66 protein-coding genes (1 of these 66 cut by a window edge) are annotated in these 52,554 nt (G+C 62.1%); 27 read left to right on the top strand and 39 right to left on the bottom strand.

The window, feature by feature from the left end; all coding sequences use genetic code 11:
• The 3 genes in view from G3W89_RS31895 to G3W89_RS31885 are tightly spaced (at most 32 nt apart) and all read right to left on the bottom strand, a layout consistent with a single transcriptional unit that may run on beyond the window.
• Positions 1–779 carry the 5' portion of a hypothetical protein gene (locus G3W89_RS31895; RefSeq protein ID WP_162570741.1) on the bottom strand. The gene continues 292 nt to the left of window position 1, outside the view, so only the first 779 of its 1,071 coding nucleotides appear in the window; the start codon lies at positions 777–779; its stop codon lies off the left edge, out of view.
• Positions 780–811: 32 nt separating this feature from the next.
• Positions 812–1,087, bottom strand: coding sequence for a DUF4031 domain-containing protein (locus G3W89_RS31890; protein WP_162570742.1), 276 nt, complete (start codon positions 1,085–1,087; stop codon positions 812–814).
• Entirely contained in the window at positions 1,084–1,377 is a 294-nt protein-coding gene (locus G3W89_RS31885) for a hypothetical protein (protein ID WP_162570743.1), read from the bottom strand. Before G3W89_RS31885 ends, G3W89_RS31890 begins: the two co-directional genes overlap by 4 nt.
• Positions 1,378–1,584: 207 nt before the next feature.
• Here G3W89_RS31885 and G3W89_RS31880 point away from each other — a divergent pair, with 207 nt between their 5' ends.
• Both G3W89_RS31880 and G3W89_RS31875 read left to right on the top strand, forming a co-directional pair.
• Positions 1,585–2,115: a hypothetical protein gene (locus tag G3W89_RS31880; protein WP_162570744.1), complete on the top strand. Its 531-nt coding sequence runs from the start codon at positions 1,585–1,587 to the stop codon at positions 2,113–2,115.
• 132 nt (positions 2,116–2,247) lie between these two features.
• Positions 2,248–3,114 carry a hypothetical protein gene (locus G3W89_RS31875; RefSeq protein WP_162570745.1) on the top strand — a complete coding sequence of 289 codons (867 nt, stop codon included), beginning with the start codon at positions 2,248–2,250 and terminating at the stop codon, positions 3,112–3,114.
• Here G3W89_RS31875 and G3W89_RS31870 read toward each other — a convergent pair.
• Entirely contained in the window at positions 3,111–3,398 is a 288-nt protein-coding gene (locus G3W89_RS31870) for a helix-turn-helix domain-containing protein (protein ID WP_162570746.1), read from the bottom strand. The two genes, G3W89_RS31875 and G3W89_RS31870, sit on opposite strands and share 4 nt — an antisense overlap.
• 119 nt (positions 3,399–3,517) lie before the next feature.
• On the opposite strand from G3W89_RS31870, the gene G3W89_RS31865 reads away from it, so the two are divergent.
• The 7 genes from G3W89_RS31865 to G3W89_RS31835 all read left to right on the top strand — a co-directional run bounded on the left by G3W89_RS31865 (position 3,518) and on the right by G3W89_RS31835 (position 8,701).
• On the top strand, positions 3,518–4,183 hold the full coding sequence (locus G3W89_RS31865; protein ID WP_162570747.1) for an ERCC4 domain-containing protein: 666 nt from the start codon (positions 3,518–3,520) through the stop codon (positions 4,181–4,183).
• A 98-nt stretch (positions 4,184–4,281) separates the two neighbouring features.
• Entirely contained in the window at positions 4,282–4,959 is a 678-nt protein-coding gene (locus tag G3W89_RS31860) for a hypothetical protein (RefSeq protein ID WP_162570748.1), read from the top strand.
• Between the two features lie 179 nt (positions 4,960–5,138).
• Positions 5,139–5,492: a hypothetical protein gene (locus G3W89_RS31855; protein WP_068677205.1), complete on the top strand. Its 354-nt coding sequence runs from the start codon at positions 5,139–5,141 to the stop codon at positions 5,490–5,492.
• A gap of 157 nt (positions 5,493–5,649) precedes the next feature.
• Positions 5,650–6,693, top strand: coding sequence for a DUF262 domain-containing protein (locus G3W89_RS31850; RefSeq protein ID WP_068677207.1), 1,044 nt, complete (start codon positions 5,650–5,652; stop codon positions 6,691–6,693).
• Between the two features lie 117 nt (positions 6,694–6,810).
• Positions 6,811–7,902 carry a hypothetical protein gene (locus tag G3W89_RS31845; RefSeq protein ID WP_068677209.1) on the top strand — a complete coding sequence of 364 codons (1,092 nt, stop codon included), beginning with the start codon at positions 6,811–6,813 and terminating at the stop codon, positions 7,900–7,902.
• A gap of 122 nt (positions 7,903–8,024) precedes the next feature.
• Positions 8,025–8,339 (top strand): hypothetical protein, encoded by a 315-nt coding sequence (locus G3W89_RS31840; RefSeq protein WP_068677211.1) that lies wholly within the window; start codon positions 8,025–8,027, stop codon positions 8,337–8,339.
• Positions 8,333–8,701: a hypothetical protein gene (locus G3W89_RS31835; RefSeq protein ID WP_068677213.1), complete on the top strand. Its 369-nt coding sequence runs from the start codon at positions 8,333–8,335 to the stop codon at positions 8,699–8,701. Before G3W89_RS31840 ends, G3W89_RS31835 begins: the two co-directional genes overlap by 7 nt.
• A 10-nt stretch (positions 8,702–8,711) precedes the next feature.
• Here G3W89_RS31835 and G3W89_RS31830 read toward each other — a convergent pair whose 3' ends face one another.
• The 6 genes from G3W89_RS31830 to G3W89_RS31805 all read right to left on the bottom strand — a co-directional run bounded on the left by G3W89_RS31830 (position 8,712) and on the right by G3W89_RS31805 (position 13,617).
• Positions 8,712–9,032: a hypothetical protein gene (locus G3W89_RS31830; RefSeq protein ID WP_146039492.1), complete on the bottom strand. Its 321-nt coding sequence runs from the start codon at positions 9,030–9,032 to the stop codon at positions 8,712–8,714.
• A 330-nt stretch (positions 9,033–9,362) separates the two neighbouring features.
• Positions 9,363–9,800 carry a hypothetical protein gene (locus G3W89_RS31825; RefSeq protein ID WP_102905917.1) on the bottom strand — a complete coding sequence of 146 codons (438 nt, stop codon included), beginning with the start codon at positions 9,798–9,800 and terminating at the stop codon, positions 9,363–9,365.
• 64 nt (positions 9,801–9,864) lie between these two features.
• Complete coding sequence (locus G3W89_RS31820; RefSeq protein ID WP_068677220.1) at positions 9,865–10,695, bottom strand: EAL domain-containing protein; 831 nt, start codon at positions 10,693–10,695, stop codon at positions 9,865–9,867.
• 183 nt (positions 10,696–10,878) lie between these two features.
• Positions 10,879–11,049 (bottom strand): hypothetical protein, encoded by a 171-nt coding sequence (locus tag G3W89_RS31815; RefSeq protein ID WP_157103402.1) that lies wholly within the window; start codon positions 11,047–11,049, stop codon positions 10,879–10,881.
• Positions 11,050–11,151: 102 nt separating this feature from the next.
• A complete protein-coding gene (locus tag G3W89_RS31810; RefSeq protein ID WP_068677222.1) occupies positions 11,152–12,834 on the bottom strand; it encodes an ATP-binding protein in 1,683 nt (560 codons plus the stop codon).
• Between the two features lie 273 nt (positions 12,835–13,107).
• Complete coding sequence (locus tag G3W89_RS31805) at positions 13,108–13,617, bottom strand: hypothetical protein (protein ID WP_068677224.1); 510 nt, start codon at positions 13,615–13,617, stop codon at positions 13,108–13,110.
• 147 nt (positions 13,618–13,764) lie between these two features.
• On the opposite strand from G3W89_RS31805, the gene G3W89_RS31800 reads away from it, so the two are divergent.
• The gene (locus G3W89_RS31800) at positions 13,765–14,577 is read left to right on the top strand and encodes a 5'-3' exonuclease (RefSeq protein ID WP_162570750.1); all 813 of its coding nucleotides are present in this window, start codon (positions 13,765–13,767) and stop codon (positions 14,575–14,577) included.
• 714 nt (positions 14,578–15,291) lie between these two features.
• Here G3W89_RS31800 and G3W89_RS31795 read toward each other — a convergent pair.
• From G3W89_RS31795 to G3W89_RS31785, 3 genes are all read right to left on the bottom strand, one after another.
• On the bottom strand, positions 15,292–15,882 hold the full coding sequence (locus G3W89_RS31795) for a hypothetical protein (protein WP_162570751.1): 591 nt from the start codon (positions 15,880–15,882) through the stop codon (positions 15,292–15,294).
• A 736-nt stretch (positions 15,883–16,618) separates the two neighbouring features.
• The gene (locus G3W89_RS31790) at positions 16,619–17,176 is read right to left on the bottom strand and encodes a hypothetical protein (RefSeq protein ID WP_162570752.1); all 558 of its coding nucleotides are present in this window, start codon (positions 17,174–17,176) and stop codon (positions 16,619–16,621) included.
• A gap of 141 nt (positions 17,177–17,317) precedes the next feature.
• A complete protein-coding gene (locus G3W89_RS31785) occupies positions 17,318–17,995 on the bottom strand; it encodes a hypothetical protein (protein ID WP_162570753.1) in 678 nt (225 codons plus the stop codon).
• A gap of 210 nt (positions 17,996–18,205) precedes the next feature.
• Here G3W89_RS31785 and G3W89_RS31780 point away from each other — a divergent pair, with 210 nt between their 5' ends.
• Positions 18,206–18,673 (top strand): hypothetical protein, encoded by a 468-nt coding sequence (locus tag G3W89_RS31780; RefSeq protein WP_162570754.1) that lies wholly within the window; start codon positions 18,206–18,208, stop codon positions 18,671–18,673.
• 29 nt (positions 18,674–18,702) lie between these two features.
• Here G3W89_RS31780 and G3W89_RS31775 read toward each other — a convergent pair whose 3' ends face one another.
• On the bottom strand, positions 18,703–19,371 hold the full coding sequence (locus G3W89_RS31775) for a hypothetical protein (protein WP_162570755.1): 669 nt from the start codon (positions 19,369–19,371) through the stop codon (positions 18,703–18,705).
• 135 nt (positions 19,372–19,506) lie between these two features.
• Between G3W89_RS31775 and G3W89_RS31770 the strand changes: the two genes are divergently transcribed.
• Entirely contained in the window at positions 19,507–20,268 is a 762-nt protein-coding gene (locus G3W89_RS31770) for a hypothetical protein (RefSeq protein ID WP_162570756.1), read from the top strand.
• 45 nt (positions 20,269–20,313) lie between these two features.
• Here the strand turns inward: G3W89_RS31770 and G3W89_RS31765 are convergent, their stop codons facing one another.
• Complete coding sequence (locus G3W89_RS31765; RefSeq protein ID WP_162570757.1) at positions 20,314–20,826, bottom strand: hypothetical protein; 513 nt, start codon at positions 20,824–20,826, stop codon at positions 20,314–20,316.
• A 258-nt stretch (positions 20,827–21,084) separates the two neighbouring features.
• Between G3W89_RS31765 and G3W89_RS31760 the strand changes: the two genes are divergently transcribed.
• On the top strand, positions 21,085–21,462 hold the full coding sequence (locus G3W89_RS31760; protein WP_162570758.1) for an HU family DNA-binding protein: 378 nt from the start codon (positions 21,085–21,087) through the stop codon (positions 21,460–21,462).
• 128 nt (positions 21,463–21,590) lie between these two features.
• Here G3W89_RS31760 and G3W89_RS31755 read toward each other — a convergent pair whose 3' ends face one another.
• On the bottom strand, positions 21,591–21,938 hold the full coding sequence (locus G3W89_RS31755) for a hypothetical protein (RefSeq protein ID WP_162570759.1): 348 nt from the start codon (positions 21,936–21,938) through the stop codon (positions 21,591–21,593).
• Positions 21,939–22,042: 104 nt separating this feature from the next.
• On the opposite strand from G3W89_RS31755, the gene G3W89_RS31750 reads away from it, so the two are divergent.
• Entirely contained in the window at positions 22,043–22,507 is a 465-nt protein-coding gene (locus G3W89_RS31750) for an FKBP-type peptidyl-prolyl cis-trans isomerase (RefSeq protein WP_162570760.1), read from the top strand.
• Between the two features lie 92 nt (positions 22,508–22,599).
• Here the strand turns inward: G3W89_RS31750 and G3W89_RS31745 are convergent, their stop codons facing one another.
• Entirely contained in the window at positions 22,600–23,196 is a 597-nt protein-coding gene (locus G3W89_RS31745) for an NUDIX hydrolase (RefSeq protein ID WP_068677247.1), read from the bottom strand.
• 155 nt (positions 23,197–23,351) lie between these two features.
• On the opposite strand from G3W89_RS31745, the gene G3W89_RS31740 reads away from it, so the two are divergent.
• The 5 genes from G3W89_RS31740 (at position 23,352) to G3W89_RS31720 (ending at position 25,934) form a co-directional block, all read left to right on the top strand.
• A complete protein-coding gene (locus G3W89_RS31740; RefSeq protein ID WP_068677249.1) occupies positions 23,352–23,813 on the top strand; it encodes a CYTH domain-containing protein in 462 nt (153 codons plus the stop codon).
• A 43-nt stretch (positions 23,814–23,856) separates the two neighbouring features.
• Positions 23,857–24,336, top strand: a complete 480-nt coding sequence (locus tag G3W89_RS31735; protein ID WP_162570761.1) for a hypothetical protein — start codon at positions 23,857–23,859, stop codon at positions 24,334–24,336.
• 41 nt (positions 24,337–24,377) lie between these two features.
• Positions 24,378–24,638 carry a hypothetical protein gene (locus G3W89_RS31730; protein ID WP_162570762.1) on the top strand — a complete coding sequence of 87 codons (261 nt, stop codon included), beginning with the start codon at positions 24,378–24,380 and terminating at the stop codon, positions 24,636–24,638.
• Between the two features lie 104 nt (positions 24,639–24,742).
• Positions 24,743–25,258: a hypothetical protein gene (locus G3W89_RS31725; RefSeq protein WP_068677256.1), complete on the top strand. Its 516-nt coding sequence runs from the start codon at positions 24,743–24,745 to the stop codon at positions 25,256–25,258.
• Positions 25,259–25,598: 340 nt separating this feature from the next.
• Positions 25,599–25,934, top strand: a complete 336-nt coding sequence (locus tag G3W89_RS31720; RefSeq protein ID WP_068677259.1) for a hypothetical protein — start codon at positions 25,599–25,601, stop codon at positions 25,932–25,934.
• Between the two features lie 430 nt (positions 25,935–26,364).
• On the opposite strand, the gene G3W89_RS31715 is transcribed toward G3W89_RS31720, so the two are convergent.
• The 9 genes from G3W89_RS31715 to G3W89_RS31675 form a co-directional block, all read right to left on the bottom strand.
• Positions 26,365–27,075 carry a hypothetical protein gene (locus G3W89_RS31715; protein WP_162570763.1) on the bottom strand — a complete coding sequence of 237 codons (711 nt, stop codon included), beginning with the start codon at positions 27,073–27,075 and terminating at the stop codon, positions 26,365–26,367.
• Positions 27,076–27,196: 121 nt separating this feature from the next.
• Positions 27,197–27,766, bottom strand: coding sequence for a hypothetical protein (locus tag G3W89_RS31710; RefSeq protein ID WP_162577749.1), 570 nt, complete (start codon positions 27,764–27,766; stop codon positions 27,197–27,199).
• Between the two features lie 193 nt (positions 27,767–27,959).
• Positions 27,960–28,391, bottom strand: coding sequence for a hypothetical protein (locus G3W89_RS31705; protein WP_162570765.1), 432 nt, complete (start codon positions 28,389–28,391; stop codon positions 27,960–27,962).
• Between the two features lie 902 nt (positions 28,392–29,293).
• Complete coding sequence (locus tag G3W89_RS31700) at positions 29,294–29,833, bottom strand: hypothetical protein (RefSeq protein ID WP_162570766.1); 540 nt, start codon at positions 29,831–29,833, stop codon at positions 29,294–29,296.
• Positions 29,834–29,945: 112 nt separating this feature from the next.
• Complete coding sequence (locus tag G3W89_RS31695; protein ID WP_162570767.1) at positions 29,946–30,332, bottom strand: hypothetical protein; 387 nt, start codon at positions 30,330–30,332, stop codon at positions 29,946–29,948.
• Between the two features lie 76 nt (positions 30,333–30,408).
• The gene (locus G3W89_RS31690; RefSeq protein WP_162570768.1) at positions 30,409–31,044 is read right to left on the bottom strand and encodes a hypothetical protein; all 636 of its coding nucleotides are present in this window, start codon (positions 31,042–31,044) and stop codon (positions 30,409–30,411) included.
• Positions 31,045–31,095: 51 nt separating this feature from the next.
• Positions 31,096–31,656 carry a hypothetical protein gene (locus tag G3W89_RS31685; protein ID WP_068677276.1) on the bottom strand — a complete coding sequence of 187 codons (561 nt, stop codon included), beginning with the start codon at positions 31,654–31,656 and terminating at the stop codon, positions 31,096–31,098.
• A 118-nt stretch (positions 31,657–31,774) separates the two neighbouring features.
• Positions 31,775–31,981: a hypothetical protein gene (locus G3W89_RS31680; RefSeq protein ID WP_068677278.1), complete on the bottom strand. Its 207-nt coding sequence runs from the start codon at positions 31,979–31,981 to the stop codon at positions 31,775–31,777.
• Positions 31,982–32,040: 59 nt separating this feature from the next.
• Complete coding sequence (locus G3W89_RS31675) at positions 32,041–33,294, bottom strand: MSS51 C-terminal domain-containing protein (protein WP_068677280.1); 1,254 nt, start codon at positions 33,292–33,294, stop codon at positions 32,041–32,043.
• A gap of 167 nt (positions 33,295–33,461) precedes the next feature.
• Here G3W89_RS31675 and G3W89_RS31670 point away from each other — a divergent pair, with 167 nt between their 5' ends.
• The gene (locus G3W89_RS31670; protein ID WP_068677282.1) at positions 33,462–33,821 is read left to right on the top strand and encodes a hypothetical protein; all 360 of its coding nucleotides are present in this window, start codon (positions 33,462–33,464) and stop codon (positions 33,819–33,821) included.
• A gap of 519 nt (positions 33,822–34,340) precedes the next feature.
• On the opposite strand, the gene G3W89_RS31665 is transcribed toward G3W89_RS31670, so the two are convergent.
• The gene (locus G3W89_RS31665) at positions 34,341–35,111 is read right to left on the bottom strand and encodes a metallophosphoesterase (protein ID WP_162570769.1); all 771 of its coding nucleotides are present in this window, start codon (positions 35,109–35,111) and stop codon (positions 34,341–34,343) included.
• Between the two features lie 222 nt (positions 35,112–35,333).
• A complete protein-coding gene (locus G3W89_RS31660; RefSeq protein ID WP_102906933.1) occupies positions 35,334–35,630 on the bottom strand; it encodes a hypothetical protein in 297 nt (98 codons plus the stop codon).
• Positions 35,631–35,851: 221 nt separating this feature from the next.
• On the opposite strand from G3W89_RS31660, the gene G3W89_RS31655 reads away from it, so the two are divergent.
• The 3 genes from G3W89_RS31655 (at position 35,852) to G3W89_RS31645 (ending at position 39,896) form a co-directional block, all read left to right on the top strand.
• Complete coding sequence (locus tag G3W89_RS31655; RefSeq protein WP_068677290.1) at positions 35,852–37,597, top strand: cache domain-containing protein; 1,746 nt, start codon at positions 35,852–35,854, stop codon at positions 37,595–37,597.
• Between the two features lie 159 nt (positions 37,598–37,756).
• On the top strand, positions 37,757–39,499 hold the full coding sequence (locus G3W89_RS31650; protein WP_232076909.1) for a M30 family zinc metallopeptidase: 1,743 nt from the start codon (positions 37,757–37,759) through the stop codon (positions 39,497–39,499).
• 76 nt (positions 39,500–39,575) lie between these two features.
• Positions 39,576–39,896, top strand: coding sequence for a hypothetical protein (locus G3W89_RS31645; protein WP_068677293.1), 321 nt, complete (start codon positions 39,576–39,578; stop codon positions 39,894–39,896).
• A 57-nt stretch (positions 39,897–39,953) separates the two neighbouring features.
• Here the strand turns inward: G3W89_RS31645 and G3W89_RS31640 are convergent, their stop codons facing one another.
• The 8 genes from G3W89_RS31640 to G3W89_RS31605 all read right to left on the bottom strand — a co-directional run bounded on the left by G3W89_RS31640 (position 39,954) and on the right by G3W89_RS31605 (position 46,924).
• Positions 39,954–40,172, bottom strand: coding sequence for a hypothetical protein (locus G3W89_RS31640; RefSeq protein WP_068677295.1), 219 nt, complete (start codon positions 40,170–40,172; stop codon positions 39,954–39,956).
• Between the two features lie 54 nt (positions 40,173–40,226).
• A complete protein-coding gene (locus tag G3W89_RS31635) occupies positions 40,227–40,577 on the bottom strand; it encodes a hypothetical protein (RefSeq protein ID WP_068677297.1) in 351 nt (116 codons plus the stop codon).
• 139 nt (positions 40,578–40,716) lie between these two features.
• Positions 40,717–41,643 carry an N-acetyl-gamma-glutamyl-phosphate reductase gene (argC, locus tag G3W89_RS31630; RefSeq protein WP_068677299.1) on the bottom strand — a complete coding sequence of 309 codons (927 nt, stop codon included), beginning with the start codon at positions 41,641–41,643 and terminating at the stop codon, positions 40,717–40,719.
• A complete protein-coding gene (locus G3W89_RS31625) occupies positions 41,636–42,289 on the bottom strand; it encodes a phosphopantothenoylcysteine decarboxylase (protein WP_068677301.1) in 654 nt (217 codons plus the stop codon). The genes argC and G3W89_RS31625 overlap by 8 nt, the downstream gene beginning before the upstream one ends.
• Before the next feature lie 164 nt (positions 42,290–42,453).
• The gene (locus G3W89_RS31620) at positions 42,454–43,701 is read right to left on the bottom strand and encodes a cation:proton antiporter (protein ID WP_068677303.1); all 1,248 of its coding nucleotides are present in this window, start codon (positions 43,699–43,701) and stop codon (positions 42,454–42,456) included.
• Between the two features lie 133 nt (positions 43,702–43,834).
• Complete coding sequence (locus G3W89_RS31615; protein WP_068677305.1) at positions 43,835–44,326, bottom strand: hypothetical protein; 492 nt, start codon at positions 44,324–44,326, stop codon at positions 43,835–43,837.
• A gap of 199 nt (positions 44,327–44,525) precedes the next feature.
• Positions 44,526–45,134 carry a hypothetical protein gene (locus G3W89_RS31610; RefSeq protein WP_146039499.1) on the bottom strand — a complete coding sequence of 203 codons (609 nt, stop codon included), beginning with the start codon at positions 45,132–45,134 and terminating at the stop codon, positions 44,526–44,528.
• Positions 45,135–45,184: 50 nt separating this feature from the next.
• Positions 45,185–46,924, bottom strand: a complete 1,740-nt coding sequence (locus G3W89_RS31605) for a phosphoadenosine phosphosulfate reductase domain-containing protein (protein WP_162570770.1) — start codon at positions 46,922–46,924, stop codon at positions 45,185–45,187.
• 271 nt (positions 46,925–47,195) lie between these two features.
• Here G3W89_RS31605 and G3W89_RS31600 point away from each other — a divergent pair, with 271 nt between their 5' ends.
• A complete protein-coding gene (locus G3W89_RS31600) occupies positions 47,196–47,855 on the top strand; it encodes an HD domain-containing protein (protein WP_162570771.1) in 660 nt (219 codons plus the stop codon).
• 119 nt (positions 47,856–47,974) lie between these two features.
• Here the strand turns inward: G3W89_RS31600 and G3W89_RS31595 are convergent, their stop codons facing one another.
• The gene (locus G3W89_RS31595; protein ID WP_162577748.1) at positions 47,975–48,520 is read right to left on the bottom strand and encodes a hypothetical protein; all 546 of its coding nucleotides are present in this window, start codon (positions 48,518–48,520) and stop codon (positions 47,975–47,977) included.
• Positions 48,521–48,658: 138 nt separating this feature from the next.
• Between G3W89_RS31595 and G3W89_RS31590 the strand changes: the two genes are divergently transcribed.
• The gene (locus G3W89_RS31590) at positions 48,659–49,405 is read left to right on the top strand and encodes a hypothetical protein (protein WP_162570773.1); all 747 of its coding nucleotides are present in this window, start codon (positions 48,659–48,661) and stop codon (positions 49,403–49,405) included.
• A 45-nt stretch (positions 49,406–49,450) separates the two neighbouring features.
• Here the strand turns inward: G3W89_RS31590 and G3W89_RS31585 are convergent, their stop codons facing one another.
• Entirely contained in the window at positions 49,451–49,783 is a 333-nt protein-coding gene (locus G3W89_RS31585; protein ID WP_068677317.1) for a hypothetical protein, read from the bottom strand.
• 11 nt (positions 49,784–49,794) lie between these two features.
• Positions 49,795–50,310: a hypothetical protein gene (locus G3W89_RS31580; protein WP_162570774.1), complete on the bottom strand. Its 516-nt coding sequence runs from the start codon at positions 50,308–50,310 to the stop codon at positions 49,795–49,797.
• 228 nt (positions 50,311–50,538) lie between these two features.
• Here G3W89_RS31580 and G3W89_RS31575 point away from each other — a divergent pair, with 228 nt between their 5' ends.
• Positions 50,539–50,970 carry a hypothetical protein gene (locus G3W89_RS31575; RefSeq protein WP_162570775.1) on the top strand — a complete coding sequence of 144 codons (432 nt, stop codon included), beginning with the start codon at positions 50,539–50,541 and terminating at the stop codon, positions 50,968–50,970.
• 692 nt (positions 50,971–51,662) lie between these two features.
• Entirely contained in the window at positions 51,663–52,487 is an 825-nt protein-coding gene (locus G3W89_RS31570; RefSeq protein WP_162570776.1) for an AAA family ATPase, read from the top strand.
• The last annotated feature ends 67 nt before the right edge of the window (positions 52,488–52,554 follow it).

Genomic DNA, 52,554 nt, shown 5'->3' with positions numbered 1-52,554 from the left:
CCGGCAAGTAGCTCAAACGCCGCGCAAACGACCTCCGGCCGCTCGTAGCGCGACTTCTTTACACCGTTAAGCGCACGCGGCAGGACCACGATGCGTTCGCGGTTCTCCGCTGCCCAGGCTGGCAGTGACTCCAAGTCGGGCAGCCTTCCGTCGATGTCCACGACCACCTCGTCGGCTTGCGCATCTGCGTTGCCTGTGGCGGCTTCGAGGCTCCGGAGGCGAGCCCTGTATTGCTTGAGCTGCCGCTTCTGCTCGTCCAGCAGCGTCAGCAAGTAGTTCGCCTCATCCTCTTGGGCGTTAAGACGCGCAAGCAACTCCGGGTTGGTGGATTTGACGCGACCCTCGCCACAAAGCGTCGCCAGAAGTTCAACGAATGTCGGCAGGGTCCCCGTTTCAATAGGCGCTCCCGTCGCAGTTGCTGCCGACCACCAGGCTGGAGCTTCCAGGCGGGTTCCGCCACCATCTGGGGCGTGGAACGGACTTAGCGGACCCGCGTAGCGCCTTATTCGATACCCCGTTCGGGCGGCTATTCCCTTGGGCTGTACGAAGAACGTTTCGTGCTGTGCGAGGCCGTTTTCGTCAACACAGGCCCATCGAGCAGCAACAAAACGCTGGGAGCGTTGCACGGCCAATGAAACCGGCACACCGCCGCTATCCACGTCGCCCACGCCATCCGGCAGGGATTCGCCGGACTCGAGCTGCAAATGCCCCGCGAGCGCCTCGAGAAAGCTCTCGAACACCGCGGCGCTGATACTTTTGTGTAAGGTCTGGGACTGCATAGTGTTAATCCTACGCCTCCCAAGCCCACCTTTCAGGGCAGCGCAGGAAGGCGCGGCTGGCTAGCTAGGAGTTTTGCGCGCTTGAGCAGCTCCCTACTGGTGACAGCGAGGGCTCCCCGAGATGTCGCGACCTGGCGCTGCTCTGCCGTGATGTCGTAGTGAGGATGGCGCGTACCTCGGTGGTACCAGCAGCGGTTTATGCCGCACTCGGCCGCGAAACTGTGCAGCTGCTCGAGCGAATCCGCGGTCAGGTGAAAGCGCGGCTTACCCTTGAAGGGAATCGCAGCGTCGTCGACATAGGTCGTCACGGCTTTCGCTGCTTCAGGTGGTCGATGGCCAGAATGCAACCCGCGATGTGGCACAGGCCGATGTACAGCGACGCGAACTCCATGCCTACGTCGACAAGGCCCCAGTCAAGCTCGCCCATGAACAGGGCGTAAGCGATTGAAAGCAGATGAAGGGCCATTAGGCCGCCAAATACTGCCACAGTCGCCTGCAACTGCCGGACCGGAACGCCGGACTTCGGGTGCCGATTCAGCGAGAACACGTACAGGTACGTCCATGCGACCAGGGCGACAGGGTAGGTGAGGATGAGCACAGGAGGTTCCAGGGTTGGAGGGGCAGCGTTCTGTAGCCACCTGCTTTAGCCTTGGCTAAAACCGTCTTCCCTATACTGACGGCAAAGGGACCGCATCTCGCAAGGGCGCCCGTCTCCGCTAACGAACTACCAAATCGCCGAATGTCATTTGACCGAATCAAAGGAGTGCTGGACGGCCATTAGTTTCACAACTAATGGAGCCTTCCAATGCACACTATTCCGCCCTATCAACCGGGCGTGACCCTGCGCCATCGCAGCGGCGCAAGCTACGACTATCCCTCGCTCGAGGCGGCGTTCCGCGCCCTCGGTTACTGGTGGCTGAGCCAAAACCTCGGACTCGACTTCACGTCGCCCTTCTACTGCTCCCGTCTGCTGTCTTGGGTGACCGCAGACTGGATGATGGTGACGGACTTTGGCGCGCCTGTCGTGGTCTCTGATTTCGAACGTTTCCGTGGGCCGCCCCGCCGTCCCTTCTGGGCCTCGAAGCACGACTACTGCGGCTACGGCCCCGTACCAGGGACGGGTCGTCATCACGGCGGTCACCACTTCCGTCGCGTCCATCACATCAACGAACGACGCAATGCAGTGCTCGTCGTGCACGAGGATGGCGAGGTCGCGCCTCGAGGTAAGCGCGCTGCTGCCAACCTTCCGACCCCGTGGGACGACTACGCGATTGCGGCGCGCGACGACCGCTGCTGGAAGCGCAGTCGCAAGACCCAGTGGAAAGCCCGGGTCTGAGCGGCGTACCGCAGGAACGGCGGCTCGTACGCCCACTGGGCGGCCAGGCTCTAACCGGTCTTCAAGGGCCGGCTATAGGCGTCGAGAGCAGGGTCGGTAGCTATGCGTAAGACACAACATCTCGCTTAACTCATGCGTAATCGCTCTTCCAAGCTCAGTTTCCCTCACGTCATCGTGGGGGCCGCTACTTCCGCGACCCAGGAGGCGCTCGCTCTGCATCGCCAGGTCGAGGAGGTACTGCCGTGCAATGTCGTGAACTCCTCGGCTTCGACGCGCCCTTTGCCCGGGACACATGATGGCGAAACAGTCGGATACTTTCACATCCGCAGCCCTGGTCAGCTGGGGCGGCCCGCAGACGCAATCGCGCGCGCCTTTTCCATGGATGGAGCGCCGGGCGAGACGTTCTGGCACCGCACGTTCTCATTCGACGAAACCGGCGCACTTGAGGAATCGCTCCCGCTCTTCACAACGCTGGACGAGCCCGCTTTGCGCAGGCTGGCCACTGAGGCGCCGTTGGGGGTCGTCAGCAGCCTGGCAGGCAGTCGGCACATCGCGTTCGCGCAAAGCACGCAATCTCCGGAGGTGGCCGCCTTTGTTGACTTTTCCCTCGTCATCCGCCCGGAGGTGGATGCGGAAGAGGTTCTTGCCGCCCCCTGTAGAGCCGGGGGTGTCCGGTTTGAGGTCAGCCTCAATCAGCTCGTGACCCGCGCCAGCATGCGGGGTGCCGGCGCCGCGGCAGCCCTGGTGGAGTTCGTGGTCGATGTCGTTCAGGCAGAACTGGAGGCGGCCCTTGCCCGCCTGAAGCCCGTGGCCGATGCAGCAGGCCTGACTCTCGTCGGGAACGTGTGTGTGAGTACGCGTCGCGATAGCCAGGCAACGCTGATGGTTCAATCCTTGCTGGAGGCGGCGTTGACCCACGCCATGCTCGCGCTTGCCCATTCCGCGGAGATGCCTTCCTTCGCTGTCGGCATCGAGTTCGACGGCAATACCGTCAACTAGGCTACCCCGCCGCGGGGTGCCGCTTCGCAAGCCGTGCCGACTGAGTCAGGTCCGGTTGTGCCGTCCAGAAGGCGTGCGAGCGGCAAGCCCAGCGCATCCGAGAGCTTCGACACGGACGCCAGCGTTGGGTTGACCACCTGGCGCTCAACCTGGCTCACGTAGGTGCGATGAACTCCGGCCCGGTCTGCCAGCTCCTCTTGCGAGAGGCCGGCTCGTAAGCGGAAGGTACGCAAGTTGGCCGCGAGCGTGAGGGAGGCAGACGTCGGATGTCTCGGGGCGGGCATGTCGGCGCAGCTTGCCGTCCTGCGATGAAAAAATCTACAGCCAATCCATCTACCGCCTATACGTCTCGCTCCGTGGCCGGGACTCGACGCCGCTTAGACTACCAGCCGGAGGTGCAGGCATGGCTCGGTTGATTGTTGATTCGCGCGAGTCCCGCAGTGGGCTGGCGCAGCTGCTCGCGCAGCGGGGTGCTGACGTCGTCGTTGAAGAGCTCGACGTGGGCGACTATGTGCTGGCGGACGGCTTGGCCGTCGAGCGTAAGGCAGCAAGCGATTTCATCCTGTCGATTGAGAATCGACGCGTATTCGCCCAACTGGCGACTTTGAAGGCCACCTACGCTCGGGCCTTCATCGTTGTGGAGGGAAACCTCTTTGCCACCAGGTCCTCGATGGCCGAGGACGCTCTTCTTGGAGCCATGTCCTACATCACGGTGCTCGAAGGCGTTCCTATCCTCACAACTGGCACCACCGCCCAGACGGCAACGCTGCTGCTGACAATGCAGAGGCATGCCCTGGAGGGGCTCGGGTACGAGATTGCATTGTGTGCCGGGAAGCCGCGTGACCGCCTTGCCCAAAGCCAGTACCTTGTGGAAGGACTGCCCGGCGTCGGGCCGACCGCCGCGCGCAACCTTCTGAGTCATTTTGGTAGTGCGCATTCCGTTTTTACGGCGCAAGCCGAGGAACTACGCCAGGTGGCCGGCGTCGGTCCGAAGACAGTAACGACGGTGCGGGAAGTACTTGAGTTCGATACGCGAGGCGTTTCGATTCCTAAGCCACCGGCCACTTGAGGGGCTCGGCCCCACGGGCGCGACGTGGCTTTATGGAGCCGGGCGTTCGACAGGTCCTCGCTACACGGGAGCAGGACCACTCGAACGGAAAAGACACCATGGAATCTCTCGAACTGAAGTATCGCCGCCTTCCCGCGGACGCCAGCGATAGCTGGGAGCCATTGCCCGGCACCTTCAGAAGCGCCGCAAACAACTGGCTGGTCGTGCACGACCTGTTCCACCACCTTCCCCATGACCGCGGTTCGCTCGCGGAGGAACTCGCGACCCTAGGGGCGGAGTACTACGTCAACTACGAAGGCTCGGGCCTGCTGGGCGCCTACGATACGGCAGCCGCCGGCTTGCCCACGCCGGGCCTCAACGCCCTGACCCGCTCAGCGGCTGGCGTCGTAGGCATGGCCTATGAAGCGGGCGAAGGGCCGGAGGTGTTCGACCTCCGTCCGACGACCGCGCCCGTGGCGTGCGAACTGGCCGAATCGGTGTTCGTCGCAACGGAACGCTCAGCGGTCGCCGAGCTCGAGCATCTCCTCTGGGGAATGGGCAACGAGCCGGAATGGCAAGCCGCCAAGAAAGCGTTTTGCACACCCGGCCTGGTCGCCAGCTGGGTTCGACAGGGCTATCAAGGCGCGAAAGCGCGCTATCCGGACCAGGCGCGCGCTCGCGCAGGCTGGAACGAGGCAGTTGAGTTGCTGTTCACCGTAGGCTCCAAGGCCCAACCTGACGCCGTGCTTGTTGCAAGTCGACGCGGCTACTCGGCCTCCTTCGAGGTCGTTGCCTGACCCACCTTCGCGCCCCGAACTTTCGGGGCGCTTTCTTCTGTCTTCGGCCCTCCACGGCAAATTAGGAGACACCTTCCCTTCGGGAACGCGCCGGTGGCCTCCAAGAGCACGCCTTGCAGTTCCGGGTGGCGTACGGGCGCTCGCTATACGTGTGCAGGACATTATTTCAAAGGACACCCATGTTCGGAATGAAGCGAGCACTTGCCGCTGTCGTGCTTTCCCTTGCTGCAGGTGCTGCAGCCTGCGCGGTAGACAGCGCGCTCAGACCTAGTCCCGACGAGTGGGCACTGGACTCCACCGTGAGGGGCTGTACGCTGGCCGATATTAGCCATGAAAACGAAGACGTGGTCATGGTGTTTGCATGTGCGGACAAGGCCACTGTGCTGCATCTCTCTGCGAACCTCGGTGGGACGATTCGTCGGACCGCCGAGCACTTCGAGCACCCGTGGATTCGCCAAAGAGAAGTTGCGACCAAGGAGTTGACCGAGCGCCTGGAGGAGCACCTGAGAAGTGTGCGAAATCCCGCCCTTTGACGTCGTGCTCGAGCTTCCTGCCACCAAGTACGTTTTTTCCCTTCTTCAATCGGCCCGCCATCTGGTGGGCCGATTTTCTTCTTGAGGGTCCACCCGAGGATGTCGTCGTGCGCCATCCCTATAGGCCTTACAGGCAACTGCAAGTTCTAGGAGAACCATGAGGAATAGAGACGATTTTCAAGATGGCGCGCCGTCGCGCCAGGGCTTCTACGAGGTATTGCTGCAGGACGAGACGACCACCATCGCAGAGTGGCGCCAGCGCGACAAGCGTATCGGCAAGACCTGGTGGGAGCACCGTAGCGAGCATCCCTCGATTGCGAAAACTCCGCAACCGCTAACCCGGGTGAAGGGCTACCGGAAGGCATCCGCCCAGGCCATCGAGCAGGCTTTGCATAGGGAGCTTACCGAAGCCGAGCAAGTCGAGGTTGCTTACAGGAAGCTCCGTGGAAGCAATTTGGACCGGCTGGCCGTGCGCATGCCGGTTGTAGAGCGCCGCCGTCTGCGACTTGGCATGGCCGTTACATTCGGCGCCTTGCCAGAATGTGTTGTGGTCGGGCTGCATGAGGACGACGAGTACGTGACGATTCGCTACCGCAACCTCAAGCGTGAAAGCGGGCAAATGGTGGGCGCCGGCTTTGAATACCTGACGTCGCACTGGCTGGAGGTCTTTGAGACGGCCGCCGAAAAGGGTACGTCCGTCTGCCGCCCGTCGCTCCTGGAGCGGACGGTCTTTAGCAATGGCGACCTTCTGGGGTTGGTAAGCCGCGTGGGGCATTTCGGCGTCGATGATTCGCCCGACTACCAACGCGGCTACGCTTGGACCGCTGACGACAAGGACAGGTATCTCGATTCCCTGTTCTGCGGTCGTGACCTTGGCCGATTCATCTTCGTGAACTACGGATACACCAGGCCGGCGGAGGTCTTTGACGGCAAGCAGCGCTTGAGCACGCTCATGGAGCTTGTGCAAAGTCGCAGGGCATACAAGGGCATCTACTGGCACGAAATGCTGAAGCGTGAGCGCAGGCATGTCGAGTCCCGCGTCGTCCAGGTCGCGGAGGTTCCTGCCTCGAAGGCATCGCGCGCGGAGCTACTCCAGATGTTCTTGGACGTGAATGCCGCCGGCGTTCCGCAGACCGAGGAGCATCTGAACCATGTTCGGCGCCTGCTTGAGGCTGAACAGAGGAACGCGTCAGCCAACTGATTGAGCATCGGCCACCGGAGGAAATCTCCGGTGGCCGTTCCTTTGGGTCATCTCGCTAGACAGGAGATGGTCAACGGGCTCGGCTGAAGGCTCGGCCAAAAACAAAGGAACTGAACAATGGGAAGCTTTTACGTAGCTGATATCACCTCTGGGCGCGTACTGACGGGCGACGAGCCTGTCGTGGGATTTCTGGTCGCCTCACGGGGCCACCGGTACCCTCTCGACAAGAATCCGAACGATTCAATCATCTACCCGGCTGCTCGCTTCGAACTTGCATCACTGCCGGTATTCGGCACCTATTACGACTATGGCCGAATGGCTGTCGAAGACGAGGCCCAAGTCGGCGTTCGGCTCGCCCTGGCGATGACCGGAACCACGAAATGGGACGACCTGCTGAAGCGCGGGTTGGACTCTGACGAAGGGGTCCAGGTTGGCGGGGCTAAGCGGGCCTATGGGCTTGCGCTCATGCACCGAGACAGCTACGAGCACTTGGTGGCGAGCGGCGCCGGGCGGGTTGGCAGCAAGGTAGAGCTCGCCGCTCAGAAGGCGGGGGATGTCGAGCGCATGGTCGCTCTAGCCAACCTCTACTTCGGGAAGTTGGCTGAAATGAGGGCCATGGACCCGGCGGCCCGGGGAACCAAAGAGTTCTACGGCTCATTTGATGCCGTGAATGAGTTGGCGGGAATTGCGGGCCTGCACGGCGACTGGGCTGTGGAAGACGTACCTGACATGGCGAACGGGAAAAGCATCCCTGTGCCACCGGTGGCGTCGTACCTCACCAGTGGGCAAGGCGAAGGCCGGGCCGCGGATGAGCTGAAGACAGTCTTGCGTGCCGTGGGGCTGTGGAACCTCGGACAGGCGCAGGAAAAGGAACGCTCAACCCTGGGGGAGGTTCCACGCTATCGCGACTATGTGGCTGCGATGTGGGAGATGCAGCGGTTGATGTCTGCCATGGAAGTCAACGAGCTCTCCTTCGCGCCCAGCATGCTGGCTGGGCAGCAATCGAACCACGACGCGGTTTGTGCACGTGAGCTCGCGAGCGTTCGCAGTCAATCGAAGGCTCAGATTGCGTACTTGCGCGACTACGGAGGTCCGCGGGACGTGGCTGCCGTCTTGTCGCGAATTCGGGCACTCAAGGAGTTGGCGGCTGAGCTGGAGGCGCTGCTCTCTGACGTCTCGGCTGCCGCGGACGTGGACACGGGCGCGTAGCACCCTGCCAACTGATTGAAGGCCCGCGCACTCTGCTGCGCGGGCCTTTTTCTCGCCTGTTCCCTTGGCCGGCTGCAGGAATAAGTCCGTTCGCTAAAGGTGGTTGACTCTGGAGCTGCCCAATGCAAAAACTCTTTCTTACCCTGGCCATCGTGCTTTCCGCGACGGCCGCCCACGCTGACACCCTCGAAGTGAAGGTTGATGGGCTGAACTGCGCGCTTTGCTCGGACCAGATGCGGGCGTCCCTGCTAAAGGCAGCGGACGCGACTGCAATCGAGCCTAAACTGGAGTGCGGCGTCATCTTCCTGGAGACCGAGAAGTCGCCAGTGGCCACGGAAGCGGCGCTTGGCTGGACGCTGACAAGCCACGGGTTCAACTTGAAGAGCGTCGAGCGTTCGCGCAAGACGCTTGAAGAGGTCCGGAACCTAAAATGCTGAACCGTGAAGGCGCTACGGTCGCCTGGCTAACGCTTCTTACCAGCAGCTCGACCCTGGTCTGCTGCGCTCTGCCGGCAGTCCTTGTGAGCCTCGGCGCGGGCGCCAGCCTGGCGTCGCTTTTAACGGTCTTCCCTCAGCTCATCTGGATTTCCAAGCACAAGGCGCTCGTATTTGGCCTTTCGGCTGCGATGCTGCTCGTCGCGGGCTACTTCCAGGCCAAGCCGGCCTCATGCCCGGCTGACAGACGGCTGGCGGCAGCTTGCGTTCGCCAAAAGCTGATTTCGAGGGTGGTGTACGGCCTTGCGGTGGCCGCCTACGCGACCGGCGTGTTCTTCGCTTTCGTCCTGCCGCACCTGTTGTAGTCGACTTCGCCTAGCGGAGCACCGAGTGGTCCGCCTCAGCGGTGGCCATCTCCTGGTCGAACGCGGCATCGAACGTAGGATACAGGCGGTCTCCGACCCGAAAGCCTGCGTGCTCGGTAGACGTGGCTTCGGCCAGCGCCCTCAGCCTGTCATAGCGTGCAGCTTTCGCCAGCAACTCCATCAGCGATGCGTCGGCGAGCAAGCCACCAGCTCCGGTTGCCTCGACTTTCCCGATGAAGGATTCGGCCCTGCTCTGCAGCTCTCGCAGCTCAGGTGTCCAGCGCGGGGCGTGGATGGTTAGCTGGAAAGTCAGCTGTTTGAGCAGGGCCACGGGTGTGTCCGGGCCAGTGCCGGCGGGGAACGAAGCAAGATGGGTCATGCCCCGTGTAGCGCCCGGCCAGGTGCTGTCGCGCGAAGATTCGTGAGCGCAAGGGCAGCCGAGCAAACGGCGAAACGGGCCGCGGGCGGTCCTCCGGCGGGGTCGGCCTTACCCGCCCGGCCTAGGAGAGGGCGCTCCAAACATCAGCGGCCATGGCGCGGCCAAACCCCAAAAAGGCGACCAGAGTAAGTAAACACTTCAATGCAAAGTAAACGGGCCACCAGGACGCGCGCCAAATGATGCCCGGCACGCGGCGCCAAGTTATTCGCAGGCCGTTGACGGTCACGGCTTCGCGGCGGCCTTCCTGGCCCAGAGGGAAACGGCTGCACGACGCTCAGGCGTGTTCGCAATGCGAGCCGCGAGCGTGGTGCTCGATGCCGCGTCCAGCGCGCTTGCCGCGCCCGCAAGGTCCGATGCCTGGGAAGGGGTGGGCCCTTGGCCGCGGGAGCCCGCAATCATGCCTTGGGTGTATTTGGCTGCGTAGGCTGCCGCTTGCGGCCGCGCACCGTCGAAGTTAATAGCGATGAGGCGGTCGATTTCGTCCCGAATGCCATTGGCATTTGCATCCGGTCCCAGAAGCGCACGCTCTGCGGACGTCATCGAACCCAGGGCGGGGTGGTTCGACATTTCCGGCACTACGCCTTTTACGTAGTCGTCGCCGGTGGCGGCACATGCGCTCAGAATGATGGCGGCGCCAAGCGCAAGGAGGATGGTCTTCATTTTCATGCTTCCTAAATTGATTTGCCTAAATAGCATTTTAGCACAAACGCGGCAGTGCCGCACTCTAAAACGGTTTGCCAGTCCGCTCTATAGCAAATCGCTCGCTTCGCTCAAGCATTTGTCGGGTCGGAGAATTGGCCACGAGGCGGCCGCTTTCAAAGGCGGTGAGCAAGGCATCGGGGGCCAGTGCCTTGGAGACAAGCCACCCCTGCCCGTAGTCCCCGCCTAAGCCCGTGAGCACATCGAGCTGCTCTTGGGTTTCGATGCCCTCGGCGACAGTGGCCAAGCCGTTCGCTTTCGCTAGGCCTGTGACGAACTGAACGATAGAGCGGTCCCTAGCGCTTTCCATGATGTGATTGACGAAACTGCGGTCAATTTTGAGCACGGCGAGCGGCAAGCGCTGGAAACTGGCCAGGTTGGATGACCCAGTCCCAAAATCGTCGAGCGCAACCCGGGCTCCGACTCTGGCCAGCCAATTCAGTGCCGCTGCCGCTCGCTCAGCGTCGGCGATGGAAACGCTTTCTGTAATCTCGAGCAGTACACGACCGGGCTCAATTCCGGTATCCGTGATGGCCGCCAGGACGCTGTCCGCGTACGCGTCATCCTGCAGCTGCACCGGGGAGACGTTGACGGAGACGTAGTTGAGGCGCAAGCCTCCCTCATCCCACAGCAGGAGCTGCCTCGCGGCCTCCCGAAGCGCCCAGTCCCCGAGGGTTGTGATGAAGCCTGTGGCTTCCGCGACCGGCAGAAAATCATCAGGCGGGACTAGCCTCTCCGGCTGCTGCCACCTTACCAGCGCCTCCACACCGATGACCCTCCGGGTCGAGAGAACGAAGATGGGCTGGTAGTGGAGAACGAACTGGCCGTTAGCCAAGGCCGCTTCGAGGGCGGCCATATCGGGAGAGGCGGCGCCGGGTGCGGAGGATGCTGTCATTCCCAGTGAAGCGACCGCGTTGGTGTGCGCTCAGTGCGCGAGCGGCAGATAGGGTCCCGGCTCAAGCCGCCTGGGGGAGAGCGGAAAAAAAAGTCCACCGAACGGTGGACTGATGAATCATCTGCAATGGAGGCCGGGAAGCCCTCAATGCAGTATCTGTTGGCGGGCCCACTCCTTGACGACAAAATGGAAGGGCATTTCTTGCCACCCACGCTCGTAGGCGAAGGCCACCATACGGTCGAAGTCGACGCTCGTGAAAGAGGCGGATTCGCGCGGCTGGGCGACCGGACGCGCTTGAACTGCTTGCTGGGTCATGAGGATTCCTATCGGGGAGAGTTGATTGCCTTTCCCGTGTAGGAACAACCGCCCGCCAGGCCAGAAAAAAGCGTCCACTCAATAGAGCGGACGCTTAGCGAATCAGAATGCGAGGCTGAGCTGTGCCTTCGCCGCAGGATGGTCTTCAGTTGCCTTCTTCCGGCCGACGCTTGTGGGCTTTGCCGGCCGGGCGGGCAGCGAAATGCCACCGCGCTTCGCCAACCGCAAGTAGAGGGAGTTGACCTCTTCTGCGAGCTTCAACAACTTCCCGCCCTGGTACTGGACAATGTCGTGATGCTTTGAAAGGAACACCAAGTCATGTTCATGACTTTCCAAGTCGGCACTGTCGTGGCAGTACTCGTGGGTCAGCGTTAGAAGAAGCTCAAAGCAACCCGCGACGCCCCTGGCCATCGCCTTCTGAAGTTCCTTGCGGCCCATCACGATATAGCTGGCGCCGTCGGTCCACGCAAGCGCCACATCCGACTCACCCGACTGAAGCTCGCGCATGCCGGAGCTGCGCTCACCCGTCAGAAACCATTGGTGGAACTTCTCATGCTTCTGGCGCAACGCCGTGAGCATGCAAAGCTCCTCCACCGGCAATTCCTCGTCAGCCGTGACCAGGTACGTTTCGGTGCACCCTAGTGCAAGCGACTCAAGGCTTGCCGTCAGGTGACGGAGGTCCATCTTGGTCCTGTCCTCGATGATGCCAAGCAGGTCGTCCAGCGAATGGACCCTGAAACGCGAGAGCGTCTCTTCCGCCAGCACAAAGGCCTTCCCTTCCCGGTGCAGCTTGTTTCCGATGCGACCGTGGCTGCCGCGGGCGACCGCCAGCCGCGAGGCATTAGAGAGGTCGGTCAACGAGCAGTGGCGGCCAGTCGCATCAGTGAAGAGCTTCACGTCGCGCAGCTCGAGTTCCTTGTCGGGGGGCAGGGTGCCATAGCTCCACTCTCGTGCCAGGAAGTCTCGCTCTTCCTTCGTCAGCGACACCTTGGACGCAACCTTGTTGAGGCCGTACGTCTTCATGTGTTTTGCAATGCGGCGCCAGACTTCGCACTTGTGGCGAAGAATGTCGTTGCGCGCGAAGTTGACTTCAAGGGCCTGCTTCGAAACCACTAGGCCCCCAGTCCCGAACTCGTAGTTCGGAAACTTGCAAACCAGAACGCCCATGTTGTAGACCAGCAGGTCACCGGTCCGGACGATTTTGATGTACGCGTCGTCCGTTTCGGTGTCCCACTTCTGGTCTTTCACGTTGCGGCTGATTTCGCGGCCGTTCAACGTCACGGGAATCTCTGCAAAGCGCACGAGCTCAGAGAACTCGCGCACAACCTCGTCGAGAGCCGCTGCGCTCAGTGCCTCGTAGAGCTTCGCGTCGATGCGGCAGCCCTTCGATGTCGGAAGATTCTCGGTCAATTTGTAGCCGAGGTTCGGCTGCCCGATGATGTCGACCTCCATCTTGAAGGTGCCCGTGCGCCAGGTGTTGACCCCGAATGAATAGAGTTGTCCTCTGCCCATGCGGAAACGGCCGAACCGGGCGTCGCCGTCCTTGTGGGGCGTGCCGAAGGTTTCGAACCACTTGATGATTTCGTCCTTGGACTGAAAGCCGCGGCCGTTGTCCCGAAGCGTGAAGCTTGCTTCGCCGAGCTTGATGCTCACGCGGGTTGCGCCGGCGTCGACAGAGTTCATGACGCCTTCGAGAAGCGCCTTGCCCAGTGTTCCTGCCTGGGATTGGATGACCGATACGAGGATGTTGCGGTCCACCGCGAAGTCACGATTTTCGGAAGTCATGTGTCTTGAGGCCCCGAAGGGCTGTAGTTTGTCCTGGTGCGTGTAGCGAAAAGGACAAGGGCGCCTCAGTAAAAGCGCGTCCCCCGGAGCGGGGTCGGTGAATGCCGCCTGCGCGGCGAGGCCTGCCTTGTTACCGCGACGAGGCGCGGGTACAGCGGGGGGGGAAATATTCGACCGGCCACACAGTTCTTGTGGGGCCGCTTTTCTTATCGAAAGGGCACGCGTGTCCAAAGAAAAAGGGCCCGCGACGGTGTGCGGGCCCTGAAGGAGTGGTTAGCGAATTAGGCCTAGGGCGGACTTTTCGGCATCGGTGAGCTTTTCCAGGCCCCTTTTTCGATGCTCCTGGCGTTCGAGCTCGGCTTGGCGCAGGCGCTCCTGCTCGGCGAGGTATTCGTCGAACCAGGTGATGGCGCGGTCCAGGGCCGCGTCAATCTGCTCGAACTCGCAGGCCGCGGTGCCCGATTCGGCGTGCACGTTCGCGCGGCCGCCGGTCGACTCCAGGTGGAAGGACTGTGCCACGGCATCCACGCGGAAGTCGTCAAACCACCAGCTATACGCGTCGCGAAAGCCGGTGTGGTCGCGTGCCAGGAGGGAAAGCCGCAGGGCCTTCGCCCAGATTCGCAGCCACCAGACTGGGCGCTCGGTCTCGAAGCGCCCGATTCGTTCGGCTTCAGCCGCGGCTTCGGCGGCCTTGCGCTGGACCAGCGCGGCACTCCGTTCTGCAGCCGTGGGCTTGGGCTTTAGGGGCGCCTTGGCCTCGAGGAGAGTCTTGGAGGATGTCATTTGGTCGTTCTTTCGTTGGGTTGTCCTGATGCCCCCTGTAGCTATCGCATGGTCAATGGTGGAGCCGAGATGCACCACGCCTATATCCGCGCCTCCCGTGGCTGACTCGCTACACGCTCCAGGACCTGTTATCAGAAAGAGGCATCAATGGAAGACTACGAACAACCCCCTGAGGAAAAGCTCCTCCTCATCGACGGACTGAACATCGTACGGCGCGTCTACGAAGCCATTCCGGCCGACGATTCGCCTGAGAAGGCCCAAGGCGCACTGCGCTCGTCGCTGGCTTCCTTCAGGCGCGCACTGAGCGAGCACCGGCCAAGCCACGTACTTGCCCCGTTCGATTTCGGCGGTCGCACCTGGCGGCACGACCTGTACCCAGCCTATCGGCAGAAGCGAAAGCCGATGCCCCAGGACCTCCGAGCGGCGCTGCCTGAGTTCCGCGAGCGCATCAAGGACATCGGCATCCATTCAATCTCGGTCGAAGGTGTCGAGGCGGATGACGTCATCGGCACAGTCGGCGGCCTTTGGGCCAAGAGAAAGCCCGGTGCTGAACTCGTGGTGGTGTCCAACGACAAGGACATGACCATCATGCTCGCACAGGGCGCCCGAATCCGGGACCACTTCAAGCCGGAGTGGCGTGACGCCGCCTGGGTCAAGGCCAAGTTCTTCGTGCCGCCCGAGTTGGTTCATGACGTGCTGGCGTTGACGGGCGACGATTCGGACGATGTGCCAGGCGTCCCCGACGTTGGGGCGACGACGGCGGGCCAATGGATTGCCAAGTACGGTGGCCTGGAGAACCTACTGGCTGCGGCAGGCGAACTGAAAGGCAAGCGCGCCGAGAACCTTCGCGCGCACGTCGACCAGGTTCGCCTGTCCCGGAAGCTCGTTGCGTTCAAGACAGACATCTCGCTCGGCCTGACCTGGAACCAGCTGCGCTACCAAGTTCCGGTAGCGGCCTGAACTTTCCATCATTCCTGCTGCCCCGCTGAAAGTCGGGGCAGCCATTTTTTTTGGCTAAAACGCTTCGCTATTTTTGGAACTACATCTCGCGGAGGAGACAGTGTCGAATCGTCATGCCCAGAGCCGGCGTGCGTTCGTGGAGTTGGCCCGGAATCGCGGCTACGACCTTGAGCGCAACGGGCACAACTACGCTAACAAACTGACGAACGATGCCTTCGGGATGTACGAAGCGGGCTGCCGACAGCAGTCCCCGGTATAAGAAGCCGGCCCCTGGACCGCTGCGCAAGCAAACGACGGCCCGGTATTCATCCAGAGCGACGACTTCACCCATGACGCCCGACTGAGCATCTCTGGAGACTTTGGGCATGACCGGGTTCGATTTGCGTATGCGGAGGAGCTGGCTCGCCGGCTCAATCGCGCCAGCGGCCAAACTGTTCAGCTGGACGGTGAAGTACCGTACGAAAGGCTTCGAGCCTATTTCCTCGCGCTCGCACGCGTGCTCGACGCCCTTGGCTTAGACGAGAGCCAAACCCTCCGCTACGCGCCGGAGTGCATAGCAGCCTCGGTTTCCGCCGCGCTGGAAGCCCGAGGCATCGCGCCAAATCAACGACTTTCCTAGCGGCCCGTCGGACGCTCGGCCTCCTGGAGCTTCGTAGCCTACGGCAAAGTGCCCCCTGCACGTGAGCGAGGGGGCACGGTTCGCAGAGATGTCTGTCAGAGTTGCTCGATACCGGCAAGCTTCCAGGTTCCCCCGCCCGAGGGTTTCAGGAAGTGCCAGACCTCTTCGATGACTTCAGAGGGGTCATCCCCCTCGGCGATTTCCGCCTTGAAGTGGATGCTGCCAGTGAAGGACGCCGCCGAGCTTACGAAGTCGAGCACACGATTGCCCCGGACGCTCACGGCGAGAACTTTGGTACGCGGCGCTTCGTTCCGTTCATTGATGCTCGAGACAAAGTACTGCAGTAAGTCACCATCGTCGCTCAACGCTGCCAGTTCTTCCAGGTCACCTCGGTTGTTGGCGTCCTGCACGCGTCGAAACAGCTCCGGGGCTTCCCGCAGCAGTTCGGACTGTGCGTCGGCCGACGGCGCAGCAGTCGCGCGGGGGCTAGGCGTCGTCGCCAGCGCTGGGTCGCTGCCGGCCTTGTTCGTCCCGGCTTGACCCGCCGGCTGGTTGCCGCGGTCTCGCTTCACCAGACTGCGCAGGAGGAAGAAAGCGCCAACCACGACCAGCAAGGCCAGGAGCAGGCCACCGAGCATGCTCGCGGGCGCAGGCTTTTCTGTTTGTGACGTGGGTGGGTTGTTCACGGCGGCCGATGTAGCCCGAGGCGCCCGTTCGGAATAGCCCCCCGCCTCGGGGGCCTCGTGCTTCCGATTCGAGCTTCGTGCACCTGGGGTGTCTGGGTGGGTGTCGACGTGGGAGCGGGGTCTCGGTTGTCCGCCATCGCGTAGCCCGCGACACCGGCAAGGGCGGCGGCGCCCGCAATCTGGGCCCCGCTCCAACCGCGGCGTGGCGCTTCCTGGGTGGCCGGCCGAGCGTAGTTTCCGGCGGAGCCTCCGCCCGCCGAACCGCCACCCGCCGTGAGGGGCGTGCCCTCGCGCCGCGGCACATTGCTTCCGATGATGCTATTCCCGTTGCCCGTCGGCTGTGTAGCAGGCACCTCAGTGGCTCGCGAGTATGAGCGGGCAGGCTCAGCGGGCCGCGAGCGCGCCTCGCGCATGGCTTCGGAGCGCCGCAACCCTACCGACGCTCCGCCACCCGCGCGGACCGGCGCCCTCGCGGGAGTTGCGGTGACACTGCGGGAGGACGTAAATGATGACTTCGAACCGGACGGGCTGCCGGCGCGGGCATCTGCGGGCAGCGAAACTGCCAGCATGGCGAGGGTGGCCAACACGGCGGCGAGAGTTTTCAGCTTCAGCATTTGGAGGCTCCTCGGAATCGAAGCGGGTACGCGTTGTGACTGGAATAGAGACGGCGCTGTAGCCGCATCAGCCCGGAAGAAAACGCCTTCCCGGGCGAGAAGGCACGGGAAGGCGATAGGAATCAGCGGCCTGCCGGTTGGGCTGCCGCGCGCTCTACGAAGCGGTACGACTCGGTCAAAAACTCGAGGGCCGTTCTGCCACCGCCAAGACCGCCCAATTGGCTGCAAAGGTGATGGTCATAGACGATGCCCGCAGCGCAGGCCGATGCCGCTTGCTTGAAATCGCGCGCGAGCCACCCGTCCAGAACCCAGCGGATGAAGTGCGGAGCGAGGACCCGGTCCAAGGCCTTTGGGTCGATTTCCGGGCTGAGCGAGCTCAACTCGTCGTAGAACCGTATCGGCGCGCCATGGTCTTGGCCAGAACGGGGTACGGCCAAGATTGCCGGCTCAAGTGGCGGCGGAGGCTCCCCTGAAAAATCCGGAGAACCTTCCAGCAGGAAGGAAGCGAAGGCAACGTCTGCGGTGTGTTCGACTGCGCAGACGAAGTCGCGAGGGTGCCAGTTGCGCGCAATCCAGTGCGTGTACGTCGCGTGAAGCTGAATTCTCAGCTCTCGCAGTTCCGCTGCCGGGTTGGCCAGGTTGTCGTCGCCGTAAAAGCGCTTTGGGGCTTGGGTGGGCATGGGTTGTCTTGTATGAGTGGTCCTGGTTCGTCTAGCAAGCAGGCTCAGGCCATTCCTTGCGCCCGCCCCTAAGGCCGTGCGGAGCTTGCTGGTAAAAAAAAAGGGGGCCGCGAAGGCCCCTCTTGAGTGAACCGGGAGGGCTCAACGCTGGGTCAGCTGGTCGACCTTTGGCACGGCCCCGATTTCCGGCTGGCCTTCCACGTATTCGACTTTGGCACCCGTTGCCGATTCCACGCTGCGCGCCATGTCGAGGATGGTCTTGTTGGTCCACTCCTCTGGAGTACCAATTGCGCTTGCCACGGCGTCCCGCGCCAGGCCGCTCAGCCCGCCGCTCGCCTTCTGGAACACGGCATACATGTTCAGCTCGTAGCCATCCTTGTATCGATAGATGCAGGTGTACAGGGTCAGGTTGTCGGACCCCGAGACGCTGCGATTGGCACGCGACGTCCAGACGGCGCCGTCGCACTTGGCAACGCGTGGAATGGAGGCGCCGGCGCCCCCCTGCATGGCCATGATTGCGCCCAGCGAGGTCCCGCCCAGTGCCGCGGCAGGGTCGACGAGCTGGAAGCGACCGGCCGTCTCGGGGACCTTGGCGCCCATCTGCAAGGGACGGTTTTGCACCACCGAGTTCGTGTTGCGGGCCAAGCCGTCGGCGGTAGCCTTGATGACGGCGTCCGGGGTTGCGCGGGTCTTCACTTGGAACACGTGGTAGTGCTCCACGGTTTCGTGGCGCTTCGCAAGGGTGGAGTTGACCGAGCCGCAGCCGGCGAGGATGAGGACAGCAGCGACTGCGACGGTGACATGAATGGATTTTTGCATTTTAGATTGCCTGTTTCTAAGGGGAGGTGGTACGCGAGCGCAGCGCCGCCTTAGAAGCATTTTAGCATCAGCAGTATCGAGGCGCAAGCTGTTGGCGTTTTAGATGCTGCGAGTATGTCGTTTAGCCAGTCGAGCGCCCCCAGGGCGATTCCCTCGCCGGCCCCGAATGGTGGCTACACAGGGCAGGACTACTTTAGGGAGCTACTGCCCATGCCAATGCATGTTCTTGCCTACCACGCGACGGTTGCGCGCGAGGATTTCCCCCGCTTCGAACTCAGCGATGACGTTGGCTACCATTTCGGCTCGAAGGATACGGCTAACCGCAGGTTGGAGCACCTCCTACAGGGAGGCGACGAGGACGACCTCGAGGGCGCGCGCATTCTCCCGTGCCTCCTCACGATGCAAAGCCCTTTGCGCATGGCTGACTGCCATACGTGGAGCCTCAACAACGTCATCCCGGCGTTGAGGAACGCAGGTGTCATCTCGGCGGAGCAGAGTGATGCGCTGTGGGACGAAGGCTATCTCGACCAGGCTGGCTTCCGAGCATTGCTCGAAGGCGCCGGCTATGACGCGGTCATCTACCGCAATGAAACCGAGGGCGGCGGGGATTCCTACCTGATGCTTGACGCTGACCGCATCGAGTTCGCCTTAACGAAAGCACCCGAGACCGACCGATGATTCGAGCCCTCCACCGGAGGGCTCTCTTTTTAGGCCGCTCGCCACGGCGCGTACTTGCCCCACACCGCGATGAACTCTCGGGAGCCATTGTGTGCGCGGGAGTACAGCCACGAGGGGTGGAGGAGCGTGTGAGGTAAGGACCAGATGGACTTGGCCCGGTGGACGTGTGTGTTCCCGATGACCACGTAGGTTTCGCAGTTGCGGATGATTTCCTCTTCGACTACGCCGTGCTCGTTTCCGCCGGCTTCGTGGCGGGCCGGGTCGTACTTGTGAGTGACCCATGAGGCAACCACCACCTTCGGCTTGAGCGCGCACACCGCGTCGACGGCGTCGTACTGCCTAACATTTGCCCCGTAGGCGATGACTGGCTGGCGCAGGGCGGCATAGTGCGCTCGGATGTGCGGCCATTGCTGCATGAGGTTGTCAGTGCCAATGATGCCGAGCGCATCGCTGAGGACACCCGTCCCTGCCCCAATCTCCAAGGCGGGCCTGTCACCAATCAACGCCTTCAGCCAAGCCACAAGCTCCAGCGTTGGCAGCCCGTATGCGGCGTGGCGGACGCCAAAAATAGCCCGCTCCTCAACCGTCGTCCCTTCATAAAATGCGGCCGGCATAACTTTGAGTCGGCCGCCTTCGTCAAGCACCAGTGGCGCGATGTCGCGAACTTTCGTCGGGTCCAGGGCGCGAGCCTCAATCATCGGGGTCTTTCAGGGGAGCAGCGGGCGTTGGGCCCAGGATTATCGCAAACCTGCCGGCCTCCGGCGGTGGCATGCGGGCTAAACGCGTGCCCTATCCTGTGAACAAACCCTATAGGCGTGCAGAGCGCCGGTTAAATGCGCGTACTTTCCAAATTCCGGGACTATTACGACAACGCTCAGGCCCTGGGCGCGGATAAGACACGGGTGTTCGTGCGAACGGCCGCACGCCAGCAGTTTGCGGAGGGAGCCGTTCCTGTTCCCTGGAATGGCCTCACCGCAGCGGGGATTCCGCGCCGTATCGAAATCGCTGACGGCAGTGTGGTCGCGCTCGACGCACTCCACATCCTCTTTGCCGGCAAGTTGTACCGTGGCCTCCGTGTCCGCCTATACGGGCGCCACCTGCGCGGCTACCGCCCGCCACGGGACCACGACTTGACCGACTGCTACGCCGTCGATGAACATGTCTTTTACAACGCGCCGGGGGCCATTGCCGACCTGAGCCGACATGTGCCGGAGAAGGAGCTGAAGGCAAAGGGGTGGCGCTCCAAGCGCACGCTTGCCGAGAAAGTCGGCGACTTTCTAGGCGAACAGGGTCGCACCGAACTCTTCGACTGGGCGGTCACCCAGCGTGTTGCCATCGCGGTCAAGGAGGCTGAGCGCAGGGGAGTTGGCGTTAGCCGGGTAAGCCTGACGCTGAACCCCGCGCTGGAAACGGTGGAGTTCTACCGGCTATTCGATGCCTATCAGGCCTATCAGGAGCTCGACATGTTCTGGGGCGGCGTACTGGCACCGGAATCGCGCCCCATGGTCGGCATTGCGGACAAGTACCGCATTGCGCAAGCTGGCTTCGACCAACTCAGCTTCCGCAAAAGTCCAACCAAGCGACATACGGGATGAGGTGCTCGTCGATGGGTGCCCCGACTTCAGCGCTTTACTTGTCGCCTAGTGCCGCGTGGCCCTGACCTGCGGAAGCAGGCTTGAGAACACGCCGGCCGTGTCCGACGTGGTGCCAGAAAAGAACGTCACTGCGCCAAACGTGTCCCCGCGGACCTTGCGCGGGTTCTTCACCAGAGGGGCGGTCCCAAGCCAGACGCCTTCGTTCGTCTCTACCGTGAAGGCCATCTGGCTCACGCGATAGGGGCTGTTGCCGACTGAGCCGTACTTATCCATGATGGCGTCGAAGTACTTGAGTTTTCGCTTCGGAAGGCCCCAGGAGTTGACCACGAGAACGACGAAGTCCGCGCTCATCAGCGATGCGACACGTCTGATGTGCTCCGCGGCTTGCGTCTTGGCCTGGTCTTCATCGGTAGGCAGCGGCACTTCAAACACTTCCCGGGACAAGGTGCTGCCCACTATGGCGAACGCCTGAGGTGCATTTCCGGCTTCGACGTCGATTCGTACTTTCTTGATAATTCCGTCGACCAGGTCGGCGAGCTCAGGTGGAAGCGGCTTCATTGTGGGAGGGGACGGGGCATGCAATGCGCCATTGTCGCCTCCGGCGGTGCCTTGGCGGGGGCAGGACTTCGGGCGGCACATCACGAACTCGGCCTTGGCCCAGAATTGCTCCTGCTAGAGGTGTCAGCGCAGCCACATCTTCCCGAGGCCTCTCTCTAGTGGGCTCCGAAGGTGGGATACACTCGCGCCGCTTGCAACTTCGCTTTAGAAGCTGCGCCGCCATAGGCAACATGGTGAACTATTCCAAGGAAAACTGAAATGAACCGTATCGAACTGGTCGAGAAGATTGCATCCACCCACGATGTGAGCAAGGCAGAGGCTGCGCGCATCGTCGAGACCTTCACCAGCGCCATCATCGGTGCCGTGAAGAAGGGAGAGCCTGTCCAAATCATCGGATTTGGCACGTTCAAGCAAGTCTCCCGCGCTGCTCGCTCTGGATTTAACCCGCGCCTGGGAGAGAAAATCAAGATTGCCGCGCAGAAGGTGCCGAAGTTCGTGCCGGGCGCCGCCTTCAAGGCCGCCATCGACCCGAAGGCCGCCAAGCGCAAGGCCGACAAGGTTGCTGCCACGCCGTTAGCCAAGAAGTCCGCGCCGGCGAAGAAGGCTGCAGCGCCCGCCAAGAAGGCGAAGAAGTAAGCTGAGAGCTTGGCTCTAGGAGGCGGCCCTACGGGGCCGTTTCTCATTGTTGGGCGGCCGCTGACGGGGGTGGCACCGTGCCATAAAAAAGCCTGGCATCTCGGAGGGAGAGCCAGGCTTGGAATCAATCAGCTATGTTCGGCCGTGGCCTTGAGGTTCTCGAACCAGCGAAGGACCGCGGTCCTGCTTCTCGGCGTTCGAGGGCGGAAGCCAACGTCGTCCTTGTGAGCATCCGAGAATGCCGACCAGAGGTCCGTGTCGACCAGGCGGCAGTCTGCCTGCTCTCCGAGCAGCCCGACCAATTCGGTCACTGTCGCCTCGTAGGCTGCGCGCGCGGACACAACCTTCGGATGCTTCCAGTCGTTGTTGACACCCTCGAGAGCGAAGGAGTCGTAGTAGGCGGCCCTAGCACGGTACTGGCGCAGCTGCGCATCTCGCGCCTCGGGCGTTGGCCCGGCAAAGTCTTCAGGTGTCATGGTTTGGGGGTGAGTGGTCCTCATTGGTATAGGCGCGCGGCTGAGCGCGCCTGACGTTTAAGGAGGGGAGCTATATCTCATCCAACGAACTGCCACCTTAGGCCATGGAACCGTTTACCTTCCTGCTCGCTTCCGCATTCTTCGCCACCTCGGCTCACGCTGCTCTACCGGCGGCCGAGGTTGTCGCCACCACAGCCACCGTGGTAGCCACTTCAGCTGCCCGCAAAGTCGAGACACTTCCTTCGGGGGTCAGGGTGCAGCACACCTTGAAGGGTGCCGGCGCCCACCCTACGGCCTCGGACACCGTAAAGGTGCACTATCGCGGCACCCTGCCGGACGGTTCGGAATTCGACAGCTCCCATAGGCGGGGCAAGCCCATCGCCCTTCCCTTGAGCCGCGTAGTCAAGTGCTGGACAGACGGCGTACAAACAATGCAGGTCGGAGGCAAGGCGACTCTAACTTGCCCCAGCGACACCGCCTATGGCCAGCGGGGGGTGCCCGGCAGCATTCCGCCAAACAGCGTGCTGAAGTTCGACATCGAGCTGCTCAGCATCGGTTCCGACCAATAGAGGGCGCTCCCAGGCGGGCGTCCTGTGGTGTGCTGGCTTCCCGGGGAATAGGAAAAACCCGCCAGGCGCATGTGCCAGGCGGGTTTCCACAATCAAGCTAGTGCTCGAGCTCTCGGGAGCATGCCGGCAGCGATGAGCGGCTGCACCTTCCGAGCCAGCCGTTGGTTGGTTTCGTCGGGGTCATTTGCGAACTCTGCCAAGTCAAGCCAGCGGCACGAGTGAACTTCCTCGATTTGAGGCACGGGGTCGTACGGCTCATCCACCATACCCAGGTAGACGAAGTCGTGGTGCCAGTGCTTGCCTTCGTTCTTGCGCTGCTGCGCGGCAATCGCGTGGGTGTTGATGTCCAGGGGGATGGGCGCGAGGCTCCAGGCCCCCGGGCAGTTGAGGTCTGTCACCCCAGTCTCTTCCTCAGCTTCGCGCAGCGCCGAGTCGAACAACGAGCAGGGCTGCTCAGCATGCCCGCCTGGCGGCAACCAGCGGTTGTAGGCTTTGTGGTGGATGACCAACACCCTGGCTCGGGTCTCGTCCAGAACGAGCATGCTGGAGGTCAGATGGCCCCGCATGTTCGAGCGAAGGAAAATGTCCCGGTCGTCGGCAAGCTGGGCCTGCAACGCACGGAGGCCGGCTGCTTCGTGCGGATTGCGCGCCAAATAGGCCTTCACCGTCTTCTTCACAGTCTCAATCAAAATCTCTCCTCATCATGTGTGTCCAAATTCGGTCCCCGGTAGAGGCTCTGCGACGCGGGCGCGCGGGAGGTCCAATACGAGGATTGATGGCTTTGCCAGTCCTCGCCTGTGTAGCTAAGTGCCATCGCTAGACCCCCGAACTGAAAGGATTTGTCATGGCCACTGAAATCGAACGAAAGTTTCTTGTGAGGGACCGCTCCGTGCTCTCGGGGCTGGCCGGGACCCATATTGGCCAGGGATATCTGGCTGACAACGGAATGACCGTTCGAGTGCGGGTCGCTGGCGACAAGGGATTTCTGACCCTCAAGAGCAACACCCAAGGGCTATCCCGCGCGGAATTTGAGTACCCCATCCCCCTCAGCGATGCCGAGGACCTCCTGAACGGCCATGCAAGCTTGGGCCGCCTCACGAAGGTGCGCTACCTCATCCCCGTCCGCGATGTGACCTTCGAGGTCGACGTCTTTGAGGGCGAACTGGACGGTTTGGTCGTCGCAGAAGTTGAGCTTGGGTCCGAGGAACAGGACTTTCCGCGGCCGGCATGGCTCGGCGACGAGGTCAGCCACGACCCCAGGTACCGGAATTCGGAGCTGGCGGTAAGTCGCCGGGTCCCAGCCTAGGCCTGATTCTCTACACGAGAGAGGACAACTTCCCTCTACCTCAATGGAACACAACGAAAGCCAGGTCGCGCGAGCTCTCCTGCTGCTGAAGGAGAACGCCGCGGCAGCGATGCTCGAGATGAATGTCATGGCCGACTACGAGCTCCAAAAGGACTTGAAGGCGGTCACCGAGAGCCTGGCCCGCCGGCTGATTGGCCCGGCAATTTACCCAAACGCGGCGTTCAACGACCAGCCGGAAGCGCTCGCCCGCTGCTTCTTGTTGGAGGACGAGCAACCCGACGCCTATGCCCACCTGGTGCGAGGCATCTGCGCCGAGGAATCCGAAGGCTTCCTTCAATGCTACGAAGGCTTGAAGCGCCTTGACGTTCTCGTGTGCGGCCTTGGCGACGACCACGACTACGCCTACAACCCTGAACAGGGTACGATTGAGGTGGATGCCCGGACGCCTACGGCGTACTACCTGACCCCCGCGAGATTTCTCACACTCTTGAAATCGAAGTTCAAGGAATCAAGGCAAGCCTGACGCTGGCCGCTCCCCAAAGAACCCCTTTTTTGCAGACAGATATGAAAAGCACACCGACTCCCCGCACCCACACTGCCCGCACGAAGGCCGAAGTCACCACGACGGTCGGTCCTTCGAAATACGAAGTCACGGTCCCCGCGGGGACGCGTTGCGCCAAGCTGGGCGGCGGCTCCGAACCCTGGGTGGTCGATGACCTCAGCTTCATTGAGAACAAGCAAGGCATCCTGTATTCGGACGCCGATATTTACGGCATTCGAATCGAGGAGGCCAACCTGGCCGACATCACCCCGATTGCTCGCTGAGCAAGCCTTCTACCGTAGATTCACGAGCCCCGCACTGCGGGGCTTTTTTCTTGGGCAGGTCGCGCGGCTACCTACACACGGCAGGACTACTTTCAGGAGAACCGATGTTCAGAATGCACTTGAGCGAAGAATGCCGCAGCAGGCTAGACCAGGAGGCTTCGGAGGCGAACCGCTTGTACCGGCTTACCAATCAGTGGCTCGCGTCCGCACTGCTGAAGCTGGCGCGTGAAGCCCGGAAAAGTACGACCCTCCGACCCGACGACTGCACCTACGATTCCAGCCTCGTTTGGGGCGTGGTGCCCGAGCTCGCGCGCAGGCTTGGGAGGGTGAAGCTTGAGGTCGCCGAAATCGATTGGGAAGTCAGGGACCTGACCAACTATGAGCTGCGATGCCGAATTGGCGCCACTCTCGGAAATGTGGCCGAGCGCAGTTCCGCTGCCTGGTTGCTGTTGACCAGAACGCCGGTGAACGGTAATCCCGTGGCGTATGGGGCCGACCGCCTGCAGCCAGGTGTAGTCGGGGACCGGCAAGACCGCCTTACGTGCGCTATCGCTGAGGTTGCTCGCTGTCGAGGCGTCGCCTACAGCGGCGTCTGGTCGCCGGCGCTGACCCCCGGCTGAAGGCCACTCTCGCAACATTCGGCCCCGCGGCATCCGCGGGGCTTTTTCTCGTCGCCCTGACCGCAGGTGTGGACGGTAAAACGCCCGCAGAAGCGGGCAGGGGAATGAGCGTGCTATTCGCGGCGCAATCCGATGAGCTTGGCCTAGTCCAGGGACGCAGTAGGCCCACGTCGCCAAGATGCTCGGTCAAGCCGCGGTAAAGGTCGTCGCGCGGGAGCTGTGAGGCCGAGGTGGTATCGCGGCCGTCGTTGGGCAGGCTCGGCCTCCCTAAAGCGCCTGCCTAAAGTGCCTGCCTAAAGTGCCTGCCTATACAGGTTTTGCACACACAAAGGACACAAGAATGAGCCACTTCGTCGCCATCCGCCCCCTCTCCGTTCCGATTGCAGCGTTCATGCAAGCGCCTGGGCCGGTGAAGATGGAAGAGGTACTCGCCGGTCCCATCCGCGCCCTCTACGAGGCCGGTCAAATCCGCGGCCCGGCAGAGATTCAGCTCCTCGACCTGACGTCTTCAGATGGCCGGCTCGCAGTAGACCAACTCAGTTTGGCAGCAAACGATGAGCTCGCCGTTCATGACGAGGAGTTTGCGGTGGCTGCGCAGACTGAAGTGCCCCCGAGCCCCAAACTGACGCCCGAGCCGCCCACCGCTGTAGTTCGCAAGCTCTCGTTGGTGCGCTGACAAGCCCTTTCGAAAGCCGACCTCGTGTCGGCTTTTCCCTGAGGCGATAAATGGCAGTGCTATTCCAAAGCTGGCGCGCCACCGTTGATGGCCCCTTTTGAGCAGCACCGCTTTATGAACAGAAATCTCCTCGCAGCAGCACTCCTGGCGATGACAGTCGCCCCAGCATTCGCCATGGGCGCCAATCGAAATGCCATCGTCCTCGTCGAAACCTCCGGCCCGCGATTCGAGGAGGCGAAGGCGCTCTGCAAGCGGGCAGGCCCGAACGTCAAGGACTGCGTACAGGCGAAACTGGTCGCAAGGGATGTGCTCGCGCTGGCCAGGGCACTAGTGCCTCACCCGCGGGCGCGGCAGCACCCCTAGCCCTCGGTCCCCGAGTCCATCGGACCCGGAAAAACGCCCCGCTCGACTTTCTGCGAGCGGGGCGAAATCATTTTGCCAATTCGGAATCGGCGGCGAGTGTTGCCTTAAGGACGTCCGGCTGCAGGCCAAGCGCTTCCAGCAAGCGGGCCGTGTGGTCGTAGGACGACGATTGCTGGCTTTCGAAGCCAAGTCGCTGGTAGTGGTGGAACGCGTCGTAGGCCTCAAGGTGGCGCTCGACCGTTGCGACGCCATCTTTCGCGCTGACCGCGGCAATGCCGAGCTGTCCTGTCTCTGACAACTTGACGTGGAACAGGCCGATGACGTGTCCGTTCTTCCTCATGAAGCTGTAATACTTCCCGAGCAGTTGCTTCCAAGGGCTATCCGTCGGCGCGTCGTAGCAATCCGCACAGAGCACGGTCCGCGAGTTCACGGGGATGTCGACGGCCTCCAGTTGCTGGCAGCGGGCGGCAAGCATTCGGGCCTGCGTCAGTTCCTCGTCTCGGCGTTCCGGCGGGAAGGAATAGTGTTCAACCGCAATGCCCTTCCAGTAGACGTTTCCGTCGGGTGCCTTGGTGAGGTGCGGCGCCAGATACGTCCGCTGCCAGGTTGCGTACGTCCCCTCGGTGACGTTCCTATGCATTGCCTCGAACAGCTCGACGGCTCTGCTGGTCAAACGGCCGTTGACCGCGCCTTCCAGCAGATGAAGGTCTGAAGGGCTCAGGTCGTCGCCGTCGTTGGTCTTCTGAAGAATGGCGATTGCCATGTCTGAGTGGGTCATGGGATGCTCCTGTAGATTTCCTGCGACGTGTAGGAAAGCGCTTCAGGGGCGGCCCGAAGGTTCGGCATTCATAGACAAAGAAAAGGCGAGCCCTGGGTCGGGCTAGCTCGAATGATTGTGGTCAACGCCTTGCTGGGGCGCGCTGCTCCACGTCCCAACGGCAAAGGGCGCTCATGGAGATGCAGCCCCTTGGGGCAGAGAAGTTTGCTGGGTCCAGGCGGTCGGCCCACCAGACCCCGTCGAACACATCGAGTTCCTCGACAATGCCGGTCAGCACCATGTCAACCGCCAGGTCATCAGAAACCTCTTGCCCCGTTACTTTGGCGAGGAGCGGGGTGGCGACGTCCATCTCGATGAGGTCCGTCGTGATGTTCTCCGCCCATTGCTCGATATCGTCGGCTTCGGCCCTAGCCTTGTCTTCGTCGGCGAAAAGGCAGTACCGCTTGTCGCCCACCTCGGGGTCGGTCCACTGCAACCTGTGCCTGGTTGCCCGTTGAAGCCAGCCGCGGCGGGTACCTTCCTGCGCGAGTTTATGTTGCTGGCTAGGGCCAAGGCGGCGGTAGTCGATGAAGCGGCCGGCGCTTCGGTCCTTGCGGCTCAGCACCCAGAGTGGCAGGCCACCAAGGCGCGCGATTTGCTCCCAGGCATCGGGGTGCTGAGACACGGAGAGCCCGGCGCCTTCGTAGCTCACGCCTCGAACGCCTTTGTCGACAGGGTTGAGGCTGCCTTGGTGCCAAAGCTTGCGAAAGCTCCGGCTCGGATAGGATGAGAGATTCATTGGTACGGGTAAGTTGTCCTTCCTCCTGTAGCTACGAGTGCGCTGACGCGGCCGCCCCAAGAGAAAGGCCGTCCACAGGGACGGCCCAATCAGGGTGCGGGCGGAGCTAAGCTTTCCATGCAGGAGAAAACTCGACCTCGTGAGCGAGCAGCTTTGCTGCCGTGATACCAACGACGGTTTGCAGGTCGTAGCCTTCCGTGCTGGTCCCGCCCACGTATGCGTGGCAGCTGTACCAGTGCTTGACCACGGTTTCGGATTCAGCGCCTTCACCATAGATGGCGTGAGAGCCCGAGACGAGTCCGACGTTTGACAGGAGTTCCCCGGTGAGGCGCCAATCGGTCGTCGGGGAATACGGGCCCCACTCGTGGTCGGTCAGCACCCGCGGAGGCTGCTGCGGGGGCACCGCATCAACGTCGATTTGCTTGTGACAAAGCAGCGCGATGGCCAGGTCGAGCTCTGGACCAGTCATGCTGTCCGGTTTAATACGAAGCAGGGCTTCGGCAGCTTGGCGACGCTGGGAAAGGGTGAGGATTTCCATGGATTTCCAGGTAGTTGGGTTCTGCCCTGTGTAGAAAACGGGCCCGCTTGCCGTGGGCGCAGGACTCGCCTCGGCTTAAGGGGCTACGGTGGGGAGGTCGTTTTGCGTTCGCGTCACCGCCATGCGCACGGTGCGGACATCAAGGTGCCGAGCCTTCAACTCCTCAAGGAAACTCAGTTGACGTTTCGGCGTGTAGATGCTCTGTCGGTCGCCTTCGGTGTACCGAGGCGTTGAGAAGAATCCCATGAGCATGCTCGAGTCGCACCGACGCGCCGGAAATCCCCAAGAGGTGCAAAGGTCCGGGCAGTCATACTCGACGCGGCCCCACCTGGCCAGCAGCTTTGCTTTCAGCTGTGGCACGGAACGAAGCCTCTTGGGGTGGGCAAACGGTGCGGACCGGAGGTGGACCGAAAAGGAGAACGTAGCGAGGTCGTATCCCCGCTGCGCGAGTTCGACCAAAAGCCCGGGCTCTGGCGACGGGTGCGGCGGGAGGAAGCTGAGAATCGTCACACGGGGTTCAAGTAGCGCACCCTTCAGGAAATCGAAGTCGCCGTCGCATATTCCCGCTCCCCGGTTAAACTCGATGTACGGTGTTCCGTCAGGACGGCGGCGCCTCCCTCGCGCAAGGAATTCACCTGGGCGAGGCCGGCACACAGCGGGTACCGCGTCACAAGCGCAGATGGCGGGCAGTGTCGTGGCGGGGGCGGGTAGGGCGGTCATTGCGTCAAGCGGCAAGCAGGTTTGTTCAGGCATTTCAGGCGAGCGCCGTCAGGCGGTCAGCGCGCAGGTGGGGCGCCACGTCGGCAAGCTCGCACCCAGGTCGTCTAGGTGCCGGATTTAGCGGAGCAGCGCTGCCGCAGGTGCACGACGAAGCACCCGGCGCGCACGGGCGAGGGGTCAGGCTAGTTGCGCTTCGGCTTCGGCGGAAAGCACTCTGCGAACCAGGCTTGCACCGGCTTCGACACCGCGAGCCAGCCCAGGCCGCCCATTGCGGGGCTGAGGACAACCAGAGCCAGCAGGCACCACAGCAGAAACGGCTGAAGGGGCTGCGCCGTTACCGTAGGGTCTCCCTTGGCCAAGAGCCGCAGCACTACGGCACCCGCGGACATTGCGAGCGCGATGACAACGATGAGGAGCGCCGGCACGGCACCCGACATTGCGGCGAACCAGGCGCGCTCTGCGGGCTGCATGGCTCGATTCTCCCGGCGAGCAAAGGTCACGTTGGCGGCACCGGAAAGGACGAAGAGCGACAGCAAGCCGGTGATTGCCCAGAAAACAGGTTTTCCGAAAGAGAGCAGGCCGTTGAGCCAGAAGCATGCGTACAAGACGGACAGCCCCGCGCCCGCTCCGGTCAGGAATGGGACAACCACCGGGGCGTGGGCTTGTAGCGCTCGTGCTGACAGACCCATGCGTTCACAAAGCTTCAGGAAAATAGAGGACATGAAGGCGTATAGCGCCTGGAGCTCAGCTTTTCTCTGTGCCTGAGGCAAAGGAAAGCGCCCTCCAAAGGGAGGGCGCGGAATGAGGCATGCTAGGCGTAGCCCGGGCTCCTTGTTACAACGCCGGACGTTGCGCGTAGTCGCTTAAATATCTGTCCATCAGCGCCAGGTGCTTGGCAGCAAGAACATAGGATTCATCCTCGGTGCGCGTGGATGGAATCAACTCGGTGCTGCCAGGGAAGCCCATCGGTGTGGCCACGAAAAAGTGCTGCGCGTTTGCATCGCTAGGCAGCAAATCGCCGTACACGGCGCCGAGCTGGTACACAGCGATATCGTAGATGTAGCACAGCAGACGGCTCAGCATTGCTTCTGGGCCGGCGCCCTTGAGCCCATTGAGGGCCCCCAGCAAGTCAGCGGTGCGCTTCGAGAACGCGTCGTCGCGAATCGCTTCCCAGATTTGCAGAAAGTTGGACTCGGCCAGGTTCGGAGGATTTTGGTTCATTGGTCAAAGGGTGGTTGTCCTTTGACGTGTAGCCAGGAGGGCTCCGCTCGCCCCATGTCGCGGCTTGACAGCCTGCTTACTGGCGGATGCTGCGGGCGTTCTTCTCTGGCGTCCCCGATAGAACGGCCTCGAGCGCGGGCCATTTTTTGCGTGCGGCTATCTCTTCTCTCCACAGTTGATGCACCATTTCTTCGACGGGGCGCAAAAGCAGTTGACGCTGCGGCATCTCGCCGAAGATGCCCCAGTAGCCCGTCTCGAGTACGCGCGTCGTGACAAAGTCCAGGTCGAAGGGTATGCCCACATAGGCGCACTCCTCCGGGTTCTCCCACGTCGGGTCGACGACGGTTCCGTCGTGGGTAACACACCAGGCGTGGGCTGTCGCCATGGCAGATAGCGCATAGCCCTCGACGTAGACAAACCTGTCGGGGAACTCTGTCGCAAGCTGGGCGGCGTTGCAGAAGCACTGCCTCTTCACGGCATTTCGCGCGATATCTCTCGGGTAGGGCGCCGCCTTGAAGACCTTGCCCCGATGCAGCACGTACACATACAGCATCGCACCAAACGTCGCAAAGGACTGCAGCTGAGCGCGCAGAGTGGCCTCGGCTGGCGTGAGGGAGGAGGGCCAGTGCTCGAAGAAGGCTGCGGCAGTTGCATGCCGGCTGGCTACTTCGTCAATCTGCTGGTCGGCATCTGGGGCGGTTTGGTGGGGCATGAAGGGTCGTTGCACTGGACCCCTTATTCTGCCTTGCCTGAATTACGTCGGTCACCGACGCCGAAGGGCGAAGGTGACGATGCCTGCGGCGACAGCGCCCTTGCTCTTTGCCTTCCCTGCATAGGAGTGAAGCCGCGCGAGCGCACTCTCCGCGCCGTCCGGGGATTTCCAGCCCATCATCTCGAACTTGAGGTCAGGAATCGCAGGCGTGCCGTTCGGCGCGGAGCGGACGTAGTCGGGTTTCAGGCCACCAAGGGCTCGCTTGTAGGCCTCGTAGGCTGCTTCAATCTTTGCCGGGTCATCGCTTCGATATTCAAGGGATGCGGCCACGAGGCCCTGCTCGGGGTCGAAATCGACGCCCCGAACCGAGAACTCGAACTCACCTAGGTTCAGCACCCGATGCGTAGGCGACTTGGCCGTCGTCCGCGACTCGAGCTCTTCGCGGGACATGCCGCGCCAAAAGCCAACCTGGGACTGCGTGAGGAGCTCGAACGCCGTCGAGTCGTCAGCCGCTGCGCTTAGGAGGCCTGCTGACGGACCGCCTTGTGCATTCGCAACTGGAATGCCGCACGCGATGACGACGGCGAAGACGAGGGGGAGAAGGGATTTCATCGTTCAGTTCCGAAAGGGGTTGCTGTTGAATAGCGCGCGGCGCTTAAACGAGCGATTGGCATCGGCACTGGCCAGCAAAAAGCCCTGCATCGGCAGGGCTCTGTCGGGCTACGGCCGCTCAGGCGACGTTGAAGCCGACCTTCCGGCTTTGAGCGATTGCCCGCAGACGTTGCACGACACGCACTACGGTCGTTAGCGCGTCCTTGCACAGGTGGAAGGCGTCGCTGAACGTGTAGCCGTCCTTCGTGCCACCTTGCGCGGCTGCCTGGGCAGCGAGCTGGCGCTCAAAATCATCAGTGAACTTCGGGCTGTGCGAGACGGGCATGACGGTTGCTCCAAGTAGTAGAGGAAGGGTTTACCCTACGTATAGCTCAGCGCTCAAAGTTAGCCCTCGCCTATAGAGTCGGAAATGCCGCCGGGGCCCGGGTCGCCAGGCATCGACCCTTTCCTTGCTTCCAACGGGGAGCCGAAGAGGTCGAAGTAGGTCTCTGGTGCCCTCTTTGCACTCGACAAAAGCACTGGCTCCACGTATCCCCGGAACTTCTCGGACGCCCAGATGAACCTGTCAACCGGGTGGGCCTCCTCGCCAGGGAAATCGGCCAGGAAGTCGAGCGGTACTGCAGGAATGCGCTCCACAAGCTCGAAGCGCCCGACCGTGTTTTGGCCGAGCAGTTGGCCGGACTCCAGGCACAGAAGCACGCCGGCGGGCATGCCGACCAACCGGGCTCGTTCATCGGTGGCCACGTTTTGAATCGGGACCACACCGCCGATGAATCCGAAGATGGCGTTCCCCGAGGAGGAAAAGCCGGGCTTGGCTTGGTCGAGCGCGAGGTAGAAGCGAACGAGCTCCGCCTTGATGGCCTTGAAATCTGCGGCGGGTACGAGGGTGGGGTCCAGCGTCCAGGTAAGGGCGGCCCATTGGCCTCCAAATCTGGCGTTGTCCCTTTCGAGCGCGAAAGGATTCGCCTGTGCCAGACCGCGCATGGCTGCGCCGTACTTGCGTACCAACCACTCGTCGTGCCAAAGCTCCTCAACACAAGAGGCGGCCAATCCGATTGGAACGCCGGCGTCCATCAACGGTAATAGGCCCTGCTCCCGCGACAGCCAGGAGCCACCGAAGGCTTCCATGCCGGGGTGGAACACGAAGCACACGTCGGGCGTTGCCTCGCTCTGGGGGCGCTCCGCCCACCAGCTTGAAAGAGCATCCGCGGCGAGCTCTGCCGTAGGCAGGTTGCTCACAGCGTCTGCTCCGGCGCTCGTGATGATGCCGGACCGTTCGTTTGCCGAGCGAATGCTCGCGTTCTCTGTCCCCTGCTTCAGTTCCGGCCCGACTAACGTGACCCGCACCGTCATTTTTGGCCGTCCAAGCAACGTGGGCAGGTATTGGTACCAGCGACCTTCGTCCAGGCTGTCCGGGCCCTTCGCGGCGCCAGCAATCACGACATGGAGATGCGGACGCTCGAGCAAGGCGGGTACTTCCTGCGCAATCCACCGGGCGACCGTGGCGGGCGCCACGAGAACGGTCTGGAGAAATTCCTTCGGGAAGCGCTTCAGGCGCAGCCCAAGCGAGGCCTGCGTCACCTCGCGCAGGAGATGGCGCCAGGTGGAGTGGTCAAGGGCGGGGACGTGTGCGGGCATGTGAAGCGTAGGGAAGTGCTCGTTCGGTCCTGTAGCAAGGCCCTTTAGCCGGAGGCAGGGTTAAGGGGTGCTACGCCCAACAGGGGCGAGGCGGAGGAGCCTCGTACGCAGAAGCTATTTAAAGGGGCTTCGCTAAACGCTTCAGGAACAACCCCCTGGAGCTTTTGATGACCGCTCTTTTTCACAAGGATGTTTTTATGCCGGCGCGCCTGGCTGAGCCATGCCACCGTGGACCTCTGAGGTACACGAGGCACGCCCTCAATGAAGCCAACAGCGACCGGTACGGTAAGGTGACGTTGCTCCATGCCTTTATCCCGGAGCAAGCAACCCTCATCGAAACGGAAGCGGAAGACGGCCCCGACGGTCGAAATAGCCGCGTTGTCAAGCAACTGTGGCGCTGCCCAATGGACGAGTATCGTGACCTAGTCATGGCGCTCCTGCCAGGGGGCGTCGTCAAGACAGTCTGGGTCAACTTGCGCTCTGACAAGCATCGAACCCTCAACAAGGCTCGCTACGCTCGCCGCTGATGTTTTCCTGCTGCCCTCCCCGAGGGCAGCATTTTTTTGCTCGGGCGCAACGGCCTATGGTTGAGCTTGGCCCCAAAACGCGCTTGCAACTGCAGTGAGTGCCGAGGCTCGCCCGGCCCAAAACAAGCGCTCCGGCTCTGCCTCTGCTCGGGCTGCTTGGCAAGCTAGTTCATGCCAGGTTGGCCGCGCGAGGCTTTGCACCGCGCCTGCCAGCTGTTCCGCTTGCTCAGCCGCCCAATGCCACTGTGCAGGGAGCTGAAGCGCATGCTCGCCCGGCGCCTCAGGGACTTGCACGTGAGCCGGTAAGCCCGAATAGTCGTCTTCGAACTCCGAGGCCTCGGCTAAGCCTCCCGAGAGGAATTGGAAGACCAGATTGAGCCCGCTGTCGAAGCCGACGGAGAAAGGGTCAGGGGCTTCGCGCATGCTGATAGCGAGGGCAGAGCGAATCGCCCTGAGCTGGTCTTTACTCAGGCCGATGTCCGAAAGGTAGAGGGCGTATTCGCTGCGGAGCATGACTGCCTAAACCTCGACGACCATGGCAGGGTTGAAGTCGACGTTGAGGCTACGGGGGCCGCCGCGTGGGTTGCAGAGCACGCGTGTCGAGCCGACCATATAGTCGTGCGTTGCGTGCATGTGGCCGTGGACCCAAAGCTTGGCCATCGAGTTGCCCACGTACTCGTCCATGTCAGAGGCATAGGCCCCGTTGAGTGGTGAGTACCGGAAGCCCCGGGTGAGCGAACGTACGGACGGTGCGTGGTGCGTTATGACCACCACCTTCTCCGAGTAGGCGTTGGTCAATCCGCGGTCTAGCGCGCGCAGGCCTCGCTCATGCATCCGCACTGCGTCGTTCGGGCGAAGGTTCCTGGCGCTTCCCGTCCCATCGCCGATGCGGATGTACTGAAAGTCGCCCATGAGGTCCTGGGCGGCATGCTTGGCCAGCACGGACGACGCAGGGCCGTCAATCTGAAAGTCGGACCACAGCGGAGTTCCGACGAATCGCACCCCCTGCAGCTCTACGGACTTGTTGTGCAGCAGGTAGACGTCGCCTGCGCACGCAATGCGGTGCATGTTCAGCAAGCGCTCCGAAATCACCCCGTCGTAGAAATCATGGTTCCCCGGCACGAAGAAGACGGGCTTCCCCGCAGTCTGGGCAAGCTCGACGCACCACACGGCGGAGCGTGCACCATCGTCGAAAAGGTCGCCGGCCACCACGATAGCGTCGGCTTCGGTGAGCGGCGCCGTCCAGGCTGCGCCGTCCATATGGAGGTCGGAGAGGATTTGAAGGTTCATGGCCGAGCTGGGAATCAGCTCTCGTGTAGGGCCGTGACTTATCCCCTGCTGCCCCTTCGGCGCACGGGCATACCGAAAGGCAAGCCAAGGCTTGCCTTGAAAAAGGCGTGAAACCGCCATCACCCAGGATGGGTGGGGGAGGCGACGTGGGCGGGCGCGAGAGGCAGGCGTGAAAAAGGGCACCAAAAGGTGCCCCGTGTTGAATGTTGGAGTACTTCCTGCTTAGTGGCCCGAAAAAAGCTCGCGAACGCCGCCGGACAGCTGCTCGAGATGCACCCGCTCTTGACGGGTCAGCCGGGCAAGGCCACTCGAGTGCGGATTGCGGCGGGCATTGCTGCACAGGCCGCAGTTCGTATTTCCACAGTCCATTGCGTGGTGTTTGCGGAAGCGGCCACGCTGAACAGAAACGCGAGCGTCGTTAACGGCCGTGGCGCGAGACCTGGCGATTGCCACTTGGCGCTGGATGGCGACGGCATCGAGAAAGCGTCGTTGGGCGCGGCTGTTGGTCTGAACTTGCATTAAATCTCCTTGGTGCAAAGCACGGAGGTTGTCCGTGCCACCTATAGCGAACGCCCCTGTCCTCGCGGGACCATGATGCGCGGTAGGAAGCGAGACGCCGAAAACCAAGCGCTGACAGCACTTGTGACCGCCGGGTTAGCCGCAGGGGCCTCATCGGCGATGGCGGCCTAAAGCTTCCGGTCCTCGCGCCGATAACCCATAGGCAACCCCTGAGATATCGAATGCTGGCCCGCCGAATTCCCCTTCAATACGTCTTGGCCCTGTCGGCGTTCGTCGTGACCAGTGTCACCGTGGCCTTTGCCGTCTGGTCGGCCTGTTCCTCCCGTGAGCGCTCCATCGAAGAAGCATACAGGGAAGGGCAGCTCGTGGCCCAAAGCCTCTCCGGTCACCTGTCGGCCTCCTTGCGGGACGTAACGAACACGCTCCACGCCTCGGCTTCGGCCATCCGCGCAGAGGGCGGCTACCGCGCCCTCTCGCCCGCGAGGGTGCATCAAGCCATCGCACGCGAGGTGCTCGATAACGCCGTCATTGCGACCCTTCTGGCGGTGGGCCCGAATGGCGAGGTGGTCGCAAGTTCTGGGCGCGTCACCCCGCCTGACGCCTACTTCAAGGACTGCGAAACACTCGCCTACTTTAAGAAAACGCCCCTGGACCGCGGGACCCACATCGGAGAGCCGCGGCGGGCGCCCGATGGCACCGAGTGGGTGCTGCCAATTTCCAAAGCGATTTACGACGACAAGGGGAAGTTTGGCGGCATGGTCATGGCGTTGGTCGACCTGCGCTACGTGCGGACTTTCTATCGCTCGTTGACCACCCGGCCCCACACGGTCCTTTCCCTGGTGAGCGACCGGGGAATCTTGCTGACACGTGTGCCATACACCGCCAGTACGGTCGGGGACAACCTTGCCGGAACCACCCTGCCTGTGGGCTCGTTCGGCGCCGAGGGCACATTCACCATTCCGGCGGGCGTTGCCAAGGACGGTCGGGCCAAATTCGCGGCATACAGCCGTGTTCCCGGCCATCCGCTTATCGTGGCGGTCGGGCTGGACAGGATTCAGGTGTTCAAAGCCTGGCGAGAGGTCACGCGCGGCGTCATCCTGTTCTGCACTGTGGGTCTGGTCTTCTTTTGGGCCATGTGTGCCGCAATCTTTGCCTGGCTACGCCGCCTGCGAGCCGAGGAGGAGCGTTTCGAACTTGCCGCAAGCGGGCTGCGCGAGGGCGTATTCGACTACAGCACCGAGCCCCGACGGTTCTATCGGTCACGCCAGCTCGCCAATCTTGCGGGCCACCGTGGTCCGACCTGGGGGAGAACGCTTGAAGCCTTCCTTGGCGCCCTCGCGCCTGAGGAAAAGCGCCGCGTCCTGCGACGATTCCTGTGGGCGACCCGAAATCGAGAGGGATTTCGTTTTGACGTGAGCATCGAGCGCAGCCTTGGCGGGGCTGATGTCCTCTTCGTATCGGGGCAGGTCGTCAAGGACGCTGCGGGTCAAATTGTCCGGGTATGCGGCATCGTTTGCGACATCACGGAACTTCGACGTGCCGAGACCGAGGCAAAACGATACGCCCGTCGCTACGGCGTCCTGTTTGAGCAGGCCAATGACGGCATCGCACTGTTTCGGGACGGCAAGTTGATGGAAGCGAACCCGAAGCTGCTTCGGATGCTCCGCATGAGCCGCGCCGATGAGCTTGCCGGATTTGACCCCTGGGACCTCGCCCCTCGGCTGCAACCGGATGGGCAGCTCTCGCGCGAGATGGCCCTGAGCAAGATGCAATCGGCGCTTTCAGGGCTACCCGTGTATTTCACTTGGCGCGTGCGCCGCGTAGACGGCTCGGAATTCACCGTCAGCATCAGCCTGACGCTGGTGGCCGTCGACGGCGCGCCTCAGCTCCTTGCTCATGTGCGAGACGTGCGCCACATGCAAATCGACGAACGAGTCACCGAGCCCGGCGCACTGCTCTCCCTTTAATGCGTCGTTGCAGCGGGCCGTCAGGTCCCTCGCAGACCTTCCTTTTAGACCCGTACCCCCTTTTCATGGGCGGTTGCTAGACCGCGAAGGAACCACATTTTTTGCGACCTCGCGTCGCCAACGAAAAGCCGGCACAGCCGGAACAAGGAAACAGGACGCATGTACCGTTATCGAACGAAATCTCTCTTGGGCTTCGCCGCCGGCCTGGCTGTTGCCGTTGCACTCACCGCTTGCGGGGGTGGCGGTGGCGGTGGTGGCGGTGGAGGCATGATGGCCTTCCCGGAAACGCCCACGACGCCACCCGTCGTGGAAGCGCCCCAAACGCCCGCGCAACCGACCGACTCGCCGTTAGTCGCTGCTTGCACCGGCTGCGGCGCGGTCGACCAGAACACCTACGGGGGTTCGGGTACCGGCGTCTGGCAGGCTTCGAACACCTCCACGATTCCTGTCGACATTCCGGTGTCCATCAAAGGCCTGAACGGTCAATTGGTGACGCTGGTGTTCACTAACGAATCCGCTGAAGCGGTGCCGATGCCGGCGCTGCAAATCTACAACCTCGGCGGCAAGACCCAGCTTCTGAGCAAGTCGGTCATCGGCGACGTCGAGCCGAACAAGGTGGACGTCGCAGCGAAGGCTGAAATCAGCGAGTTCAATCGCGCTGGCTTCGGAAAGCTGCTCGGCGGCAAGGCATCCAAGTCGATGTATGCAGCCAAGCTGACTGCGCCGACGGCGCCTTCGCAGGCTTCTGGCTATGCGGTTGGCCAACAGCGGACCGTGTACCTCAACGACCGCTCGCAGCGCACCGTCAGGCTGGCAGACCAGAAGATGACCGGCGACGGCACGATGGTGAACGTCTGGGTCGAAGCTTCGGAGCTGGCCCCGGCACGCGTCTCTGACGCGCTCGTGACCCGCATGCGGGACACGTTCGCAGGCACCGGCGGCATCTACGACATGTTGGTGAAGGTCGGTGGCCCTCTTTGGGGCCCGCACGCTGAATCCTTCCTCCTGGATGGCACGGCACAGCCGATTGACATCTTCTTCGTGAACTTCGACCAGAACAACCAGGCCTACGGCCTCGGCGGCTACTTCTGGGCGCTGAACAACTTCAAGAAGGACGGCGACCCGCAACTGGCGATGAGCAACGAGTCCCTGAGCTTGTACATGGACACGGAAACGATGTACCTGGACGGCGAGCGTGGTCTCAAGCAAATCGTGACAGCCCTGGCGCACGAAGGCATGCACATGCAGAACTTCTACCGCCGCGGCGTCCAGATGGGCGTTGAATTCACGTTCGACATCTGGCTCGAAGAAATGTCTGCGCTGATGATGGAGGACTGGGCCAGCTTCAAGCTGGACGAGGCTCACAACGCAATTCGTGACGTGCGCTTCCCCTCCTACCTGAACTACCGCGGTGTCGGCAGCTACAACTGCAGCCTGCTGAACTGGACGCCGATGGCAGCAACCTGCGAAAGCTACGCGGTCTCCGGCTCGTTCGGTGGCTTCCTGAATCGCCAGTTTGGCCTCGGCTTCTTCAAGTCGGTGCTGAACAGCACGGGCATCGAGGACTCTGCGGACATCCTGGACGCCGCCATCAAGGCTCAGCGTGCTGGCTCGGGCATTGGCAAAGAACTGCGTCGCTTCTCGGCCGCCTCGGCTGGTCTGGTGCCGGTGAGCTCGGGCGTGCCTGAGTACACGATGCCCGCTCGTAGCGAAGAAGGCTTCAACCTGGTGGACATTGACCCAGCCTTCTTTGGTGAAGTCGAGCGTGGTTTGCCGTCTGCGGTTCCAGCACAGCTGGAGTCCCTGGCGAGCTTCCCTGTCACCCGCTACCACGCGACCGGGACGTACAACGAGACGATTCGCGTCCCGCAAGGCACGACGCTGACGGTCATCGTCAACTAAGACCCTCGACGGTCTGATTTCAAAGCTGCTCCTACACCAAGGAGCAGCTTTTTTCTGCCCCATACTAGGACCGCCAATGCTCAAAAATCCCCGTTTCGCTCTTGCTTCCATGCTTCTGAGTACGCTTGCGCTGTCGGCCTGCGCGGCACCGTCGGTCGGCCAGCACATCGAACTCACCGGAAAACTCGTTTTGCGGGGAACGGCCGAGTTCAACACGCCGGCTGTCGTCACCAAGGATGCAGGCGTTTGGGCGCTCGAGGGCCTTTCGCCCGAAGAGGCAGCCCGCCGGCAGAACACTCGAGTCCGCGTGCACGGCACGGTGACCCGTGCAAGGGAGGCAAAGGCCGTGGGGCCGCGCCTTCGGGTCGACTCGCTCGAGACCCTGAAGCCTGATTGATTCCAAAACAAAGGGGACCGCGATGCGGTCCCCTTTAATCATGAGCTGGGCTGGTCGTTAACCGAGGCCGTAAGCGTCCTGCGGCGAGACTACGCGGGCGTAGCGGGCGTCCCGGCCGAGTGTTCCGTCCTCCCAGGCTTCGTCGGTACTCGGGATGCGCGGCTCGCGCATCTTCGTGTCGTAGTCGAAATAGGTGCCTGCGACGTCGAGGCCTAAGGCCTTCGCGCGCGGAGAGAGCGCGCCTTGATTGTCGGCAGCGGTTTGACTTGCTGGCATCGTGTTCCTTCGGTAGTTGCTTGGAGTATGTGGAGCGCCGGCCCTCCGGTCGGCCTAGGCAGCCAGCGTGAACTGGGTCTTGCCGGTTGCCAGCAGCTCGTCGCCAAAGTTGCGAACAGCGTAGTCGGGGTACCACCAGACGTCGCCGTGTACGCGTCGCGAGCCGTCGTCGAGGTATTCGACATCTGTTGCCAGCATGGGGGCATCTGTAAGGGCGGCGACATCCTCGGGGTTGATGCGGTCGAAGTGCCCGTTGGGTGACCAACCGGTTGCTTCCAAGAGCCAGGAGAGCAGCGTCACGTCGTCGCCACCGTGGGTTTCGAGCAGGTCTGCTACCAGTTCCTTGTCGTCGTCCGACTCGAGGATGAACTGGAGATTGCCGCCAGGGGTGCGAAGATATTTCAAGGGGTTCCTTCAGTTGATGACCTGAAGGGTGTAGCTAGCGAAGGGATGCTGTAGCTAAACACAAGAACCCCCACTGTGGCGAGCCCCATTAGTTTGCGAGCTATTCGACCGAACCAGCCTCCACGAAGGTGCCAGGCCTTCAGCTTCGGCGGCCGTTGGTCCCGGCGAAAGGGAGGCTGCTTCCAAGCATTAGGAGTACGTTGTTCAAGGCGGCGCCGGCAGCACCTTTGCCGAGGTTGTCAAATGCGGCCGATAGCACCAAGCACGAACTATCGACGCTCGGATGAACCGAAACGAAAACACCATCTTCGTCGTTCGTTCCCGTGCAGCGGGCATCTAAGTGGCGCGTATCCGTGTCCACGTCGACGTGGACACGCGTCAGCCTGTAGGCGCCTTGCAGCCGCTCTACGACCTCTTCAAGGCGCAGCCCCAGGGCTGTCAGGTGCAGCGGCACCTGCACCAAGGTTCCTCGGGCATACCCTGCCACGGCTGGCATGAAAACTGGCGTGCTCTTGAGCTGCGCGAACCGCACGATTTCCGGGACGTGCCGGTGGTTGAGGTCGAGCCCGTACAGTCGGTACCCGAACGGGTCCGCCGCGAAGGCTTCAATCATCTTCTTGCCACCAGACGTATACCCGCCCACGGCGGTGACGCTGACGGGGTAATCGGCGTCTGCCAGCTCCTTGGCGAACGGTCGAAGCAGCAAAATCGCCCCCGTCGCGTAGCAGCCCGGGTTGGCCACACGGTCGGCATGTCGGATGGCGCCAGGCTGGTCCTTGGAGAGCTCTGGCAGGCCGTATACCCAGCCCTCGGCGGTTCGGTGAGCTGGACTGGCGTCAAGGATGCGCAGCCCCTTCGGGGCGGAAGCGACTGCGGCGCGCGCGGCTGCTTCGGGCAGGCACAACACCGCTACCGACGCCCGCTCGAGGACTGCCTGTCTCTCGTCGGCCGGCGTTTTGCTGCCAAGGGGAGTGACCTCGATGTCATCCCGGCCGGCGAGGCGTGCCATAAGCGTGAGCCCTACGGTCCCGGATGCGCCGTCTACAGCGACGAGCGGCTTAGCCATGTTTGAGGCCCAGCAGAACGAGGTCAGCCAGGTGCCCGAGCGCCGATTCTCGGTTGTCGCCTGCGTAAAGCGGCCAAGGCTCGCCGGCGGGCTCCGCCAGGAAGGGAATGACCATGTTGTATCGCGTCACAACGTCGTTGGCGAACACAAGTGGCAGCCCATGCTGCTGCGCCATCACAGCAGCACGCTGCACCTGCACCTCCGGAGCCTGCCCCGCGGTCGTCTTGAACCCAACTGCCAACACGTCCGGGCGCAGCTCTTTGACGAGGCCCAAGACCTTTGAGGTTGGCCGCAATTTCATCACGAGCCCGCCCTCCGGGACCTTTCTGGTTTGGAGGCGCTCGGCGTACTTGCCAGACTTCACGTCACCAATCTGGCCGTTCATGTCGCAGAGCGCAACGTTGAACACGATTGCCTGTGTCTCCGGTAGCGCGAGGACCCGGCGGAGCTCTGCCTCGACGTCGTCGTTGGTATCCATCGAACTGTCAGGGTCCGCCATGCCCGTGAGGTGGAGCTCGCAGGAGGCGCCTTTGCCTCTAAGGAGTTCGGCAAGCTTCCTGGCCGTTCCGCCCTTCGCCGGCGCACATAGCGCCATGTGGCTGCGGACATGCATGATGGTTCCGCCGCCGAAGATGTGGATAGTCATGTATGGTGTTAGGGGAAGCGGCAGGGTGTTAAAAAAGGGTCCCTTTGGAAAGAACCCACGCGTAGGCCACGGCTTAGCCATTATAGCATTGATGTTTTAGGCTCGCACCGTTTTAGAGTCGACCTAAACAAGAACGACGCCCGAGCCATCGCTTCGCTTGCTGACTACTCGCCGGAGCAGGAGCGCCCTAGCCGCTTGACGAGCGGCCCGAGGGTCGTCGCCTGGACCAGCAGGCTGAAGACCACGACGATGTAGGTCACGCCTATGATGAGGTCGCGGCCTTCGAACACCGGCAGAGAGAGGGCCAACGCAATCGAAATGCCGCCCCGCAGACCACCCCAGGTCATCACCTTGGCTGCGTGAGGGCTCATGGCGTGAAAGCCCCTCAGCGCCGACAAAGGTGCAGCAACGCTGAGGAATCGCGCCGTGAGAACGACCGGGATGGCGGCGAGGCCCAGGTAGACCACATTTGCCTTGAGCGACACCGCAATCATCTGGAGCCCGATGAGCCCGAAAAGCAACAGGTTCAGCAGCTCATCCAACAGGGACCAGAAGTTGAACAGATGCTCACGCGTCTTTGCAGTCATGCTTTTTGTTGCACCGTGACTGCCAAGCACGAGCCCCATGATGACCACAGCCAGGGGCGCGGAAACATGCAGGAGCTCGGCAAGGCTGTAGCCGGCCGTGGCAACAGCGAGGGTGATGAGGATTTCGACCGGGTAGCTCTCCACGCGGGAGACCATCAAGGAGGCTCCGTATCCCACAGCCACTCCTAGGAGCAGGGCACCGATGACCTCGCGTGCGAGCGTCACTGCAACCTCACCCAACGAGAAATGTGTTGTGCCGGCCGCGAGGCCGAGCAGCGTTACGAACGTCACGACAGCTGTGCCGTCGTTGAAGAGAGCCTCGCCCGCGATTTTTGACTCCAGTGCCGGCGGCGCACCAGCGCTCTTCAACACGCTCAACACAGCAATCGGGTCAGTCGGAGAGATGAGGGCACCGAACACGAGGCACCACAACAAGCTGATGGGGCTACCGAACAGGCTTGCGACCAAGTAAAGGCCGAACCCGACTACGGCCGTGGAGATGACGACTCCGACCGTCGCCAGTAGAAAGACGGGAGCCCTGTGGGCACGCAGGCGCGAGACGTCGACGTGAAGCGCCCCTGCAAACAAAAGCAAGGAGAGCAAGCCGTGGAAGACTACCTCTGAGAAGTCAATCTGGGTCACCAGCTTCTGAGCCTGAGCCACCATCTCAGGGTGGCCCGTCCCAAGAATGGACAGGCCAAGGCAAAGCATCAATCCAACTGCCGTGATGCCCAGAGTGTCGGGCAGCTTCAGGTATCGATGGTTGATGACACCGAAGACGGAGATGACGGTGAAGAGGAGTCCTGCTCCTTGGAAGGCGGTCATGGAAATGGCGCTTGGTCAGAAGGAAGTTTCCACGACCTATAGGGACGAAGCTTTGTGCAACGAGCGTGCGCTGTACGATAAAAAAATCCCGCACAAGGCGGGACGATGAATGAGATTGAAGGGGCGGAGTGCGTCAGCCCGGGACCTTTTTGATGAAGCCAGCTACGTCGAGACGGCTGCGGTCTAACCGGAGCGTCGCGGGAGCTAGAAGCTCGTGCACCAGGCTTAGGGCCATGTCTTCGATTCCGAGGTGGACCGACAAGCTCTCCTGCGAGCAGTTTAGGTAGCTCTCGGCGTGCCAATGGAGCGTCCGGAACGTTTCGCGCATCGTGGCCCGAATTCCGTCGTCGCGCCAAGCGCTGTCATGGGAGCACACGTGGGCCCAGTCCAGCTCGTCATAGCGTGCGATTGGGCGCTTCGTCAGCGCGGCGAAAACCGACATGTAGTTGGCCGGGGCGTGGCATGCGAGGTGCAGGTAGCCACCAACTGTCGGAAGCTCCTTGTCCGTCTGGTAGTTGTTGAAATCCATGCGAATGCTGACTGCATAGGCCTGGTCGGTCCCTTTCGGCAGCAGGTGGTACACGTTTGCGACGATGACGTCGGCGTAGCTGTGGATATCGGGCATATGGCCTTTTGCTGGTTGAGGAACTTTCTCGTGTAGCAACGGGCGCCGGCAACGCCACGCCAAATTGGCAAAAACTTCCAGGGCGTTACCAATTCGAGCGCCGCCACACCGACCGGTTCCGGGGTTTCTTAGGCGGCCCCGGCCACGGGAGCCTTCAGTGGAGTAAAAGCAGCGCACGGGTGTGCGCTGCTTGAGAAAGCTAACAGGAGACCGCCGCGCCAGTCAGGTGACAAACGCGACGCGGCGGCTCATTCCAGGTCAGGTCCAGGGTATCGTGGCTGTCCTTCAGCCAGGCGACATCGAAGAGCCGCATGAGCTTCGGGTTGGATTTCAGATTCAGCGACGAAAATGCCTGCACCCCGTAGTCGCCGAGCGAAGGCTCGTCAAACTGCGAGCATCCCCGCCCTACGACGCCGTGGACGTTCGCGGGGTCGAAAAGGACGGTGGAACCCCTCGAAAGCGGAATCCGGATGCCTGATTCGGGGAACACCAGGTCCCAGGGGTCGGTGTGCTCGAGCCACTGTATACAGAAAAACTCATTCCCGTAGGCCTGCGAGTCCTCGTGGAAAGTGGAGCCTTCGCACGCATTGAGCGTGCCGGCATCGACAAAGTCGGCCTTGCGGATTCCAAACGTGGCGAGCCACGCACGCATGCTTTCCGCAGAGCCCTCGGGCACGATGGTGTCGACGAGCAGCACATCGCCAGGATTCCAGACAGGTCCGTTGACGCGCTCCTCGAGGACCTTGTTGAGCGCCGTCATATCGAGCGGCACGTCGCCGAGGTGGGTCTGGAAGACCTTCTTGCTCACAGCGCGGGCGCGCTTGCCGTGCTTGACGCCACGAGGGCGAGAGATGAAGTTCATGACGGGTTGATTTTAAGTTGGCCTTGCTCGTGTAGGGAGCGGTCGGGGACCGAGGATTTCGCGCCCCGGGCTGCTTCGGAAAGGTGTTCGTCGCGCTTCTCGCGGGAAATGGAGAGCGCCTTTGCCTTGGCCGCGGCGCCCGAACCGCACAGGCCGATGTCCCGCTTCCAGTTGGTTCTGCGCACGACCTCGTCGAGCATGCCCAGGTGCCGCTTGGAGGTCGAGATGAGCCCCAGGCCGGCGTAGTAGAAATAGGAGGCGGTCCCCGCAAGGTCCAGGCGCCTGGACTGCTCAACCTTGTGCTCGGCTTCCCAGGTAAGAAACTCCTCAGCCGCTTCCTCGTCAACGTCAAAGAGTTCCGCCTCGTGGGCGCGCAGGACTTGGCGCCCGTTTTTGAGCGTCGTGTTAGGGGTGCCATCCTGGTGCACCATCTCTCGTACAACGTCCCGCAGCCCTAGAAAGTCCAGGTTCTCGCCGGCTCCCCAGTCCGTGCCCACCCATAGAAAGCGCTCCTTCGGTACGCCGCGGGGCGGGAAGGCGACCAGATTCTCAGGGGGATGGTACCGGCGTCCACGCACATGCACGTCGAGCCAAATCTCCACCGCTGTAAATGGCCGCTCAAACTGGCCCTGCAGGCCCCAACTCGCGTCGATTGCCACCACTGCAGAGGGAGATACCAGCTGGAACCGCGGACTTGAGCCGACGCGGCGCGCTGCCACCCGCTCTTCGGCATCGGCCGTGAGGCAGTAGCGTAGGAGCTCCGCAAGCATGGCCGGCGAGTAGGTGTCCGGCTTGACGACAAGGAACCCGTTCCCATCGGACTGGCGCTGCAGCCAACTTCTGCGGTCGAAGTCGTACTGCGTGTCGACGATGAACCGCTGAATCCGATTCAAGCCACGCAGCCAGGCGTAGCCCGGGTCCGATTCAATCATCGCTTCCAGCGACTTGTCGCGCCCAACGGCCGCGCACAGGGAGCACCCGAACCTCGCTCCGCAGGCGCGTGACTTCTTGACCCCTTCTGTTGCCATGTCGGCCACTACAGCGCACGATGAACCCCCGCCAGCGGCGTAGACCTCGAAGACGTCTCGCGCGTTGGTGAACGCTTCAAGAGCGCCCCTGCGTATATGGCCCAAGGCCTCCCAGACGTCATCAGTAGTCCAGAACGCGATTGGACTGAGGAACAACTGGCCATTCTTCGACCAGGGGCGCGTCGCTGACTCGCCTCGTTCCTCCATCCGGGCAGCTCTGCCCGTCGACTCCTCAAAGCGGGTGCCGAGCAGTGTGACCGCCGCGGCAGCGTGCTTCTTGAATCGGGCGAGCAACTTCTTTCGAAGGCGGGCCATCGGGAGCACCTTGTAGCCGACCGTGCAGTCGCGGGATGCCGCATTGGCGAAGGTGGGCAGCTTGCGCCCGGAGAGGACGGAGACGGCCCAGGAGTCGTTGAGCGACGGTCGTGCGACCTCCGCGACCACGGTGATACCGTGCGCAAGGCCAAATTGCCTGGCCTTTTCCATTTCTCGCATTGCCAGCGCAGAAATTGTTGGGTTCTCAATGCCGGTATCCCCGTGCGTAATCAGGATTGGTGGCACATCGCCGCCGGACCGCTTTAGGGCGAGGGCTGCGTTTAGGGCCAGCGCCAAGACCAGCGATGAATCCTTTCCGCTCGAAAAGGCGACCAACACCGCACGGCCTTCCTCCAGCAATCCACGAATCACGAACTCAACGTCTTTGGCCATCAGCTCGACCTGGGATACCTCTCCCTCACGCATGCGGTGCTCGCTCTCAAAAAGTAATGTTTTAGAGGGGTGATTCGCCTTGCCCCTTCTATAAGCTATCAGTTTAAAACGAATATGACTACGATGCATCAGGGGCCCTAAATTTGCACCTGCGGCTGTCGTCAGAAGTTCACGCCTGGCGCGAAGGGCGCCCGAGTTTGGGCACACGTCAGCCGCACGGCGAAGGGTTCGCTAGACGGCGAAGGTAAGAGAACAACTCAGAAAGGTACTCATGTCCGAAACCAACACGCTAGCTGCCGCGAAGGCCCACACCAAGAAGTACGTCTCAATCCTGCGCTCGCGCCTCCTGGGCGCCGGCAAGGTCGACCCCTCCTGGTACCTTGCCGTTGACGCGCTCGAGTGCTCGATTGAGGTCCATGCGGACCAGATTCGAAAAGGCACCGGCGGCCCGTACATCATCCACCCGGTGGAAGCGACGATGTACGTCATGACGCTGCCGGACCTCATCAAGCCCATCGAGACCATCGCGGTGACATTGCTGCATGACGCCATGGAGGACGGGAACCTTCGCTACAACGAATTCGTGAGTCGATTCGGCTCCGAAGTCGCTGATGGCGTCGAAGCCATCAGCAAGGTAGTTGACGGGGTCAAGAAGACGCCGGCGGAGTATAAAGCCGGCCTGGCGAGGTCCCGAACGGCCAGCATCGCGAAGCCGGCAGACCGCGGAAATAACCAGAACACGATGGGCGAGGCCTGGCCGCCTGAGAAGCAGCTCAGTTATGTGCAGGAAGCGGAGGAAGAGATTCTTCCCATGATTAAGATTGCTCGGCGCCGCTTCTGCCAGCAAGAGCTGGCGTACGAGAATGCGAAGCTTCTGTTGCGGACGCAGATTTCGATGGTTCGCGCGATGCACAAGCAATACGCCGCCTAAGCTCGGCTGATTTTGATGCCCTGCGACCTTCTGGTTGCAGGGCATTTTCGTCCGGGGCAGTCAAAGAAAAGGACCCGCCTCGTTGAGGGGGTCCTTTCGCAATCAAGGCCTATAGGCTGTCAGATTCTGTCGAAGTTCGGTGCCAAATCTCGCCGGATGCCAAACTTCGCAGCTGCGGCGACGTGTTCCGCTGCGGCTTCGATGGCGATGGACGTGCGCTGCGTCATTGCCGCTTTCTCCTTCTCAAGGTGTTCCTTGACAAAGCGGGCACGCGCCGCGGCATGGCGTTCACGCTGCTCGGCTGAGGGTTCGTAGAGAACCAGGTCGCCGATGGGCTGCTTCTTGTTGGTGAGGCTTCGCGTTGCCAATAGCATGCGCAGCTCGGCGAGCTCCGACGGCCTGTGGGCGAGGTCCAGGTTCGAAACCAGCTCGTCGAGCGTATTGCCCGTTGCGCAGCAGCGGCGGTGGCCGTGGCTATCGGTTGGGATGGTCTCCACGTCAATGTACGCCGCGTAGTCGCACGACGCCGAGTCGTACATGTGGCAGCTGAACTCGACGGGATGGCCGCCACGGGCCTCGCTGTGAGCCTGGAACATGTAGTGCACTTCCTGGGCGATGTTGAAGACGCGTACCCGGAAAGCGTCCGAAACCGAAATCTTGTTCACCGGGGGATGTTTCTGGAGCTTCATCGTTGCTTTGTGTGAGTAGTTGACCTACCTCCGTGTAGCCACAGCGCGCGCCCGCCTGCCGGGCACAGAACGCGCGCATGCCTAGACGTAGTCCCGTAGCTCTTCCTGTCCGCCGTGCCTTCATCGTACGCGCCCCTGTCGGCGCCAAATCTGTGCGTTCGCCTGCTTGCCGCAGCAATCCTCGCTGCCTCCGGGCTATCCGCGCAAGCCCAGCCCGAGCCTCCCGAGCGCTTCAAGGTCGAGTGCGAGCGGCGGCTGGGGCTCGGCGCGGTCATCGTGGATTCGCTGCCCAGCGAGGTCGTCTACGAATTTGGCATGGGCGCTCAGGAGCTCACGCGAAAGGCGCCTCTGGGCGGCGCGGCTCACATCACGTTAGGGCTCACCCAAGCCAACTTTCAGTTGTCGTCGAGCTGGGAAGGACAAACCTTGGTCGACCGAGCAACCGGACTGGCTTGCGCCAGACCAAAGGTGAAGGTGCAGGTTCAGGTGGGGCCCCAACGTGTGACGGTGGCCAAGGAGTTCCCGAAGGGCACCTGCGCATTCTGGGAGATTGCGGAACACGAGCTTCGCCATGTAAAGGCGAACCAGGCTCACGCGGAGAGGGTAGCTGACGAGCTCAAGGCCGCGCTGAGCCGCTCCTTCGGAAACCGCGTTTTCTACGGAACGCCGGGCGAGCTGCGGGTCGCGTTCACCGAGAACCTCAAAAGCCAGTGGCTGCCGTGGGGCAAGAGCCGGTTCGATGGGGTAAAAGCTGCGCACCGGCAAATCGACTCACCCGCGGAGTACGCACGCAACAACACGATGTGCGATGGAGAGGTGCCCCGGGCGCTCGGGGCTCCGTTCGCGCGCCGGCAGTCGTGACGAAAGCCCTACGGTTTCCGCAACTGGCCGGCGGCGCGGCAGCCGCTAGAGAAGTGCGAACCCTATCGCGGTGTTTATCGCAGTTCTGACGGCCTTCAAGCCGGCGTTGAGCGCGTCCTCAATGATGAGCTGGGTCAGCCCTTCGACTGCGAGAAGGACTGTCTCAAATGAGTTCTTTTGAAACTGAACCAGCTCTTTCGCTCGTTGCTCCGAGATTTTTCCCTCGATGCGAAGCTTGGCGATGGTCGCAAGCCGCTGCGCCAGCACTTTTGACTCGGCCTCGAAGTACTCTCGCACTGCAGGCCACTTTGCCCCTACCGCGCCTTTGAAGCCGCTGACGATGTCAGCTCCAAGCTGGTCGACGTCAATGCCGCTCATTTCGTAGCTCCTTACTTCGCAGGTGTTTTGGCGGGCGTTGGGGGCGCGACCGCCTTCGATTCATCTGGATTCTCTGTGCGACGCTTCGCGAGTTCGAAGGTCAAGATTGCCGTGAACTGAGAGTTGAACCCGTCCCGGACGAGCGGAATTTCAGCTTTCGAAATGCCGTCCTGGTGCATCTTCTGGAAAAGGTCGTAGTTAGTCTGCAATGTGTCGAGCTGCCGGACTGTCAGGCTGTTCCGGGACGTGGCGTCTGCGCGCACGCGCAAGGAACTGACAGCCACCTTGGTCTCGCCGTAGAACGCTTCGTTGCCCTTGTACGGCAGCGCTTTGTCCCCCGGTCCGGACGTCAGCTTGACCAGGTACGTCTCGGTGCTCTTTTGCAGTGCGGTGACGCCGTCATCGATTTGCTTGTCGTAGGTCCCTACCAGGCGGATGTCTGCACAGCCAGCGAGGACCGACAGCACCAAAGCGATGAACCAGATGCGTGTTGCCTGTGCGTACGCGAGAGGAGAGGATGTTCGCATTGTTTTGCCCCGATTTCTGTGCCGAGCTGACAATACACGCCGCTTTCGCGACGTCAATCCACATTTGTGAGGAGGGACGTTGGCGAAGGCGCCGAGGTACACCTGCCCTCGGGGCGTGCCGCCGGGCTTGTCTTCAAGTTAGCCGCCGGCGCTAAGCCGCCCATTTGGGGTCCTGGGCGGGGCCGTCGCAAAACGCGGAAGGTCAACTCAACAGAATAGGACGCTCTCATGCCCGATATCAAACGTTCCCCCATCGACGCCACCACGACGGGCTTCCAGGCCCTCCCTCGCGGCACAAAACTCGTGAAGGGAGCTGACGGGGTTGGAGTGCAGCTTCCGCTTCCCGCAGAATCGGCTCGCCTCAGCGCTTTGTCACTTGCCAGAACCCTGGCAAGGTTGGGCGTGCCCGTCGCTGACCCGGAAGTTGACAAGCGCGTGAAGGATATCTCGCGGTTCGTGTCGAGCTTTGGCGCGGGCGTAGTTCGGTACGCTCTCCTTGGCTCCTCAATGAGCCGGTTCGTCTCCTCATCCCCGAATTTCGAGGGAATTCCTCGATTCGGCGGCGAAGGAACCGCGACCGGTCGGATTTCCTCCCACCGCGCTCGACAAGCCAGCAACTACCCGCAATCAGCCGAAGGTGCGCGCTACTACAAGCGCTGAAAGCCCACACGTCATTCCAGGGCCTCCTGCGTACGCACGGAGGCCCTTTCTTTCGAGGAAATGGAACGGGAGGCGAACAACACCGCCGCCCCGGGGCGTCAGAGCTTGGCCAAATGAAGCGCTAAAGGAGCCTTGCTATAGGCGCCCATGAAAGCCCCAACCACCTTTGCCGCCAGCCGGGCCTCGAGCTTCGACGTCTTCTACCGATACGAAGATGTCCGCTATGCGCCATCGCTCGACGAGTTCGATAACCCAATCGGGGAAGGTCGAGTGGACATCCTCTGTCGAGAGTTCCTGGTGACCAAGCAAACTGCGAGGGGCGTCTGGCTAGATGTTCACGGCGCGCCGAAGTTCGTTCGGCTGTCTGCCAACAAGCGGTACGCCTGCCCGACCAAGGAAGAGGCCGCGGCATCCCTCATTGCTCGCAAGCGGGCGCAGGTCCGCATCTACGAAGGCCGCGCCATGCGGCACGGAAAGCGCTCGACCTGGCCGAGATGCTGCTTGCGACGCCGGACCCGGCTGCTGACTAGCTCGACTGCGGGCCGCGGCGGATTCTTACCCCTGGCTGCGCGCGAGGGCGCATCTTCAAGGGCCGCCGCGTTGGTCGTTGCATGCGGGCGCGCCGCCGCACCGGGCCTGTGCGGCCAGGCCCCGATTGCTAGACCAAGCAGGCAAACTCTGAAAACCGAGACATGTACACATCTATTTCGTTCACCGGCCTCAAAAGGTCCCCGCTGTTCGGCTACGCGGCCCAGCTTCCATTTTTTGCTGGACGCAAGAAGCTTGACTTCAAGCCGGGCCTGAACATTCTTTTCGGCCCCAACGGTTGCGGCAAGACCACAGTCCTGCGCATCCTCAGCGACACGATGTGCGCCACACAAGGTGGGGTATCCGCCATCACAGAGGAGTCGCTGCGCTCGACCATCGAGGCACCGTTCCAAAAGGCGGCCGTGGACGGCATCGGGCTCAAGGTGACACACGACGGGCAGCCCGCGGTGTTCGTCGACAGCCGGAAGCAAATTGGCGTCAGTGGGGGCTCCTTCGATGACGACTTTCTGAGGGAGGGCATCATGTCGAAGCTTTCGGAACGCGAGGCCAGCCACGGCCAGGTGTCGGTCCAGCGCATCAATAGGGCCCTCGCTATCCTGGCGGGGAAAGCCAAGATGCCGACGGATATCGTCCGAAAGGTGGGCGCCGGCAACCTGAACAGTGTCTGGAAGCCCAAGCTGGAATTGATTGAGCGGAGAATGGCCGCGTCCATCGAGCCCGGGCAACCGAGCATTCTGCTCGACGAACCGGAGAGCAACTTCTCGATTGAGTGGCAATCACAGCTGTGGCATGCGTTTGCCCAGGAGCGCTCTACGGCGAGCTTTCAAATCATCGTGGCCACGCATTCGGTTTTTGCGCTGGGCATTTCCGGCGCGAACTACGTTGAATTCACGCTTGGCGCGCTAGCTAAAGCTAAGGACGCACTACTTGCAAAGGCGCGCGGCTTGAGCGCCGAGCCCACTGCTTAACATTCAAACGAACGCCGGCCGAGCCGGCGTTTTCTTCGTTTGCGAGTGATGCGTGGCGGCGCAGCCA

The organism is Variovorax sp. PBL-H6 (genome assembly GCF_901827155.1).
Lineage (GTDB): Bacteria > Pseudomonadota > Gammaproteobacteria > Burkholderiales > Burkholderiaceae_C > Variovorax.
Note: the sequence above shows the minus strand (reverse complement) of the source record. Positions and strands in the feature narration are given on the sequence as shown.

What these genes read in the sequence shown, in the direction of transcription:
- G3W89_RS31880 (WP_162570744.1), top strand. Translation starts at nt 1,585, where the DNA reads ATGCACACTATTCCGCCCTATCAACCGGGCGTGACCCTGCGCCATCGC.
- G3W89_RS31875 (WP_162570745.1), top strand. Translation starts at nt 2,248, where the DNA reads ATGCGTAATCGCTCTTCCAAGCTCAGTTTCCCTCACGTCATCGTGGGG.
- G3W89_RS31870 (WP_162570746.1), bottom strand. Translation starts at nt 3,398, where the DNA reads ATGCCCGCCCCGAGACATCCGACGTCTGCCTCCCTCACGCTCGCGGCC.
- G3W89_RS31865 (WP_162570747.1), top strand. Translation starts at nt 3,518, where the DNA reads ATGGCTCGGTTGATTGTTGATTCGCGCGAGTCCCGCAGTGGGCTGGCG.
- G3W89_RS31860 (WP_162570748.1), top strand. Translation starts at nt 4,282, where the DNA reads ATGGAATCTCTCGAACTGAAGTATCGCCGCCTTCCCGCGGACGCCAGC.
- G3W89_RS31855 (WP_068677205.1), top strand. Translation starts at nt 5,139, where the DNA reads ATGTTCGGAATGAAGCGAGCACTTGCCGCTGTCGTGCTTTCCCTTGCT.
- G3W89_RS31850 (WP_068677207.1), top strand. Translation starts at nt 5,650, where the DNA reads ATGAGGAATAGAGACGATTTTCAAGATGGCGCGCCGTCGCGCCAGGGC.
- G3W89_RS31845 (WP_068677209.1), top strand. Translation starts at nt 6,811, where the DNA reads ATGGGAAGCTTTTACGTAGCTGATATCACCTCTGGGCGCGTACTGACG.
- G3W89_RS31840 (WP_068677211.1), top strand. Translation starts at nt 8,025, where the DNA reads ATGCAAAAACTCTTTCTTACCCTGGCCATCGTGCTTTCCGCGACGGCC.
- G3W89_RS31835 (WP_068677213.1), top strand. Translation starts at nt 8,333, where the DNA reads ATGCTGAACCGTGAAGGCGCTACGGTCGCCTGGCTAACGCTTCTTACC.
- G3W89_RS31825 (WP_102905917.1), bottom strand. Translation starts at nt 9,800, where the DNA reads ATGAAGACCATCCTCCTTGCGCTTGGCGCCGCCATCATTCTGAGCGCA.
- G3W89_RS31820 (WP_068677220.1), bottom strand. Translation starts at nt 10,695, where the DNA reads ATGGCCGCCCTCGAAGCGGCCTTGGCTAACGGCCAGTTCGTTCTCCAC.
- G3W89_RS31815 (WP_157103402.1), bottom strand. Translation starts at nt 11,049, where the DNA reads ATGACCCAGCAAGCAGTTCAAGCGCGTCCGGTCGCCCAGCCGCGCGAA.
- G3W89_RS31810 (WP_068677222.1), bottom strand. Translation starts at nt 12,834, where the DNA reads ATGACTTCCGAAAATCGTGACTTCGCGGTGGACCGCAACATCCTCGTA.
- G3W89_RS31805 (WP_068677224.1), bottom strand. Translation starts at nt 13,617, where the DNA reads ATGACATCCTCCAAGACTCTCCTCGAGGCCAAGGCGCCCCTAAAGCCC.
- G3W89_RS31800 (WP_162570750.1), top strand. Translation starts at nt 13,765, where the DNA reads ATGGAAGACTACGAACAACCCCCTGAGGAAAAGCTCCTCCTCATCGAC.
- G3W89_RS31790 (WP_162570752.1), bottom strand. Translation starts at nt 17,176, where the DNA reads ATGCCCACCCAAGCCCCAAAGCGCTTTTACGGCGACGACAACCTGGCC.
- G3W89_RS31785 (WP_162570753.1), bottom strand. Translation starts at nt 17,995, where the DNA reads ATGCAAAAATCCATTCATGTCACCGTCGCAGTCGCTGCTGTCCTCATC.
- G3W89_RS31780 (WP_162570754.1), top strand. Translation starts at nt 18,206, where the DNA reads ATGCCAATGCATGTTCTTGCCTACCACGCGACGGTTGCGCGCGAGGAT.
- G3W89_RS31775 (WP_162570755.1), bottom strand. Translation starts at nt 19,371, where the DNA reads ATGATTGAGGCTCGCGCCCTGGACCCGACGAAAGTTCGCGACATCGCG.
- G3W89_RS31770 (WP_162570756.1), top strand. Translation starts at nt 19,507, where the DNA reads ATGCGCGTACTTTCCAAATTCCGGGACTATTACGACAACGCTCAGGCC.
- G3W89_RS31765 (WP_162570757.1), bottom strand. Translation starts at nt 20,826, where the DNA reads ATGAAGCCGCTTCCACCTGAGCTCGCCGACCTGGTCGACGGAATTATC.
- G3W89_RS31760 (WP_162570758.1), top strand. Translation starts at nt 21,085, where the DNA reads ATGAACCGTATCGAACTGGTCGAGAAGATTGCATCCACCCACGATGTG.
- G3W89_RS31755 (WP_162570759.1), bottom strand. Translation starts at nt 21,938, where the DNA reads ATGACACCTGAAGACTTTGCCGGGCCAACGCCCGAGGCGCGAGATGCG.
- G3W89_RS31750 (WP_162570760.1), top strand. Translation starts at nt 22,043, where the DNA reads ATGGAACCGTTTACCTTCCTGCTCGCTTCCGCATTCTTCGCCACCTCG.
- G3W89_RS31740 (WP_068677249.1), top strand. Translation starts at nt 23,352, where the DNA reads ATGGCCACTGAAATCGAACGAAAGTTTCTTGTGAGGGACCGCTCCGTG.
- G3W89_RS31735 (WP_162570761.1), top strand. Translation starts at nt 23,857, where the DNA reads ATGGAACACAACGAAAGCCAGGTCGCGCGAGCTCTCCTGCTGCTGAAG.
- G3W89_RS31730 (WP_162570762.1), top strand. Translation starts at nt 24,378, where the DNA reads ATGAAAAGCACACCGACTCCCCGCACCCACACTGCCCGCACGAAGGCC.
- G3W89_RS31725 (WP_068677256.1), top strand. Translation starts at nt 24,743, where the DNA reads ATGTTCAGAATGCACTTGAGCGAAGAATGCCGCAGCAGGCTAGACCAG.
- G3W89_RS31720 (WP_068677259.1), top strand. Translation starts at nt 25,599, where the DNA reads ATGAGCCACTTCGTCGCCATCCGCCCCCTCTCCGTTCCGATTGCAGCG.
- G3W89_RS31715 (WP_162570763.1), bottom strand. Translation starts at nt 27,075, where the DNA reads ATGACCCACTCAGACATGGCAATCGCCATTCTTCAGAAGACCAACGAC.
- G3W89_RS31705 (WP_162570765.1), bottom strand. Translation starts at nt 28,391, where the DNA reads ATGGAAATCCTCACCCTTTCCCAGCGTCGCCAAGCTGCCGAAGCCCTG.
- G3W89_RS31700 (WP_162570766.1), bottom strand. Translation starts at nt 29,833, where the DNA reads ATGTCCTCTATTTTCCTGAAGCTTTGTGAACGCATGGGTCTGTCAGCA.
- G3W89_RS31695 (WP_162570767.1), bottom strand. Translation starts at nt 30,332, where the DNA reads ATGAACCAAAATCCTCCGAACCTGGCCGAGTCCAACTTTCTGCAAATC.
- G3W89_RS31690 (WP_162570768.1), bottom strand. Translation starts at nt 31,044, where the DNA reads ATGCCCCACCAAACCGCCCCAGATGCCGACCAGCAGATTGACGAAGTA.
- G3W89_RS31685 (WP_068677276.1), bottom strand. Translation starts at nt 31,656, where the DNA reads ATGAAATCCCTTCTCCCCCTCGTCTTCGCCGTCGTCATCGCGTGCGGC.
- G3W89_RS31680 (WP_068677278.1), bottom strand. Translation starts at nt 31,981, where the DNA reads ATGCCCGTCTCGCACAGCCCGAAGTTCACTGATGATTTTGAGCGCCAG.
- G3W89_RS31675 (WP_068677280.1), bottom strand. Translation starts at nt 33,294, where the DNA reads ATGCCCGCACACGTCCCCGCCCTTGACCACTCCACCTGGCGCCATCTC.
- G3W89_RS31670 (WP_068677282.1), top strand. Translation starts at nt 33,462, where the DNA reads ATGACCGCTCTTTTTCACAAGGATGTTTTTATGCCGGCGCGCCTGGCT.
- G3W89_RS31665 (WP_162570769.1), bottom strand. Translation starts at nt 35,111, where the DNA reads ATGAACCTTCAAATCCTCTCCGACCTCCATATGGACGGCGCAGCCTGG.
- G3W89_RS31660 (WP_102906933.1), bottom strand. Translation starts at nt 35,630, where the DNA reads ATGCAAGTTCAGACCAACAGCCGCGCCCAACGACGCTTTCTCGATGCC.
- G3W89_RS31655 (WP_068677290.1), top strand. Translation starts at nt 35,852, where the DNA reads ATGCTGGCCCGCCGAATTCCCCTTCAATACGTCTTGGCCCTGTCGGCG.
- G3W89_RS31650 (WP_232076909.1), top strand. Translation starts at nt 37,757, where the DNA reads ATGTACCGTTATCGAACGAAATCTCTCTTGGGCTTCGCCGCCGGCCTG.
- G3W89_RS31645 (WP_068677293.1), top strand. Translation starts at nt 39,576, where the DNA reads ATGCTCAAAAATCCCCGTTTCGCTCTTGCTTCCATGCTTCTGAGTACG.
- G3W89_RS31640 (WP_068677295.1), bottom strand. Translation starts at nt 40,172, where the DNA reads ATGCCAGCAAGTCAAACCGCTGCCGACAATCAAGGCGCGCTCTCTCCG.
- argC (WP_068677299.1), bottom strand. Translation starts at nt 41,643, where the DNA reads ATGGCTAAGCCGCTCGTCGCTGTAGACGGCGCATCCGGGACCGTAGGG.
- G3W89_RS31625 (WP_068677301.1), bottom strand. Translation starts at nt 42,289, where the DNA reads ATGACTATCCACATCTTCGGCGGCGGAACCATCATGCATGTCCGCAGC.
- G3W89_RS31620 (WP_068677303.1), bottom strand. Translation starts at nt 43,701, where the DNA reads ATGACCGCCTTCCAAGGAGCAGGACTCCTCTTCACCGTCATCTCCGTC.
- G3W89_RS31615 (WP_068677305.1), bottom strand. Translation starts at nt 44,326, where the DNA reads ATGCCCGATATCCACAGCTACGCCGACGTCATCGTCGCAAACGTGTAC.
- G3W89_RS31605 (WP_162570770.1), bottom strand. Translation starts at nt 46,924, where the DNA reads ATGGCCAAAGACGTTGAGTTCGTGATTCGTGGATTGCTGGAGGAAGGC.
- G3W89_RS31600 (WP_162570771.1), top strand. Translation starts at nt 47,196, where the DNA reads ATGTCCGAAACCAACACGCTAGCTGCCGCGAAGGCCCACACCAAGAAG.
- G3W89_RS31585 (WP_068677317.1), bottom strand. Translation starts at nt 49,783, where the DNA reads ATGAGCGGCATTGACGTCGACCAGCTTGGAGCTGACATCGTCAGCGGC.
- G3W89_RS31580 (WP_162570774.1), bottom strand. Translation starts at nt 50,310, where the DNA reads ATGCGAACATCCTCTCCTCTCGCGTACGCACAGGCAACACGCATCTGG.
- G3W89_RS31575 (WP_162570775.1), top strand. Translation starts at nt 50,539, where the DNA reads ATGCCCGATATCAAACGTTCCCCCATCGACGCCACCACGACGGGCTTC.
- G3W89_RS31570 (WP_162570776.1), top strand. Translation starts at nt 51,663, where the DNA reads ATGTACACATCTATTTCGTTCACCGGCCTCAAAAGGTCCCCGCTGTTC.